We start from the raw sequence: 57,671 nt of genomic DNA, 5'->3' as shown, positions 1-57,671 counted from the left end.
CCGCGTGCGCCGTGGGGCGTGCCGTCCGGGCAATCCGATCCGCCGCCACTACCCCTGGCCGGGCTGACGAGCGCGCAACCGGTCGTCGGCCCGGCACCGGAGGTATCCCCGCCCGCGGGCACCGCACCGTTCGATCCTCGGCCCGAGCATGCTTCGGCACCACACGGACCCGAGACGCCGCACCGGGGCGCGCCCGCCGATCCGGGAGCGCGACGACCGGACTCGGGGCAGAACGGCGATTCCGCGCGACCCCGTGACCACTCGACCCCCGATTCGCCGTGACCGCCACGCCGATGAGCGACGGCCGATTTCGGTGCCCCTGGGCGGAGTCTTCTCAGCTGTATCGCGATTACCACGATCAGGAGTGGGGCCGTCCGCTGCACGGTGACGACGCCATGTTCGAGAGAATGTGCCTGGAGGCATTCCAGTCCGGGCTCGCGTGGATCACCATCCTGCGTAAGCGCCCCGCCTTCCGGACAGCATTTTCCGGATTCTCCATCGAACGGGTCGCCGAGTTCGGCGACGATGATGTGGCGCGATTGCTCGCCGATACCGGCATCGTGCGCAACCGGGCGAAAATCGAGGCAGCCATCGCCAATGCCGAGGTTGCCCGCGCCCTCGACACCGGCCTCGACGAGCTGATCTGGTCGTTCGCCCCGCCCGCGCGCCCGCGCCCGCGCGAACTGGCCGAAGTGCCCGCGACCAGCCCCGAATCCATCGCTCTTGCAAAAGAATTGAAGAAACGCGGATTTCGTTTCATCGGACCGACGACCGCGTATGCGTTGATGCAGGCCACCGGAATGGTCGACGACCATCTGAGCGATTGCTGGATCCGCTGAAGCCGTCGGATCACCGACCTCCCGGTCACATTTCGAACTCAGGTATCCGTCGAGATCGGCAATAGGGAAGAATAGATCGGTGTAGCTCGCCAAATGCCGGCGAGCTCGCTGGTTGGTGACAACTGGAGTTCCAAGAAAGTGCGCAGAAAACCGCGCAGATCTGGAGGGAGCAGAGGATGGCGGCCATGAAGCCCCGCACCGGGGATGGTCCCCTCGAGGCAACCAAAGAAGGGCGTGGAATCGTTATGCGGGTTCCACTCGAGGGTGGCGGGCGTCTGGTCGTCGAACTCACGCCGGATGAGGCAGCGGCGCTCGGCGACGAACTGAAGAGTGTCACGAGCTAGCCGGCCGCAGCGAAGCGAGTGCCGGGCCGAGGGCGGCCCTTCCGATGATCCCGACGAATCGGGATCGGACGAGGCCGCCCATGCACCCGGCACTCGCTGATGTGGCCGCCCTGTTGGCGTGCCCGGAATGCGGTCTCGAACTCGAGGCCGCCGACCGGGCGTTGCGCTGCGGGAGCGGGCACAGTTTCGACATCGCCAAACAGGGCTACGTCAGCCTGTTGACCGGCTCGTCGACCAAGATGACAGGCGATACGCCCGCCATGCTGGACGCTCGTGCGGCGTTCCAGGGTGCGGGACATTTCGCGCCGATCGCGCAGGCTGTGGTCGGCGCGATCGGCGCGACTCTCGACGACGCCGGACCGGCGGCCCCGATAGTGGAGGTGGGCGCCGGAACCGGCTACTACCTCACCGCGATCCTCGACGCGGTGCCGGGATCCCTCGGCATCGCGGTGGACGTCGCCAAACCGGCGGCCCGCCGCTGCGCCCGCGCGCATCCTCGCGCGGCGTCGGTGCTCGCGGACGCCTGGCGAGGTCTGCCCCTGCGCGCCGATACCGTGTCCGGGGTCCTCGCGGCCTTCGCCCCGCGCAATCCGGCCGAGGTGGCGCGGGTACTCGAACCCGGCGGCCGATTCGTCGTCGTCACACCCACATCCCGACACCTGGGCGAACTCGTCGGCCGACTGGGCATGGTGACGGTGGATCCGGACAAACAGCAACGCCTCACCGAATCACTCGCCGGACTTTTCTCCCCGATCGATCGGGTGCGCGTGGAATATCCGATGACACTGTCGCGCACCGATATCGCGCATGTCGTCGGCATGGGCCCGTCGGCATTCCACGCCGCCGACGAGTCGAGGAACGCCGCGCTCGACACGCTCGACGAGAACACGGAAGTGACCGCCTCGGTGGTGGTCGCCGCCTACCGTCCGATATGAGGGCGGATCAGAATTTGCGTACCTGGTCGTACACGTCGACGGTGCGCGCGGCGATGGCGGCCCAGTCGAATTCCGCGATGGCCCTTGCCCGCCCGGCCGCGCCGAATTGCGCGGCGAGCGCCGGATTCCCCGCGACCTCGTTGACCGCGTCCGCGAGGGCGCGCTCGTAGTCGGCCGCGGTGGCCGGGTCGTAGTGGACCAGCCGCCCGTTGCGTCCGTCGCCGACGACCTCCGGAATCCCGCCGACGTCGGAGGCGACCACCGCCGTGGCGCAGGCCATGGCTTCCAGATTGACGATGCCGAGCGGTTCGTACACCGAGGGACACACGAAAACGGTGGCGGCGGCGAGTATCTGCCGGATCTGCTCGATGGGCAACATCTCCCTGACCCAGAAGACATTGCCGCGGCGCTGCCGCAATTCGTCGACGGCCGCGGCGGTCTCGACTTCGAGTTCCCTCGTGTCGGGGGCTCCCGCGCAGAGCACGAGTTGGATATCCGGATCGAAATCGCGGGCGGCGGCCAGCAGATGCCCGACACCCTTCTGCCGGGTGATCCGTCCGACGAACGCCGCGATGGGCAGGTCGGTACGCACCCCCAGTTCGGCCAGTACCGGCCTGGCGTCCGCGTCGGCGGGGCCGGGATGCCACAGGGTCGCGTCGATCCCGTTGTGCACCACGTGGACCCGCCCCGGGTCCAGCGCCGGGTACGCGTCGAGTACGTCGTGGCGCATACCCTCGCTCACCGCGATGACCGCGTCGGCGTGTTCGACCGCGTTGCGCTCCGACCACGACGAGAGCCGGTAGCCGCCGCCGAGCTGCTCGGCCTTCCAGGGACGTCGCGGTTCGAGCGAATGCGCGGTGAGCACGTGCGGGATCCCGTACAGCGTCGCGGCCAGATGCCCCGCGAGCCCGGTGTACCAGGTGTGGGAATGCACCACGTCGACGTGTCCGGCGGCGTCGGCCATGCGCAGCTGCGCCGACATCATCTGCATGGCGGCGTTGGCCGCGTACAGCATCGGATCGGGTTGGTGCACCACGGCATCGGTGCGGGGCACGCCCATGCAGTGCACGGTGACATCGCAGAGCACGCCGAGTCGATCGACGAGCTGCGTGACGTGCACGCCCGCGCCGCCGTACACCTCGGGTGGATACTCCCGGGTCAGCATGGCGACCCGCAATCGGTCGCCCGGGGTGACATCGCTGTCCCGCGGCCCGTCTCCGGCCGCCGTCAATGCTTCGCGTGACTGCTCGGCTTCACCGGATCCCGCCGCCGAGCGCCCGCCGTCCGTGCCGAAACTCACGGTCTCAAAGTAGACGCTCGGCTCTGCGGGGGCCACTCACACCCGCACTTCACGGTAGTTTGGCAAATGTGAGGAGCCAGCCGCACGTACTCGGGATCGTGCTCGCCGGTGGCGAGGGCAAGCGCCTGTTTCCACTGACCGCGGATCGCGCCAAGCCTGCGGTCCCCTTCGGGGGTGCGTATCGCCTGATCGACTTCGTCTTGAGCAACTTGGTGAACGCGGGATTTCTACGGCTGTGCGTACTGACCCAGTACAAGTCGCATTCGTTGGACAGACATATCTCTCAGACCTGGCGACTGTCCGGTTTCGCGGGTGAGTACATCACCCCGGTTCCGGCCCAGCAACGGCTCGGCCCGCGCTGGTACACGGGCAGCGCGGACGCGATCATGCAGTCGCTGAACCTGATCTACGACGAGGATCCGTCCTACATCGTGGTCTTCGGCGCCGATCACGTGTACCGGATGGATCCGGAGCAGATGCTGTCGCACCACATCGAATCCGGTGCGGGCGTGACGGTGGCGGGCATCAGGGTGCCGCGTAGCGAGGCGAGCGCCTTCGGCTGCATCGATTCCGACGAGTCGGGTCGGATCACCCAGTTCCTGGAGAAACCGGCCCATCCGCCGGGCACCCCGGACGACCCGAACGTGACCTTCGCCTCCATGGGCAACTACGTGTTCACCACCAAGGTGCTCGTCGATTCCATTCGCGCCGACGCCGAGAACTCCGACTCCGATCACGATATGGGCGGCGACATCATCCCGTCGCTGGTTGCGGCGGGCCAGGCGGGCGTCTACGACTTCGCCGACAACGACGTGCCAGGCGCCACCGACCGTGACCGCGGGTACTGGCGCGACGTCGGCACCATCGACGCGTTCTACGACGCCCACATGGATCTGGTGTCGGTGCATCCGGTGTTCAACCTGTACAACCGGCACTGGCCGATCCGCGGTGCGGCGGAGAATCTGCCACCCGCCAAATTCGCGCAGGGCGGGCTCGCGCAGGAATCCATCATCGGCGCGGGCAGCATCCTCTCGGCGGCGACCGTGCGCAATTCGGTGCTGAGTTCGAATGTGGTGATAGACGACGGCGCGACCGTCGAGGGCAGTGTGCTGATGCCGGGCGTGCGCATCGGACGCGGCGCGGTGGTGCGTCGCGCCATTCTCGACAAGAACGTGGTGGTCGCCGAGGGCGAGATCATCGGTGTCGACCTCGAACGCGACCGGGAACGATTCGCGGTGAGCAACGGCGGCGTCGTCACCGTCGGCAAGGGAATCTGGGTCTGACCCGACCGGGGTCGGGCGCGCCGTTCACGGTGTGCGCGGCACCGGGCAGAACGGCTCGCAAGGGCCGGGTGTGCGCGGGGCCGTCGGCCGGTCGCGATTCCCGAAATCCGCGTTGCTCACCACGATCAGCACGAGAACCGCCGCGACCAGCACGAGCACCAACACGACGGTCGTGCCGCCCCAATCGACGCCGTCGTCGTTGTTCTGGAACATCACGGCCTCTCTCGGGCTGGCGGGCGACTCTCCAGCCTGGCGGGCGACTCTCCAGCCTGGCAGGACGGGTGACGTCGACGGATTCGCCCGGTCAGGGAGCCTGCGGCGCGAGCGTACAGAAGGGCTCACAGCTTCCCGACGCGGGCGGAGCCTTCGGCGGACCGGTGTCGAAGTCGGCGTTGCTCACCAACAGAAGCACAATCACCGCCGCCGCGACAATCAGGAAGAAGACGCCGAAGATCGACGTCAGCCAACTCGGCGTCGAACGCTCGGTGGCTATATGGCCGAGATGGGCTGTTGTCTCGGTGAATTCGGAACTACGTTGCCAGATCATGCGATACCTCTAACTCGATTGGTTCCCGCTTACCCAGCGCAATCGAGTTCACGCGCCCCGCGTGGCTATTCCACACGCGAGCGGCCATACGGCGGCCATACGCACCAGTTCATCGATTTCCGAATCCATGTCCTCGGCCATCGACGCTGCCCTGCCGACGGCGGCCACGGTGGGCAGACCCGAACTTCGCGCGCGCAGCGCGAACACCAGCGCGACGGCGGTCTCCAGCGTCCGCTGTTCGGGCTCCGGCATCCCCCGTGCCGCGATGGCCGCGCGGACCTCCGGCGGGAGGGCGCGGGTGTGACGGGACAGGATCAGCATGCAATCGCGGATCTCGACCACGGTGCGGTACACGGGGTAGCGGCTGTCGGCGCGATCGATTCCCGGTGCGCGATGCACGATTTCCGGGCAGGCGGCGGTGAGTTCGGACCACAGCGGCAGCAATTGTTTCCCACGCCGCGACCAGCCGTCGAGCCGCACTCGTTCCAGACCCGACCGGATCAGCGGAGCGGCGTAGAACACGGTGCCCGCCAGCACCGTCGGGAAGATCAGGTCGTTGTCGACGATCCCCTGCAACCGGGTGAGGGGCGTGCGGTGACCTGTTCCGAGCAGCACCGCCGCCACCGTGCGACTGACCGCCTGGACGACACTGACGATCCCGACCCCGATGACCATCACGTGCAGCGCCGTCTCGATTCGATCCCCGCCCATCGACAGCCCGGCCCTGCCGAGCGCGATGAATTCGACTCCGACCAGCAGAGCCAACGGCACCGCGCCCCCGAAGTAGACGAAGGCCATCGATTCCGCGCTGTCGCCGCGCACCAGGGCGGCGGGATCCTCGGCCAGGCCGAGCACCACGGCGGACAGCACCCAGAGTCCGGTGGTAGCGGCGAGCGCGATCCCGGGGACCGGACGATCACGTCCGTCACGGGCGAACAGCACACCGGCCGCGGAACTGGCGGCGAACGCGACAACACTGAGCTGGTACATCAGCAGTACCGAGAGATGTCCACCCGTCGCGACCGTGATCAGCCGCTGGCAGTTCGGTTCGCGCAGGGTGCAGTTCACCAGTCCGAGGCCGATGATGGCGGCCAACTGCCGATCCGCGCCGGTCTGGTCGAAGTACAGCGCGCGCAGGACGACCACGGGCCATGCCACGAGCAGGGCGGCGGACGACAGCGCCGCGGGCCAACCGGTGTGCACGGTCGATCGAAACCTCCGGTCAGCCGCGCGAGGCGCAGAGCAGACCGTCACCGACGGGGATCAGCACACTGGTGAGTTCGGGGTCCTCGGCGATGGCGCGGGTGGCGGCCCTGACCGCGACGGTGGCGGGATCTCGCTGGGAGGAATCGGGGACACGACCGCCGAGCAACGCGTTGTGGAAGATGATCGCCCCGCCCTCCCTGAGTAATCGCACGGCTTGACCGACGTACTGCGGGTGTTCCAGGGGCGCGGCGTCGATGAAGACCAGGTCGTAGGCGCCGTCGGCCAGCCGCGGCAGCACATCGAGGGCCCGGCCGTTGATCAGCCTGGTGCGCGCGGGGGGAATCTCGGCGGCACGGAAGGCCTCCTTGGCCGCGCGCTGGTGTTCGGGCTCGGAATCGATCGTGGTGAGCGTGCCGTCCTCGCGCATGCCGTCGAGCAACCACAGGCCGCTGATACCGGCGCCGGTGCCGACCTCGACGACCGCGCGCGCGCCGAGCAACTGCGCGTACATGCTGAGCAGCGCCCCGACCGACGGCGGCACCGGCGCCGCGCCCAGCTCGGTGGCCCGTTCGCGCGCGCTCACCAGGATGTCGTCCTCCACGACGGATTCTTCCACGTAGGAGAGATTTCGCTCCAAGTTCGATGCCACCGTATGAGGCTAGCTTCCCGGCCTCCCCGCGTCTTTCCGCCGCTCGTGAGTGTGTGAGCATAGTTTTCCGCCGTCGCCGCCGATCCGCGCCCGCCGTCGCGCCCGGCCGCCCGGCCACCTGGTCATCTGCGGCTTTCCCGGTCCGCGCGGGCGGATTCGCACGGTCACACTTCCGGAAAGACAAATTTCTCAGGTGTCCCTCAGGATCTCCATAACCGGGGCATATCAGGACAGGAAAGAGTGGGAACACGCAAGACCATCAGACCGTTTACACGGGACCAGGGAACAACGACATACAGGTAGTCGGTTGTATCCCTAGGTGGGGGTCCGGGATTCCGGATCAACACGACCGTCGCGAACGTTTACGGTCCCGAGTAGGAGGTAGCCCCATCCACATGGTCAAAGGTTCCTTTGCGACATTGCCGGGGCACTCGGGGGACTACTCGGGGAAAAGCCCGGAGGCGAACCCGCTGCCGAATACGGCCGGCTCCACCGCGGAGGCTCGTCCCGCAGCGGTGAGCGAATACGCGACACTTCCCGATCACATCCCGCCGTTCGACAGCGAACGGCCCGACGAGAACGCCCTGCCCGAACCCGGCGAACTGACCGGAACCGCGGCCTTCGACGCCACCGGCGACCGCGCCGCGATGCCGTCATGGGACGAACTGGTCCGCGAACACGCCGACCGGGTGTACCGACTGGCCTACCGCCTCTCCGGTGACGCGCAGGACGCCGAGGACCTCACCCAGGAAACCTTCATCCGGGTCTTCCGCTCGCTGTCGAACTATCAGCCGGGCACCTTCGAGGGCTGGCTGCACCGCATCACCACCAACCTGTTCCTCGACATGGTGCGCAGACGCAACCGGATCAGGATGGAGGCGCTACCCGAGGATTACGAGCGGGTGCCCGCCGAAGGACCGACCCCCGAGGACGCCTACCACGACGCCAGACTCGACCCCGACCTGCAATCCGCGCTGGACTCGCTGGCGCCGGAGTTCCGCGCGGCGGTCGTGCTCTGCGATATCGAGGGCCTGTCCTACGAGGAGATCGGCGCGACGCTCGGAGTCAAACTCGGCACCGTGCGCAGCCGCATCCATCGAGGGCGTCAGGCATTGCGCGACCACCTTGCGCATAATGGATCTCAGCAGCGGTTCACCGCTGACGCGAATCTCGGGTGATCGGTCGCAAACCGGCATCACCCGCGCAGGTGATCGATGTCGGTTGGAAGGGTGAGCACCGAATGAGTGGTGAGTCCAGCGCGTCCGGTCCTTCACCGCGTTTCCGTCCCACCGAACATCTGGCCAGCGAGGCGATCGCGGCCTATGTGGACGGGGAACTGCGGATGAACGCGTACCTGCGCGCCGCTCAACATCTGTCCCTGTGTCCCGAATGCGCGGCCGAGGTGGACGCGCAGCAGCAGGCGCGGATCGCGCTGCGCCAGTCCGGTCAGGTATCGATTCCCACCGGACTGCACGACAGCCTGACCCGTATTCCGCTCGCCGAGCTGCCCGGCACCAACGGCGCGGCTCATCAGCGGGCCGGGAACGCCCGAAACGAGGCTGTTTTCGGTTTCCTGGCGGATTCGTTCACCACGACCCGGTGGGCCAACTGGTGGCGCAAGTAGAGTTTGGCGAGTGACCACCGAATCACCGAACACCGGACCCGTGTCTGACGCGCCCGCCGCGGGCGACACCCCCGATTCGGCGGCCGACAGGGGGAACCTGAGGCCGTCGGACGCACCCGTGCTCGGTCCCCGGCCGGTCTATCGGCCCCACGTCGACTCCCACACCACGCACGCGTTCCGCCGCCCGAGCGGCCAGACGGGGTCCTTCTCCGCGAACCGGCCCGCGAGCACCGGCGGCGCGGGTATCGCGCCGCTCGGTCCCGAATTGCAGAACCGTCCACCGGACGCCGTGCTCGCCGAGGCGTTCGGCAGGCCCGAGGGTTCGAACGAACTGTTGCAACGCCAGCCCGATTCGGGGGACACGCCCGACGGCGCACCGGGTCGTGTCGATCCGTGGCGCGATCCGAACTCCTCCGCCGCGCTCGGCGCTCCCGCCGTCGCGACGCCGCGGGTCGAGCCGCTGCCGCAGTCGCGCCGACTCACCGCGCGCGAAGTGCTGTTCGGCTCGCGGGTGGCCCCCAAGGCATTGGCCGTGCTCGCGGTCGTCGCGCTCGCCATCGGCCTGATCGGCGGACTGGTCGGGCGGCTCACGGCCGAGGCGTCGACCAACCTCACCTCACGCACGGTGAGCCTGCGCCAGAGCGATGCCACCGAACGTCCGCACGGGCTGATCTCCCAGGTCGCCAATGCCGTTCTGCCGTCGGTGGTTTCGATTCGGGTGACGGTCGGCGAGAACGGCGCGACCGGTTCCGGCGTCGTCATCGACGGCGAGGGTTACGTGGTCACCAACAATCACGTGATCTCGATGGCCGCGCAGGACAAGAGCAACAGGGCCGCGATCCAGGTCACCTTCTCCGACAGCACCCGGGTGCCCGCCACTATCGTCGGACGCGATCCGAAGACCGATCTGGCCGTACTCAAGGTCGATGTGAAGAACCTCACGGTGGCGAAACTCGGGCGCTCCCAGGACGTGCAGGTCGGCGACGACGTGCTCGCCATCGGCTCCCCCCTCGGGCTGAGCAAGACCGTCACCTCCGGCATCGTCAGCGCGCTGCACCGTCCGGTGAAACTCCAGGGCGAGGGCAGCGATACCAACGCGGTGATCGATGCCGTGCAGACCGACGCCTCCATCAACCCGGGTAACTCCGGCGGCGCGCTGGTCGACATGGAGGGCCGGGTCATCGGCATCAACTCCGCGATCCGCAGTGAGACCGGCGGTTCGGTCGGCCTCGGCTTCGCCATCCCGGTGGACGTGATGACCGATGTCGCGCAGAACCTGATCAAGAGCGGTCAGATGCATCACCCGATGATCGGTGTGAGCGCCCGCACCAAGACCGTCGCCAACGACGTGATGAGCGGCGCGGCGGTGGCCGACGTGGCGCCGGACGGACCCGCGGCGAAGGCCGGGATCGTCGAGGGAGATGTCATCGTCAAGGTCGGCGATCGCGAGGTGACAGGTCCGGAGGAGCTGACCGTCGCGGTGCAGGCCCACAAGATCGGCGACCGGGTGAACGTGCAGTTGATTCGAGACGGCAGGCAGGTCGACGTGCCTGTCACGCTGGAATCCGACTGAGTCGCGACCCCCGCGCCAGGTAGCCTGGACTCGTGTTCAGCAATATCGGCTGGAGCGAGATGCTCATTTTGCTCGTCGCCGCCCTCGTGATCCTCGGTCCTGAACGGCTGCCCGGGGCGGTTCGCTGGACCACGCGCAGCCTGCGTCAGGTACGCGACTACGCGAGTGGGGCCACGGCCCAACTCAAAGAGGAACTCGGTCCGGAATTCGACGACCTGCGCAAGCCGCTGGCCGATCTGAACGAGTTGCGCGGGATGAGTCCGCGCGCGGTGGTGACCAAACATTTGCTGAACGGGGATGATTCGGTCTTCCGCGATCTGGAGAAGGCGGTGCCGAGCAAGGACGACCTCCTCGGCACCGCGAGCGGCATGCCGGATCATCCGATGCCGAAACTCGAGAAGCCGTTGGCGCGCAACGAGCGTCCGCCGATCGACAACGATGCCACCTGACCTGTAGAAATACACTTTTCGCACGAAACGGACTGAGCCGTCTGGAAGTTCGACTGTCAAGCGTTCTAGACACAGGAGCGTGTCCACCTGTCTAGACTTCGCACATGTCGGCCGATGACGTGGCGCGAGTCTTTGCGATCGAGGACAAGGTCGAGAGACTCAAAGCAGCCACAGACGGGGTGGCGGCGGCGCAGCAGACCATCAACGAGCTAACGCGTATCCGCAGGGCGGTCATCCGCGAACTGCACGCCGAGGGCTGGACCTTCGCCAGAATCGGTGCCGCCGCCGGACTTTCCCGCGCGCGCATCCATCAGGTGAGCACCCAGGGCCCCGCACCCGAGGGGTTGTTCTTCGGTCACGGCTCGCTCACCGTGCTCGTCCCCGAGATCCGCGCCGGGCGCATCCTCGGCGCACCCGATCCCAACGCGGGCACCCGGCTGGCCGAATTGCTGCGCGAACTCGGTTTCACCGCGACGGTCGAAACCTTCCTGCCCGGTCGCCCGATCGACCTGAACCGCGACGGCCTCATCGCCATCGGCGGCCCCGAACTCTCCCCGAGTCTGCGCCAGCTCATCGCCGCCGACCCCCGACTGCGCCGGGCCGTGACCCGCGCGGGTGACGCCCGCCGCGGTATCGAGGACAGGGCGGCCAGGCGCGTGTACCGGCCGGGCGGCCCGGAGCCGCACGATATCGCCTATCTGGCCCGCCTGCCCCGCCCCGACGGTCGCGGCACCTGCCTGCTCATCGACGGACTGCACCCACCCGGCTCACTCGGCGCGATCCGGCTGCTCGCCACCCGCCTGGCCACCCTGCACGAGCGCGCGGCCAACAATCTGTTCTCGGTCCTCATCGCGGTCCGCTACGACCGCTCGACCGGTGAGCCCGTCGATGCCGACCTGCTCACCCCGGTCTACCGCCACGAACCCCCCGATTCCCGATCGGCGGCCCTGCGCACCCGTCGCTGAACTTCGGCGCGTATTCGACGCCCACCGGGCGGTTCAGCCCAATCGGTCGCGCGTGTACCCACCGCATCCAGGGCGCCTGCGCTCCGTCGTGCGCGACCTCGGCCGCCTCGACCACCCTCGGCCGTCCGCTGATCGCATATCGCACGGCCCGAATCGGTTTCGCGCGCGGCGAGGCTCCCACGAATCGACAGCGGGCAGGTTGCCGCCTCACAGATTTGGCCCCAACGGGTACCGCCCTACGCTCACCGATCTGCCATGTGGCACAGCTCACGCGGTCCCGCCCGCCCACAGAGCCTCTTCTGCATATAGATTGCTGACAAATAACCATTGATGTGAGCGGGTGCACGTTTCGTGGGTGCGACGTCCGCAGCCGAGCCGAGCCGGGTCGTGTGACGGGCTGTTCGTACGACATTTCGAGCGCCCACCACGGGAGGCAGTTGTGAACCTCGTCGTCGCCATCGGCACGGTCCTCGTCGTCGCGGGCATGCTCGGCATCCTCGCCGTCGCCCTCCGCGGAACCGGCTCCGCGCGTGATCACCTGACAGTGGCGCAGATTCAAGCCAGACTCGCCGGGGAGTACCCCGCCGAGCCCGCCACGTTCGGCGGACCGTCCGTACTCCGCACACCCGCCAGGTCGAATCGGGCCGCCGATTTCGACTCCCCCACCCTGGTCGATATCGCGCGCCCGACCAGCGACCCCCGCCGGACCGAGCCGGTGACCGCCGACCGACGTCCCACCGGCTACCGTCCCCACCCGAACGTCCGATCCGGCACCGACAGGTAGTCGCCACAGGCCGACCGGTTCGGTGACTACCCTCGAATTATCGGCACGCGTCGCGCCCTCGCGGAGGGCCGCGCGAGGCGTCGAGGAGAGGAGCGGAGGCCGTGCGCACCGTACTCGAACAGCTCATCGGGCTGCTGCCCTCGGGACCCGTCGCCCTGGCGCGGGTCATCGAGACGACCGGCGCGGGACCGAGGCAGCCGGGGGCCGCGATGCTGGTGACCGAATCGGGCACCGTCGTCGGATCGCTGTCGGGCGGCTGCGTCGAGGCGGCGGTGCTCGACTCGGCGCGGACGGTGCTGGCGAGCGGACAGGCAGCCGCCGACCGTTTCGGGTACGCCGAATCCGACGGCATCGAGATCGGGTTGACCTGCGGCGGCGAGATGGAGATCTTCGTCGAGCGGGTCGACGCGAGCAGACTCGCGGTGCTGACCGAACTGCGCCGCGCACTCGCCGCGAGCGAACCCGTCGCGCTGGCGACCACGCTGGAGTCCGCTGCCGAATGGAAGTTGTTGCGGCCCGGGGATTCCGAGCCGTGGCGCGGCGTCGATCGGGATGCCGCGGCGTTGCTGGCCGCGGGGCGCAGCGGCATCGTCGGCGCGGCGGAATGCGGGCCCGAATCCGCCACACGTCCGCGGACTTTCGTCCAGGTCTTCGCCACCGCACCGCGGATGATCCTGGCGGGAGCCAATGATTTCGTACGGGCGCTGAGCCACACCGGCCGCAGGCTCGGCTACCGGGTCACCGTGGTCGACGCCCGCGAGACGTTCGCGACCCCCGCCCGTTTCCCCGCCGCGCACGACGTGGTCGTCGACTGGCCGCACCGCTACCTCGACGCCGAATACCGCGCGGGTCGCGTCGATCACCGCACGGTGGTGTGCGTGCTGACCCACGACGCGAAATTCGACGTGCCGATGCTCGCCGCCGCCCTGGCCATCGACCGGCTGGCCTTCGTCGGCGCGCTCGGTTCCCGGCGCACCGACGCCGAACGTCGCGAGCGACTGCGCGAGGCCGGTGTCGGCGAAACCCGACTCGCGCGCCTGCACAGCCCGCTCGGCCTGGATCTGGACGCCCACACCCCCGACGAGACCGCGATATCCATCGCCGCGCATATCCTCGCGGTCCGCGGTGGCGCGTCGGGCCTTCCGCTGGACCGGCGCGACGGACCCATCCACCGCTGAGCGGTCCCGCCGTTCGGACGGCGGTACCGAACCCGCCCGCGAATACCTGTCGGTACAGTCGGGGGCATGTTCAGCTCCACCGCCGTGCCGTCACCGACTCTGTGCGGCAGGCCGGTGGCGACGGATCGCGCTCTGGTCATGGCCATCGTCAACCGGACGCCCGATTCGTTCTACGACAAGGGCGCGACCTTCGGCGATTCGGCCGCCATGGACGCGGTCGCGCGCGCCGTCGACGAGGGCACGGACGTGGTCGACATCGGCGGGGTGAAGGCCGGTCCAGGCAATCTGGTCGACGCGGCCGAGGAGGCCCGCAGGGTGGTGCCGTTCGTCGCCGCCATCAGGGGCAAATATCCCGATCTGCTGATCAGCATCGACACCTGGCGCGCGGAGGTGGCGCGGGCCGCCGTGGACGCGGGCGCCGACCTGATCAACGACACCTGGGCGGGCGCCGATCCGGATCTGGTGCGCGTCGCGGCCGAACTCGGCGTCGGCATCGTCTGTAGTCACACCGGAGGGGCGGTGCCGCGGACGCGGCCGCACCGGGTCCGCTACACCGACGTGGTGGCGGAGGTGACCGAAACGGTGGTGCGCGCGGCCGAGAACGCGCTCGCCGCGGGTGTGCGCAGGGATTCGATCCTGATCGATCCGACCCACGATTTCGGTAAGAACACCCATCACGGGCTCGCACTGTTGCGAGGAGTCGACGTTCTTGTAAAAACCGGATGGCCAGTCCTGATGGCACTGAGCAACAAGGATTTCATCGGGGAGACTTTAGGTGTCGACCTATCCGAACGGTTGGAGGGCACATTGGCAGCGACAGCATGGTCTGCCGCGGCGGGCGCTCGAATCTTCCGGGTCCACGAAGTCGCCGCGACCCGGCGAGTGGTCGACATGATCGCCGCGATCCAGGGCATCCGGCCCCCCGCACGAACCCTGCGAGGTCTGGTATGAAATTCCAACACCGCGAGCCCGCCTGGGCGACTACGAACACCTTCGACAACCCCGAATGGCCGGTCGACGACCTCGTCGCCGCCAAGAACGGGCGCACGGTCTCGGTCGTGCTGCCCGCGCTGAACGAGGAAGGCACCGTCGCCGACGTGGTGGCCAGTATCCGGCCCCTGCTCGGCACCCTGGTCGATGAACTGGTGGTACTCGACTCGGGATCCACCGACGCCACCGCCGAACGCGCGGCGGCCGCAGGCGCCGAGGTCATCACCCGGGAACAGGCGGTTCCCGAACTGGATCCGGTCTCGGGCAAGGGCGAGGTGCTGTGGCGCTCGCTCGCCGTGACCAGCGGCGACCTGATCGCCTTCGTCGACTCCGATCTCATCGACCCGGACCCGGCCTTCGTGCCGAAACTGCTCGGCCCACTGTTGACGGTCGAGGGCATGCACCTGGTGAAGGCCTACTACCGGCGGCCGCTGCGCCAGGGCGATTCCGTCGACGCGCACGGCGGCGGCCGGGTCACCGAACTCGTGGCACGACCGCTGCTGGCCGCACTGCGCCCGGAGCTGTCACAGGTGCTGCAACCGCTCGGCGGCGAATACGCGGGCACCAGGGAACTGCTGACCTCGGTCCCGTTCGCGCCCGGCTACGGCGTGGAGATCGGGCTGCTGCTCGACACCTACGATCGGCTCGGCATCGATGCCATCGGCCAGGTCAATCTCGGCGTGCGCACCCACCGCAACCGTCCGCTCGCCGATCTGGGCGTGATGAGCCGCCAGATCCTCGGCACCGTCCTCGGTCGCAGCGGAGTCCAGGACTCCGGCGCGGCGCTCACCCAGTTCCCGCTGATCGGCGACGAATTCACCGCCCACAGCACCGAGGTGTCGCTGGCGGACCGTCCGCCGATGAACACTTTGCGCCCTTCCCGCGTCGCTGCCTGAGACCACCTCCGCTGTCCCTCGGGCGCACGCACCACGGCTCACCCCATGGGCAAACCCCTCGCGGCTCAACCCTCGGACTCATGTGCCACGCCGTGGGCAGGCCCGTCGCGGCTCAACCCTTGGGCCACGCGTCGCGGCTCACCCTTTGGGGGCGCGCCTCGCGGCGACGTCGTCGGCGTACTCGTCGTAGGCGGGCACGTATCCGTCGGCGCGGCCCGAGAGGACGTACAGCGTGCTCGCGTCGTCGCTCGCGTATCCCTGTTTGCGTAGTTCGACCTTGCGGCTCTTGAAGGTCGAGGTCTGCTCGAGTTCATCCACCACGCGGACGAACAGCGGGACCGCGTAGGACGGCAGGCGGTCGTAGGCGAGCCCGGCGAGCGCCTTCCCGTCGAATTCGGCGTCGGGGCGCAGGGTCACGGCGGCCATTCCGGCTTTGCCGTCGGTTCCGGGAATGTCGACGCCGAACACCACGGCCTGCTCGATCGCCTCGCTCTCGCTGAGCGCGCCCTCTACCTGCGTGGTCGCGACGTTCTCGCCCTTCCACCGGAAGGTGTCGCCGAGCCGGTCGACGAAGGCGATATGCCACCAGCCCTGGTCGCGAACCAGGTCGCCGGTGTCGAACCAGATGTCACCGTCGGCGAAACCGTCGCGCACGAGTTTCGCCTCGGACGCCTGTGCGTCGGTGTATCCGTCGAAGGGCTGCTTGTCCGTCACCTTGGCGAGCAACAGTCCCACGCCGCCCGAACCGACCCTCCGCAATCTGCCGTCGGCTCCGCGCGCGGCCTTACCGGTCTCGTCGTCGTATTCGACGATCGCGTACGGCAGCGGACCGACCCCCGCCGTGCGGTCGATGCCGAACGCGTTGACGAAGGCCACCGGCGCTTCGCTCGCGCCGTAGAACTCGACCACCCGGCCGATGCCGAAACGGGTGGTGAACTCGTCCCACAGTTCCGGACGCAACCCGTTGCCGACCGCGAGCCGGACCCGGTGCTGTCGATCGGTGGGTGCGGGCGGCTGCCGGAGCAGATAGCGGCAGAGTTCGCCGATGTAGATGAACGCGGTGGCCCGTTCCCGGATGATCTCGTCCCAGAATCCGCCCGCCGAGAATTTGCGGCCGAGCGCGTAGGTCGCACCGCCCGCGAGCACCGACGACAGCGCGACGGTGAGCGCGTTGTTGTGATAGAGCGGCAGGCAGCAGTACATGGTGTCGCTGCCGCGCAGTCGAATTCCGAGTCCGCCGAGCCCGGCCATGCTCTTGGTCCAGCGCTGGTGGGTCATCACGCTGGCCTTGGGCAGGCCGGTGGTGCCGGAGGTGAAGATCAGGAAAGCCCGCTCGCGCGCGGTGATCTGCGCGCAGACGGCCGGATCATCGGGATCGGCGAATTCGGCGGCGTCCAGGAGATCGTCGCTGTACAGCACATTCGGCAGCGGCTCCGGCAGCGAGTCGAGCGCCTCCCGGCATTCCTCGCCGACCACGTCGAGCACACTGTCGAGCAGGTCGAAACTGTGTGCCAGCACCCGATCGCGCTGATTGTGATTGACCAGGCCGACGGTCGCGCCGAGTTTCACCACGGCCAGTGCGAGCAGCAGGGTTTCGGGCCGGTTGGTCATCAGCACGCCGACCACGTCACCGCGCCGGACACCGCGATCGGTGAGGACGTTGGCGAACCGGTTCACCTGTGCGTTCGCCTGCTGATAGGTGTAGGTGCTGCCCTCGAAACGCAGGAAGAGCCGTTGCGGGTGCCGGTGGGCGTTGCGTTGGAAATACAGGCCGATCGAGGCCCGGTCACCGGGCCGGACCAGCATCCCGACGGCGTTGCGCACCATGCCCGGTGCGTCGAGCGCCATCGCGGGGAGGGCTTTGACGAGATCGAGAAGACTTACCGTGGTGCGGGTTTCGGTACTCACCGGTCCTGATGCTCCTCAGTATTCACTGTGGCGTCGGCGAAGCCGCGCAGCGCGGCGAAGGCCGAGGCCAGATCGGTCACGACGGTGATCCGCTCCATCGCGTACCTGGTCACGAACCCGCGCTCGTACAGTTCGTCGAGCCAGCGCAGCAGTCCCGCGTAGAAACCGTCCGCGTCGAGCAGGACCACCGGCTTGTCGTGCTGGCCGAGGTAGCCGCCGGTCCACGCCTCGAAGAATTCCTCCAGCGTGCCGATGCCGCCGGGCAGGGTGAGGAAGGCGTCGGCGCGATCCTCCATGACCTGTTTGCGCTGGCGCATGGTGTCGGTGACGATGAGTTCGTCCGCGCCCACATCGGCGACCTCTTGGTGCACAAGGTGTTTCGGAATCACCCCGACGGTCTGCGCGCCACCGGCGCGCGCGGCCGTCGCGACCGCGCCCATCATCGAGACGTGACCGCCACCGGACACCAATTGCCAACCGTTCCTGGCGATTTCGGTGCCGACCCGGGCCGCGAGGGACAGGTGCGCGGGATCGGCGGTGCTGGCCGAGCAGTACACGCACACGGAGTACCCCGCAGCGGTCACCACTGGTCCTCCGTGCCGAGCGCGTCGACATTCCCGCCCGCCGCCGCGGTGTCGACGATGATGGAGACGACGTCCTCGACGCTGTCGGTCAGATGCAGCAGATCGAGATCTCCCGGCGAGATCTTGCCCGAGCCGCCGAGCGAATCCCGCAGCCAGTCAACCAGTCCCGACCAGTACGCGGTGCCGAACAGGATGATCGGGAACCGGGTGATCTTGCGGGTCTGCACCAGGGTGAGCGCCTCGAACAATTCGTCGAGGGTGCCGAATCCGCCCGGCAGGCAGACGAAGGCCTGCGAATACTTCACGAACATGGTCTTGCGCGCGAAGAAATACCGGAAATTGATCCCGAGGTCGACCCATTCGTTGAGGCTCTGCTCGAACGGCAGCTCGATGCCGAGCCCGATCGAATAGCCGCCCACCTCGGAGGCGCCACGATTGACCGCCTCCATCGCCCCGGGACCGCCCCCGGTGATGACCGCGAATCCGGCCCTGGCCAGCGCGGCGCCGATGGCGCGGCCCGCTTCGTATTCGGGGTGTTCGACCGGGGTGCGCGCCGAACCGAAGACCGCGACCGCGCGCGGCACCTCGGCCAGCGCGCCGAAACCCTCGACGAATTCGGCCTGGATGCGCAGCACCCGCCACGGATCGGTGTGCACCCAATCGGTCGGTTCGTGCCGATCGAGCAGATTCTGATCCGCGGTGCCGAGACCGTCCTTGCGGTCGCGACGGAACATGATCGGCCCCCGATACTTGGGGGTCGACTTCCGTGAGCTGGCAACCTCGGGTTCGACGGCGTCGGTAGACATGACGTCCACGCTACCGGGATCGGCGTTTCGCGCACCGAACCACCGGGACAACACCGCGCGTATTCACGGCAACACGGTATCGCCGGGTTCAGGCCCCGCCGACGAGGTAATTCCGGAGAATGGCGGCGACGGCGGTGATCTGCGCGGTCGGCACGTGTTCGTCGCGTTTGTGGGCCAGATTGGGATCGCCGGGACCGAAATTGACGGCGGGAATGCCGCGCGCCGCGAAACGGGAGACATCGGTCCAGCCGTATTTCGCGCGCACCCCGCCACCGCCGTGGGCCTCGACCGAGGCGATGAGATCCGCCGCCGCGGGCGCGGTCAGGCCGGGCAGCGCGCCCGGCGCGGAATCGGTGACCTCGAAGCGCAGGTCCAGTCCCGCGAAGACCTCGCGGATGTGGGCGACGGCCTCGTCCACCGAACGATCCGGCGCGAAGCGGAAATTCACGTCGAGTTCGGCGATATCGGGCACCACATTGCCCGCGACACCGCCCTGGACCCGCACCGCCGACAACCCCTCGCGATACACGCATCCGTCGATGTCGACCTGCCTGGCCTGATACTCCGACAGCCGTTGCAGAACCGGCGCCAGACGGTGAACGGCGTTGTCGCCCAACCAGGATCGCGCCGAATGCGCGCGGGTGCCCTCGGTGGTGAGCCGCGCCCGCATGGTGCCCTGGCATCCCGCCTCGACCCAGCCGCCGGACGGTTCGCCGAGGATCGCGAGATCGCCGTCGAGCCACTGCGGCAGATCGCGCTCGATATGACCGAGCCCGTTGTGTTCGGCGGCGATCTCTTCGCCGTCGTAGAAGATCAGCGTCAGGTCGCAGACCGGATCGGCGATGGTCGCCGCAAGATGCAGGAAGACCGCGTCGCCGGATTTCATGTCGACGGTGCCGCAGCCGAACATCACCGGCGCGCCCTCGGCGTCGGTGTCGAATCTGCTCGGCACGTTGTCGGCGATCGGCACGGTGTCCAGGTGCCCCGCCAGGATCACCCGTGTCGGCTTGCCGTGATTCGTCCGGGCCAGGACGACGTTGCCGTGCCGGAGCACCTCGAATCCGGTGGTCTGCTCGCGCAGCGCGCGTTCGACGATATCGGCGATCACGGCCTCGTCGAGCGAGACGCTGGGAATGTCCACCAGAGCGGCGGTCAGTGCGATGGGATCCTCGCGCAGGTCGATGGTCACGCACTCAGCGTACGGAGACGGGCGGCGCCTTTCTCCGGTGACCCGCGACCGGGTTGTGACGAACAAGCCGCAGGTAGGTTCACCACGGCCCGCCTCGGGTCGGTAACCTCTGTCGACGTGAGCATCAAGGGAGCAGCAGCAGTCGGTATCGCCAATGTGACCGCGGACGGAACCGTCCTCGACACCTGGTACCCGAGCCCGGAGCTGGGCGAATTCGGCGAGACGGGCACCAAACGCCTCGATGACGCCCCCGCGGAGTACGCCGCGCTGCTCGGCTTCGACGACGCGCGCGGCGTCGACGTGATCGCGGTGCGCACCGTGATCGCCGACCTGTCCGCCCCGCCGGTCGACGCGCACGACGTCTACCTGCGCCTGCACCTGCTCTCCCACCGGCTGGTGACCCCTCACACGATCAGCCTGGACGGCCAGTTCGGCCTGCTGAGCAATGTGGTCTGGACCAACCACGGCCCCGCCGCGGTGGAGGGTTTCGAGGTCACCCGCGCCAAACTGCGCGCCCGCGGTCCGGTGACCGTCTACAGCGTCGACAAATTCCCGCGCATGGTCGACTACGTGATCCCGACCGGCGTGCGCATCGGCGACGCCGACCGGGTCCGGCTCGGCGCGCATCTCGCCTCCGGCACCACCGTCATGCACGAGGGTTTCGTCAACTTCAACGCGGGCACCCTCGGCAATTCGATGATCGAAGGTCGTATCTCGGCGGGCGTCCTGGTCGGCGACGGTTCCGATATCGGCGGTGGCGCGTCGACCATGGGCACGCTGTCCGGTGGCGGCACCCAGATCATCTCGATCGGCGAGCGTTCGCTGATCGGCGCGAACGCCGGCGTCGGCATCCCGCTCGGTGACGACTGCGTGGTCGAGGCCGGACTCTACGTCACCGCGGGCACCAAGGTCGTCACGCCCGACGGCACCGTGGTCAAGGCCGCCGAACTGGCCGGGCAGAACAATCTGCTGTTCCGTCGCAATTCCCAGAGCGGAGCGGTGGAAGTGGTGTCCCGCGCGGGCACGGGTATCGAGCTCAACGCGGCGCTGCACGCGAACGACTGAATTCCCGCAGGGTGAGCCTCACGAGGCGGGCTCACCCTCCAGCCCGAACGCGATGACCCGGTCCGGGCGGATGCGGATCATCTCACGGGACACGCCGTCGATGTAGGGCTGCACATCCGTCAATGCCTCTGCGGTGCCCCGTATTTCGAGGCAGCGCACCCGCCACGGCCGGACCGAGGCGACGTCGTCGACCACGAAGGCGACGCGGTCGTTACCGGTCAGATTGCGGAACTTCCACGAAGCGCCCATGTTCCAGCCCGCGATATCGATGGTGCCGAGGTCGGCGTTGTACCGGAAGCCGACGGGGTTGTTCTGGGGCGAGCCGTCGGGGCGGACGGTCGCCAGCCGACCCAACTGCTGTGTGTGCAGGTAATCGATCTGTTCGGACGTCAGCTGTGCGTTCATATCCGTCACCGTAGAACCTGTACCTCACTCGAGGTCAATCCCCCGAAGCCAGCACCTTCTTCTGCACCTTGCCCATGGCATTGCGCGGCAACGCGGTCAGCACGCGGACCTCTCGTGGCCGTTTGTGCACCGAAAGCTGCTGCGCCACATGGTCGATGAGTTCGGACTCGACATCGTCCGCCACACCGTCGCGCAGCACGACGAAGGCGACGACGCGCTGGCCGAGATCGTCGTCGGGCAGACCGACCACGGCCGCTTCGGCGACGGCGGGATGGCCGAGCAGCACGGTCTCGACCTCGCCCGCCCCGATCCGATAGCCGCCGGATTTGATGAGATCCACCGATTCGCGCCCGACGATGCGATGGAAACCCTCGGCGTCGATGACGGCCACGTCACCGGTGCGGAACCAGCCGTCCTCGGTCCAACTCTCTGCGGTCACCTCGGGACGGTTCAGGTATCCGTCGAACAGCATCGGTCCCGAGACCTGTAGCCCGCCGATACTCTCGCCGTCGTGCGGCACCGGCGCGCCGGTTTCGTCGCGCAGCCGGGTCCGCACGCCCGCCACGGGGGTGCCGACCCAGCCGGGCCTGCGCTCGCCGTCGGCGCGCGTGGACAGCGTGATCATGGTTTCGCTCATGCCGTACCGCTCGACCGGACTCTGCCCGGTGAGTTCGCGCAACTTCTCGAAAACCGGAACGGGCAGGGGCGCGCTGCCCGACACCAGCAGCCTGGCTTTCGCTAAGTGCCGTGCGGCCTCCGGATCTTCGACGACCCGTGACCACACCGTCGGCACTCCGAAATACAGCGTTCCCTTCGCCTGCGCGTAGGCCTGCGGGGTCGGCTTGCCGGTGTGGATCAGCGGTGAGCCGACGCGAAGCGGGCCGAGTAGGCCGAGGATCAGGCCGTGCACGTGGAACAGCGGAAGACCTTGTACCAGTACATCGCTCGCGGTCCACGACCACGCGTCGGCGAGGGCGTCGAGCCCGGCGGCGATGGCGCCGCGCGTGAGTATCACGCCCTTGGGCAGGCCGGTGGTGCCCGAGGTGTAGAGGATGAACGCGGCCGAGGACGGATCGGGTTCGGAATAGGTGTGCCAGGAACGCGCGTGCACGCGTACCGGCACCACCGGCAGTCCGGTGCCGTCGGGCGCCTCGCCGAGCCATGCCTGCGCCCCCGAATCGGCGAGGATATGGGCGAGTTCGGTCTCGCCGGAATCCGGCGGCACGGGCACCACCGTGACGCCCGCGATCAGGCAGCCGACGACCGCGAGCACCGTCGTGACGGTGGGCGCGGCCAGAACAGCCACCCGGTCGGCGCGAGCGACTCGCTCGGCCACCGAGGTCGCCGCGCCGAGCAGATCACCGCGCGAGAGCGTGGTCCCGTCGATGGTGACGGCGTCGGGTATATCCGCACCCGCGGCGACGGCGAGCGGATTCAGGGAACGAAGCAGCAACGGCGAGCCGAACGACATTCGCTCACGCTACTGCGCGCGGACCCGGCGACCGACGCTGCCCCACGGACGGTCCGCCCTCCGATCACAGCTCGGACGACGTCGGCGGCAGACGGTTGACACCCCGCAGAGGCGGTGAGACGGTTTATGAATACTCTTCTCAACGACGAGATCGAGGTCGCCATGACCAGACCATTTCGCGCCGCCGCGTCGACGCCGAGCACGCGCGCCGGGACCGACGACTTCGACATCACCCGTCATATCGACGGATCGGCCGCGTTCTTCGGCGCGGCGGCCAACGTCATCATGCAGTTGAGCACCCCCGCCGTCGGCTACGGCGTGCTGGAGAGTCCGGTCGACAGCGGCAAGATCATGCTGCACCCGATCAAACGGACCCGAACCACCCTCACCTATCTCGCGGTCGCCATGCTCGGCACCGAGGACGAACGCGCCGCCTACCGCGCGGCGATCGATACCTCGCACCGGGGCGTGCGCTCCGGCCCGGACAGCCCCGTGAAATACAACGCCTTCGACCCCGTCCTGCAACTGTGGGTGGCCGCCTGCCTCTACTGGGGCGCGCGCGACCTCTACGAGCGCATGCACGGTCCCATGGACGAGGCCGCCGCCGACGGCTTCTACCAGCACGCCGAACGTCTCGGCAGCACGCTCCAGATGCCCTCCGGGCTGTGGCCCGCCGACCGCGCCGCCTTCGACCGCTACTGGACCGAGAACCTGGCCCGCACCAGCATCGCCGCACCGGTGCGCGCCATGTTGGACGACATCGTCGACCTGAAGATGTTCCCCCGCCCGGTCAACCTCGCCTTCGGCCGATTCCACCGCTGGATGACCGCGGGCATGCTCCCCGCCCACCTCCGCGACCAGATGGGCATGCCCTGGTCCGACCGCGACGACCGCAACCTGGCCCGCCTGCTCACCACCGCGGGCGCGATCGAGGACCGAATCCCCCACGCGCTCAGGACTTTTCCGATCACCGCATTCCTCTGGGACCTGCGCCTGCGCCGCCGCCTCGGCCTGCGCCTGGTCTGACGACGCGACGCGTCTTCAGGACACCCTGAAGGAGACGACGACGTGGTCGCGGGCGAAGCGGCGGATGGCCTGGTCGTCGCCGAGCGGGATCACCGTTTGGGGGGTGAGCGCCAGTGATACCGCGGTGCGGGCGATCATCTCGGCGAGGGGGGCCGGGTCGTAGTCGGGGAGTTTTCCTTCCGCCTGGAGGCGGGCGACGAATTCGGCGAGGTAGTCGCGGCCGAGTTCGATGATCGGCGCGCCGCGCGTGGTGAGGAACGGCAGGACCAGTTCGGGTTCGGTGGCGAGCAGGCGGTGGACCAGTTCGTTACCGCGCAGGCCGTTGATGAACGCGGCGAACAGTTCGACGATCTGGTCCTCGGCGTCGGCGTCGCGGTCCACCTGACGTTTCAGTACGGCGTCGACCTCATCGATGAAATCGCGGGTCTGACGGAGCGCGACCGCCTGGATGAGATCGGATTTGCTCGCGAAGCGCCGGTACAGCGTGGCCAGCGACAGCCCGCAGCGCCGTGCCACCTCGACCATGCTCGTGCGCTTGATCCCGAAATCGAGGAAGGCCATCAGGGCGGCGTCCAGCACGCGTGCCTGATTGCGATCCTCCGGGCCCGTGTTGCGCACCAGGGGCAGCAACCTGGTCAGCCTCGCCATGCTCTCCACCTATCCACAGTCGATTCCGGCGAAACGATGACGATCCAAGCATCGCATAGCATCACCCTCCGGCGACGGTCACCGCCGATTGACAGGGTTCCGAGACGATGAGAAGGTGAGGGCACAATCTTCTCACTTTTCGTCATCGTGGACGAAGACAGAAAGACGGGGATCCCATGACCGCACCCCTGCGCGAGACAACGCCCGAACCGGCCCGAAGCTGCCGCTACGGGACGGCAGACGACTTCGACATGGAGGAGTTCTGGACCGGGGCGGCCGCCTTCCTCGGCGGCACCGCGAACGTCATCATGCAGCTCAGCCTGCGTCCGGTCGCCTACGGCGTGATGGAGAGTCCCGTCGAATCCGGTCGCATCACCGTGCATCCGTACAAGCGGCTGCGCACCACGCTGACCTACCTCGCGGTCGCGCTGATGGGCACCGACGAGGACAAGCGGATCTACAAGAAAGCCGTCAACGGCTCGCACCGGCCCGTCCACTCCGGTCCCGACAGCCCGGTCGAGTACAACGCCTTCGACCCGAAACTACAGCTGTGGGTGGCTGCCTGCCTGTACTGGGGCATCGTCGACCTGGAGGAACGACTACACGGTCCGATGGATCCCGACACCACCGAGGTCTTCTACCGGTACGCCTCCCGACTCGGCACCACGTTGCAGGTGCGCCCCGAGATGTGGCCCGCCGATCGCGCCGCGTTCGACGAGTACTGGACTTCCGAACTGGCCACCAAGACGATCGATCCGAGGACCCGCGCCTTCTTCGACGACCTCATCGATCTGAAGATGGTCACCAGGCCGCTGCGGATCTTCGCACCGATTCAGCGCTTCTTCGTTGTCGGGCTGCTGCCACCGCATCTGCGCTCGGAGATGCGGTTGACCTGGACCGACCGCGACGAACGGATCATGAACGCGCTGTTGCGCGCGATCGGCGCCGTCCATCGGCGATTCCCCAAGCCCGCCAGACTCTTTCCGCTCAACGCCTACCTGTGGGACATGCGTCGCAGGCACCGGCTGGGCAAGCCGCTGGTCTGATCAGGACCGTGAGACCAGCGCCCGCAGGAAGAACCCCAGATTCGCCGGGCGCTCGGCCAGCCGCCGGGTCAGGTAGCCGTACCACTCGTTGCCGTAGGGCATGTAGACCCGCATCGCGTATCCGGCCTCGGTCAGCCGGGACTGCTCACCCTCGCGAATGCCGTAGAGCATCTGGTGCTCGAAACGATAGGCGGCCCGGTTCGTTTCGGCCGCCATCGTCTCCGCCGCCAAGACGAGCATCGGATCGTGGGTCGCCACCATCGGATAGCCGTCCCCGTACATGAGGACTTCGAGACAGCGCAGATACGATTCGGTCACCTCGACGGCCTGCTGGAAGGCCACACCCTGCGGTTCCCGATAGGCGCCCTTGCACAACCGGATTCGTGAATCCGGACCGGCGAATTCGGCGCAGTCGGATTCGGTGCGATGCAGGTAGGCCTGGAGAACCGTGCCGAGCCAGGGGAATTCGGGCCGCAGTTCGAGTACCGAGGCCAGGGTGGCGTCGGTGGCGGTGTGATCCTCCGCGTCGACGGTCACCCATACCCCGGCCTCGGCCGCCTTCGTGCACAGGACGCGCAGATTGTCGGTGGCGATGGCGGGGCCGTCGGCGGGTAACGCCTGCCCGAGGGCCGATAATTTGACCGACACCTCCACCGGCGCGACCTCGACACCGAGCGACCGCACCCGCCCGAGCGCCGCGAGATCGTTGATGAGCGAGAGGTATTCCGCCACGGTCGCGTCCGCCTGCGCCCGGTCGGTCGTGTACTCACCGAGGAAATCGACGCTGACCAGCCGGTCGGTGCCGAGCACGGCCGCCACGACCGGAAGCAGTTCGGTCCTGCTCTCGCCCGCCACGAAGCGGCGGACGATATCGGTGGTGACGGTCGTGCCGGTGAGCACGCGTTTCATGCGCGGCGACCCGGCGGCCGCGAGAATGACGGGACGCAGCGGATTCATCGCCGCCTACCCCGCACCGGATTCTGCGTTGCCTGGCCCACCGTGCCTCCTGTGCCGTCGGGAATGCCGCTCACACGTCCATATGCGGATAGCGATGCTCGACCGGGGGGACGAACGTCTCCTTGATGGTCCGTGGCGCCACCCACCGCAGCAGATTCAGCGGCGAACCCGCCTTGTCGTCGGTTCCCGAAGCGCGCGCGCCACCGAAAGGCTGCTGACCGACCACCGCGCCGGTGGGTTTGTCGTTGATGTAGAAATTGCCCGCCGCGAATCGCAAAGCGGCACTCGCCTGTTCGATCGCGTGCCGGTCCTGGGCGAAGATCGCGCCGGTCAGCCCGTAGGGTGCGGCGGATTCGGCCTCGGCCAGAATCGCGGCGTAGGAACCGGGTTCGGCATCGTCGTAGACGTGCACCGACAGGATCGGGCCGAAATACTCGGTCCGGAAGGACTCGTCGCGGGGATCGTCGGACAGCAGTACCGTCGGGCGCACGAACCAGCCTTCGGAATCGTCGTACTCGCCGCCGACCGGGATGGTGATCCCGGCGTCGCGGGCCCGCTCGATGGCGGCCACGTTCTTGTCGTAGGAACGTCGATCGATCAGCGCGCCACCGAATTTCGTCAGGTCGGCGATATCGCCGTATTCGAGCCCGCCCGCGACGTTCAGGAAATCGTCGCCCATGACCCGCCACACCGAGCGCGGGATATAGGCGCGCGACGCGGCGGAACATTTCTGGCCCTGGTATTCGTAGGCGCCGCGGACCATCGCGGTGCGCAACGCGTCCGGATCGGCCGAGGGATGCGCGACGATGAAATCCTTGCCGCCGGTCTCACCGACCAGCCTCGGATAGCCGTGGTAGCGGCCGATATTCGCGCCGACCTGCTGCCACAGGTATTGGAATGTCCCGGTGGAACCGGTGAAATGGATTCCGGCCAGGCGGGGATCGCTCAGCGCGACTTCCGACAGTGCCGCGCCGTCGCCGGTCACCATGTTGATCACGCCGGGCGGCAGGCCCGCGGCTTCGAGCAATCTCATGGTGTAGAACGCGGACAGCGTCTGGGTCGGTGACGGTTTCCAGACCACCGTATTACCCATCAGGGCGGGCGCGGTCGGCAGATTTCCCGCGATGGCGGTGAAGTTGAAGGGGGTGATCGCGTAGACGAAACCCTCCAGCGGCCGATACTCCAGGCGATTCCACACCCCGGGCGAGGACTGGGGTTGCTGTTCCATGATCTGGCGCGCGAACGCCACATTGAAACGCCAGAAGTCGATCAGTTCACAGGGTGCGTCGATCTCGGCCTGGATCGCCGATTTCGATTGACCGAGCATGGTCGCGGCGGCGATGGTCTCACGCCACGGGCCCGCGAGCAGGTCCGCGGCGCGCAGCAGGATCGCGGCGCGTTCGTCGAAGGGTAGCGCGCGCCAGCCCGGCGCGGCCGCGATGGCCGCGTCGATGGCTCCGCGCGCTTCGGAGTGGGTGATATCGGTGTAGGTCCCGAGGACGTGAGCGTGCCGGTGCGGGGCGACGATGGAGTGCCGATCGCCGATACCCGGGCGATGTTTGCCGCCGACGACCAGCGGGACATCGACGGATTCGGCGGAGATCTCGGCCAGTCGCGCGACCAGTAGTTCACGCTCCCGGCTGCCGGGTGCGTAGGAATGCACCGGCTCGTTGCCGGGGACAGGGACAACCGTGACAGCGTCCATACCCCAGGCTATCGCCCTTTGCGGCCGGTTGCGCGCCACGCGCGCCGATCGCGTGTCCGCCGATGCTGCCTGACAACCGCTCGATCGGGCGGGCGGTCGGCGATCGGGTGGCCGCATCGAACCTAGGGTCGTCGGCCGATCGCGGATCGCGACGCGCACGGTCCGACCGTCTTCGACGCTCCGGAGTGTCAGATGAGCGTCGGGCACGCCCGGCGCGCTGTTCTCAGCGCTCGCCGAGCCGTGAGACCGCGGCGTCGATGCGCTCGTCGGTCGCGGTCAGGGCGATGCGGACGTATTCGGCACAGCCCGGGCCGTAGAACTCGCCGGGCGCGGCGAGGATGCCGCGTTCGGCCAGCCAGTCCAGGGTCGTGTGGCAGTTCTCGCCCCTGGTCGACCACAGGTAGAGGCCCGCTTCGGAATGATCGATGCGGAAACCGGCCGCTTCCAGGGCCTTTCGCAGAATCTCCCGGCGCGCCCGGTACCGTTCGCGCTGCTGCGCCTCGTGCGCGTCGTCGCTCAGCGCCGCGGTCATGGCGGCCTGGATCGGGAAGGGCACCATCATGCCGGAATGTTTGCGGACTTCGAGCAGTTCCGCGACGAGTTCGGGGTCGCCCGCCACGAATCCGGCGCGGTAACTGGCCAGATTCGAGGTCTTCGACAGGGAATGCACCGCGAGCAGGTTCGTATGATCGCCGTCGCAGACATCGGGGTCGAGGATCGAGACCGCCCGGCCCTCCCAGGTCAGTCCGAGGTAGCACTCGTCGGAGGCCACGATCGCACCGCGCTCGCGGGCGAAGGCGACGACCTTGCGCAGGTGATCGACGCCGAGCACCTTGCCGGTGGGATTCGACGGCGAATTCACGTAGATCAGGGCCGGGTTGCGCGGGCCGAGCTGGGTCAGACCGTCCGCGCGCACGATCTCAGCGCCCGCGAGCAGTGCCCCGACCTCGTAGGTCGGGTAGGCGGCCTCGGGGATGACGACCAGGTCGCCGGTGCCGAGGCCGAGCAGTTTCGGCAGTCCGGCGATCAGTTCCTTGGTGCCGATCACCGGCAGGACGGCGGCGGGATCGATATCGGTGACCCCGTAGCGCCGCTTCAACGCGTCGACGGCGGCGGCGCGCAATTCGGGCGTCCCGTGCGTGGTCGGGTAGCCGGGGACCTCGGCGACCGAATTCAACGCGGTCCTGATCAGCGGTGCCACCGGATCGACCGGGGTGCCGACCGACAGGTCGACGATTCCGCCGGGATGCGCCGCCGCTTTCGCCTTGACCGCCGCGATGGTGTCCCAAGGGAAGTCGGGCAGCAGCGAGCTGACCCGAATACGAGCCGACACGTGCGAACTCACTCGCCCATCGGGGGGAGTTCTTTGATGAACGCCGGATCGAAATCGGTCTTGCCGACCTTGGTCGCGCCACCCGGCGAACCCAACTCGTCGAAGAAATCGACGTTGGCGTTCACGTAACCGATCCACTGGTCGGGGGTGTCGTCCTCGTAGAAGATGGCCTCGACCGGACACACCGGCTCACACGCACCACAGTCCACGCACTCGTCGGGATGGATGTACAGCATGCGACCACCCTCGTAGATGCAATCCACGGGGCATTCCTCGATGCATGCCTTGTCCTTCACGTCAACGCACGGTTCAGCGATGATGTACGGCACTGCCGTTCTCCTAGTCTGGTCCTCACCTGCGGGATGGTCCGCCTGCGAAACCCTATCCCTACACCCCACGTTACTACCGGTCAGCCTGCCCTAACTTCCCAGCTCCGACCCCGGCCGCGTCCACTGTGACGCCCCAGCCAGATCCTAGTGCCGCAACCCCGTTCACGCCCGCATCGAGTGACCGATCCCTCCAACCCCACCGTTCACACCCGCGGCGCGATCTCCAGATCCGCCCACAGCAATTCCAGCGGAAAGGGATCCGAGGCGGCGACAGCTACCGGGCCCATATCGCGATGACCGGTGCCGATATGGATGTAGGGGCCGGTCCGATCCGACAGCGTGTAGCGCTCGATGGTCAGCGCCCCGATCTTGTCGAAACTCACCAGCCAGTAGTGCGGGATGCCCGCGTCCGCGTAATCGCTCATCTTGTGCACCCGGTCCCTGCGTTCGGACCAGGTGGACAGCACCTCGACGACGATCACGCAGTGCCCGGCCCCCAACTGCTCGAATTCGGGGAGACCCGCGCTGCTCACGCGGGACGACGAAACCGTCGACGATCTCGAACTCGCGGCGGACGTCCTCCTCGATGTCGAGGAACGTCACCCAGTCGATCGGCGTCGGTTGCGGGCCCTGCCAGATGACGGTCACGTCGCGATCGTAACCGTCGTCCCGAGTGCTTCCGTGGCTATCCGACGACCAGGGGGATCGAGGTGGCGGAGCGGTCGATGCGGCCGTAGACGGTGGTGCGTTCGCGGACCGGCCTGCCGATGCCCTCGGCGATCTCGCGCAGTTCGGCGACGGTTTTCGCCGAGCCGTGCTGGGAGCCCGCCATGCGGGAGATGGTCTCCTCCATCAGGGTGCCGCCGAGGTCGTTGGCCCCGCCGTTGAGCATCATGCGGGTGCCCTGGGTGCCGAGTTTGACCCAGCTGGTCTGGATATTGTGGATACGGCCGTGCAGCATGATGCGCGACAGGGCGTGGGCGGCGCGGTTGTCGCGGATGGTCGGGCCCGGGCGTGCGGCGCCCGCCAGGTAGAGCGGGGCGCTCTGGTGGACGAAGGGCAGCAGCACGAATTCGGTGAAACCGCCGGTCTCGTCCTGGATTCCGCGCAGCACGCGCAGGTGGCCGACCCAGTGCGACGGATTGTCGACGTGGCCGTACATCATGGTCGAACTCGACCGCAGCCCCACCTGATGGGCCGTGGTGATGACCTCGATCCAGGCCGACGCCGGCAGTTTGCCCTTGGTGAGCACCCAGCGCACCTCGTCGTCCAGGATCTCGGCCGCGGTACCGGGGATGGTGTCCAGCCCCGCCTCTTTCAGCGCGACCAGCCAGTCCTTGACGCTCTGACCGCCACGTGACGCGCCGTTCACGATCTCCATCGGACTGAACGCGTGCACGTGCATCGACGGCACCCGCCGCTTCACCGCGCGCACCAGATCCGCGTATCCGGTGACCGGCAGATCCGGGTCGATACCGCCCTGCATGCAGACCTCGCTCGCACCGTCGACATAGGCCTCCCAGGCCCGGTCGGCGACTTCCTCCGTGCTGAGCGTGAAGGCGTCGGCGTCGCCCTTGCGCTGGGCGAACGCGCAGAAACGACATCCGGTGTAGCAGATATTGGTGAAGTTGATATTCCGGTTCACCACGTAGGTGACCTCGTCGCCGGATACCTCCCGGCGCAACTGATCGGCGAGGGCGACAACGGCTTCCAGATCCGGGCCGTCGGCGGTGGCGAGCGCCAGGTATTCGGCGTCGCTCAGGCCCGCCGGATCGGCTTCGGCGGCGCGCAACGCCGCGAGTACGTCGGCGTCCAGCCGCTGCGGCGCGGTGATCGCCAGATCACGGGCCTGTTCGCGAATGGTGTCCCAGTCGCCGAAGGCTCCCAGGACCTCCTGGCCGAGTCCGGAATCGCTGCGGCTCTCGGTATTTCGTCCGGTGATGTCGATCGAGGTGTTGAGATCGACCCGCCCCGCCGAATCCCAGTTCTCGTCGGGCTCCTGCCACGGCAGGCCGACCGGCAACGCGTCCGGGTTCGCCAGACCGGTCGCCGGGTCGGTCAGCGCCGCGACGTGCGCGCCGATCCGGGGGTCGATCCACGGATTGCCCGCGCGCACGTACTTCGGATGCGCGGAGGTGCGCTCGACCAGCTGGTATCCCGCGGCTTCGGTGATCTCGCGCAGGGTGTCCAGATTGGGCCACGGCCGTTCGGGGTTGACGTGGTCGGGCGTGACCGGGGAGACCCCGCCCCAGTCATCGATCCCCGCGTCGATGAGATCGAGGCAGTCCTGCTGGGAGACCAGATTCGGCGGCGCCTGCACCGGCACATCCGGGCCGAGCAGCAGCCTGGTGACGGCGATGGCGGCGCGGAATTCCTCCAGACCGGCGTCGGGGGTATCCCGCATCGCGGTGTCGTCCTTGGCCCGGAAGTTCTGGATGATCACTTCCTGGATGTGCCCGAATGCCTTGTGCTGCTTACGAATCGCCATGATGGATTCGGCGCGCTCGACCATCGTCTCGCCGATGCCGATCAGGATTCCGGTGGTGTAGGGCACCGAGAGACGTCCGGCGTCGGTGATCGAGCGCAACCGCACCGCCGGATCCTTGTCGGGACTGCCGTAGTGGCATTCGCCCTTCTCGGTGAACAACCGGGACGAGGTGGTCTCCAGCATCATGCCCATGGACTGCGCGACCGGCTTGAGCCGGGAGATCTCGTCCCAGCTCATCACACCCGGATTCAGGTGCGGAAGCAGTCCGGTCTCCTCCAGTACCAGGATGGAGACGGCGCGCAGATAGTCGAGGGTGGAATCGTAACCGCGCTCGTCGAGCCACTGCGCGGCCTCGGGCCAGCGGTCCTCCGGCCGGTCACCGAGGGTGAACAGCGCTTCCTTGCAGCCGAGCGCCGCGCCTTCGCGCGCGATCTCGAGCACCTCGTCGGGTTCGAGGAACATGCCTTTGCCCTCGGCCCGCAATTTGCCCGGGACCGTGACGAAGGTGCAGTAGTGGCATTTGTCCCGGCACAGTTTGGTTAGCGGGATGAAGACGTTGCGGGAATAACTGATGGTTCTCGGGCGACCCGCCGACTCCAGACCCGCGTCGCGCACTCTGGCCGCGCTGGCGGACAGATCGACCAGGTCATCGCCGCGGGCGTGCAGCAGCACGGTGGCTTCGTCCACGTTCAATGTCACGCCGTCACGCGCTCGCCGCAGCGCCCGGCGCATGGCCGATGACGTGGGCGGCACGGGGGGGACACTCGGTGTCGCTAGCTCGGTCACGCCCTCGATCATGCGCTACACATCCTTCGCTGTCTCCCTCCAGTGCACCCGAGTGAGCGTGCGGCAATGCCGCGACCGCGCACACGACGACGGCGGCGCCGCGTACGGCGCAGTCGTGAGCAACACAACCTCGAGACGGCGCGCGGTTATTCCATGGGCGCTTCGGCGCGTCGACGGAGGGCGGGAATTTCGTGCCAACATGGCTGTATGTCGCCACCGAGCACCGTACTGGCCGATCCGGCACTGCGACCGAGCCCGAAGGCCAAACTCCTGTGGGCCCTCCAGGGGGCGGTGTTCTGGCTGATCGCGGTGGCGGCGGTGCTGATCTGGGCATTCTTCGACTCGGGCCATCGTGGCTGGCAGGGCGCGGCACTGGCGGTGGCGGTCGTCCTCGGGATCGTCAACGTGACGTTGGTGCCGTGGTGGCGCTACGCGGTGCACCGCTGGGAGGTGACCGACGAGGCGGTCTACACCAGGGTCGGCTGGCTGACCCAGGAGAGCCGGGTCGCGCCGATCTCGCGCGTGCAGACCGTCGACACCGAACGCGGACCGCTCGAGCGGCTGCTCGGTCTGGCCACGGTGACCGTGACCACCGCGTCCTCGGCCGGAGCGGTACGTATCGAGGCGCTCGATCTGCCGGTCGCGGAGGAGACGGTGACCTGGCTGACGCAGATCGCGGCGCTGCACCGCGGGGACGCGACGTGAGTGGACCGACCCACGACCCGGCCGCCCGCGCCTCCCCCGCCGACGCACCCGCCGTCCCCGATCAGGACAGTTGGTTGCGGCTGGACAGACGAATGCTGTTGGTCCATCCGGTCAACGAGGTGGCGAAATTCATTCCGGTGCTGGTCGGCACCCTGATCCTCGGCACGAGCAGCGGCAATCACGGCTGGAGTCTCATCCCGCTCGCCCTGATCATCGGTTTCGCCCTCACCCGCTGGTTCACCACCACCTATCGGATCGGCCCGACCCACGTCGAATTGCGCACCGGGCTGATCCAGCGCCGCAAACTGTCGGTGCCGCGCTCTCGAATCCGTTCCGTCGACATCGAATCCGATCTCCTGCATCGACTGCTCGGACTGTCGGTGGTGGTGATCGGCACCGGACAGCAGGCCGAGTCGGGCGAGAAGTTCCGACTCGATTCCCTCGACCGCGCGTTGGTGCCCGCCTTGCGCGCGACCCTGGTCGATCATCTGACCGCGAGCGCGAAACCCGCTGCCGAACAGACCGATTCGGAATCTCCCGACCGCATCGCGCCGGATGTCGAGCCGGTCACCGAACGAGAGATCGGGCATTGGCAGCCGAGGTGGGTCCGTTACGCGCCGCTGTCGCTGACCGGATTCGCGGTGATCGCCCCGATCGTCGGCGCGGCATTCCAGTACGGACTCGGCGATATCGTGTTCCGATCGGACGCGGCGCACTCGTTGGAGGAGGGCTCGTCCGCACTGGTCGTGCTCGCCGTCTTCGGCGGGGTGGGCGCCATCGTCGCACTGGTCAGCCTGGCCGCCTGCACCCGTTATCTCGCAACCTATTTCGGGCTCAGGGTGCTCGACAACGGCCGCACCCTGCACCTGCGCCACGGACTGTTCACCAAACGACAGATCACGCTGGATCTCGCCCGGTTCCGTGGCGCGACCGTCAACGAGCCACTGCTGCTGCGTTTGTCGGGCGCCGCCGAACTCGAGGCGATCATGGTCGGGGAGAACGCGCGTCAGAAGATCCTGCCGCAGGCGCCCCGCGCCGCCGTGGAACGCACCCTGGCCGAACTTCTCCTCTCCCGCGCCGCGATACCCGATACCCTGGACGCGATAACGACTGGCGCACAGGGTGATACGTCCGATCTGTCGACCCGCGCCTCCCCCGGTTCGCCGCGGACGAGCGCCCAGGGCAGCGTTCCTCTCGCGTCCCACGGCAACGTCGCGCGCCGCCGCCGCTATACCCGGGCACTCACCCCGACTCTCATCGCCGCCGCGATCCTGTTGCTGCTCACCGTCATCGGACTCGACCTATCACCGTGGCTGTGGCTGATTCCCGCCGTGACCGCTCCGTTCGCGATGGCTCTCGCCGAGGACCGCTACCGGGGGCTCGGCCACGCCGTCCTCCCCGCGACACCGTCGACTCCTGCCTGGCTGATCACCCGCGCCGGATCACTCGACCGGGACCGCGACTGCCTCGAAGGCCCCGGCATCATCGGCTGGACCGTCCGCCGCTCCTTCTGGCAGCGCCGATCGGGAGTCGCGACCGTCGTCGCGGCCACCGCGGCGGGAAAGAAGCGGTACCTGGTGGTCGACCTCCCACTGGACGAGGCGTGGGCCCTCATCGAGGCGATCACCCCCGGGCGTCTCGGCACCCGCCCGCCGCCGTCGGAGCCTTCTCGGCGTACGAACTGAATCCGGCGACCACTCACCAGTCCGGGCGGCCGATCGAGAGTTGATGCTGGAAGACATTGCCGGGATCCCATGTCGCCTTGACCCCGCGCAGCCGTTCGTAATTACCGCCGTAGTACAGGCCGTGCCACGGCACCCCGGAGGTGTTCCACTGCCGGTCGGCCATATCAGGATCGGGATAGTTGATGTAGCTGCCGCCGTTGGATTCGTTCGGCACCGGCGCGCCACCGGTCGCCGCGTAGACGTCGCGGAACATCTCACGGGCCCAGGCGATCTGACGATCGTCGTCGCCGGGAATACGCCACGCGGCATGGATGAGCAGCTTCATGAACGAATTCCGCGCCGAGACCGCGGTGGCGTCGGCGGCCACCGCATTGGTCGCACCGCCGAAAGGCATGAATTCCAGCTGGGATTCACCGAGGAAGCGGATATCGCTCATATAGCGGTAGAGAGTCCGCAACTGTTCGGCCGAGAACGACTTGCGCAGATACGCGGACTTCGCCTTGACCCGGAACCCGGGCATCCCCTTGGCGTAGTAGACGTTCGCGAGAGTGTCGGCGTAGGACGAGGTGGTCGGCGGCGGACCGACCAGCCCGGGGGTCACACCCGCCGATACCGCGGCGACGAACTCGTCGAACATCTTCGCGGCATCGGGCAGGTCGCCGTCGAGCAGGACGAGCACATCCGAACCCGCGATACCGGGTTTGATGTGCAGAGGCGCGTACAGACCGGTGAACGGGTCGCCCGGCGCACTGTGCTGTTCGAAGAACGCCAGGTAGTTGCCGACGAGGCGAACGAACGACTCCTCGGTCGCGAACGGCAGCGTCAGCCGCGTGTGCAACATGGTCCCCGGCGGTTTCGGCAGCGCGCGGGCCGGATCCACACCGTCCGACCCCGAGGAACGCAGCAGGTAACGCGTGGCCACACCGAAATTGCCGCCACCGCCGCCGGTATGCGCCCACCACAGATCCGCGTTCGGACCGTCCTCGGTCGCGACGACGACCGACGCCGCGCCACTCGAATCGACCGTGACGAGCTCGACCCCGTACAGGTGATCGGCCACCAGCCCGAGCCGCCGCGACAGCGGGCCGTAGCCGCCACCGCTCATATGCCCGCCCGCACCGACCCCTTTGCAGATCCCGGCGGGAAGCGTCACACCCCAGCCGCCGAGCAACCGCTCGTAGACCGCCCCCAGGTCGGCGCCCGCGTCCACCGAGAACGCGCGATGGGTCTCGTCCCACGACACCGTGTTCAACCGCTGGAGGTCGACGATCGCGCGCGTCCGGTCGTTGTCCACGAAATCCTCGAACCCGTGCCCACCCGACCGCACCGCGAGCGCGGAACCCTCTTTCACCGACCGCTCGACCGCGACCCGCACCTCCTCGGCATTGCCCGGCACGAATATCTGCTGCGGCCGCGCGGTGAAACGCCGGTTGTAGCCACGAGTGGTCAACGCCGCGTAATCCGCGTCGCCCGCCCGCACCATGCGCGGTTCCACCGCGTGCGCGACCGGCAGGCCCAGCGTGCTCACCGCGGCGCCGACCACTGGCGCGGCGAGGAAGCGGCGACGAGACAGCGGCATCTGTTCCCCCTGTTCGAAGTGTCTGTGTGGCGAACCAGACACTAGCTGTTCGTCGGTTACCGCGCGAAACATCCCCGCGAGGCTGCCATCCCGGCCAGGGGCCGGCGCTCCGGGCACGGGTAGACGGTCGCGCTATCCGGCGCATTGCGGTGTGGCTGATCGGTTGCCGGGTTCCGGCGACGTTGAATGGACGACGTGGTCGAGACCTCGAACGCGCGGACCAAGGAGCTGCCGATCGCCGATCGGCGGGTCCGTCGACATCAGCGGGGGGACAAGTATCGGCTGACGGCGGTCGGTGGTCTGGCGGCGCTGTCGCTGGACGCGCTGTCCAGCGTGGCCTACGGGCCAGAGGCGATCGTGCTGGTGCTCATCGCGGCGGGGACGGCCGCTGTCTCGCTGACCTTTCCGATCGCCTGCGCGATCACCGCGCTGCTGTTGGTTCTCGTGCTGTCGTATCGGCAGGTGATCGCGGTCCATCCCGACGGTGGCGGCGCGTACGCGGTGTCGAAGCGACAGCTCGGGCGGGGTGCGGCGCTGCTGGCGGCGGCGAGTCTGGTGGTCGACTACGTGCTCACCGTCGCGGTCAGTCTCAGCGCGGGCGCGGCCAGTCTCGCGAGCGCGTTCCCCGAACTCGCCGACAATCTGCTGCTGCTCACGCTGCTCGCCCTGGCGGTGCTGACGGTGGTCAATCTGATCGGGGTGGCCGAATCCGCGAAAGTGCTGATGGGTCCGGCGATCCTGTTCGTCGGGCTGATCGTCGCGGTGATCGTGGTCGGGCTGACCCGTTCGCATCCGGTCGCGGTGATCGGAACAGCGCACCGTCCCTTCGACCCCATCACGGCCATCGGAATCATCCTGGTGCTCAAGGCTTTCGCCGCGGGTTGCTCGGCACTGACCGGTGTCGAGGCCATCGCCAACGCCGTGCCGTCGTTCCGTACCCCTCGGGTGCGCCGCGCCCAGCACACCGAGGTCGCGCTGGGACTGCTGCTCGGCACCCTGCTGCTCGGGTTGTCGTGGCTGATCCGTAAGCACGGGGTCGTGCCGCGTGAGGACGTCACCGTGCTCGCGCAGTTGTCGGCGGCCGCGTTCGGCACCGGCTGGCTTTTCTATCTGACCAATCTCGCGGTCACGGCGGTGCTCGTGCTGGCCGCGAACACCAGTTTCGGCGGGCTGCCGATCCTGCTGTCACTGCTCGCCAAAGATCGGCGGATCCCCTCGCTGTTCGCGCTGCGCTCCGAACGCCCCGTGTTCCGCTACGGGGTCGGCGCGCTCGCGGCCGTCGCCGCACTCGTACTGATCGCGGTCGACGCCGAAACCCATCGATTGCTTCCGGTGTACGCGGTCGGGGTCTTCATCGGGTTCACGCTGTGTCAGACCGGTTTGGTGCGGCACTGGTGGCGGGACCGGGGATCGGGCTGGGTGTCGCGCGCCGCGCTCAACGGCTTCGGCGCGGTCCTCACCGCCGTCGCCGCGGTGGTGCTGCTCGCGGAGAAGTTCACCGAGGGCGCGTGGCTGCTGCTGATCATCATCCCGGCCCTGATCATCCTGTTCGCCAGGACCGAGGGGTACTACCGGGGGATCGCCGATCAACTACATCTCGGCGTCCTGCCCGCGCGGCCGAGGCAGGCGCCGGTCGCGCGGGAGATGGTGATCGTCCCGGTGGTCACGATGAGTGAGGTGACCGCGCGCGCTCTCCAGGCCGCGCTGCGGATGCGCGGCGAGATCGTCGCCGTCGCGGCGGCGATCGACCAGGAGTCGATCACCCGGCTCAGCGCGCAGTGGAAGCAGTGGGATCCCGGCATCCCACTGACCGTGCTGCCCTGTCCGCACCGCAGCCTCGTCGCGACCCTGGTGGGATACGTCCGCAAACAGACCGCCGCCGGTCACGAGGTCACCGTGCTGCTCGCCCAGGTCGAGCCGCGTCGCTGGTGGCACCGGCCGCTCCACAATCCCCGGGGACCGGTCCTGGCGGCCGCGCTGCGCGCCCGTACCGACGCGGTGGTCGCCACCCTGGCGGTGCGGGTCGACTGACCGGGCGGTTCAACTCGGGCGCGATGCCTGCGGACCGGTTCGGAGGTAGGTGTAGGCCAGCGGCGGGCCGAGTCCGCACAGGAGCAGGAGCAGCGTCGGCCAGTCGCTGATCAGCATGATGTCGCCACCGGGACCGCTGACCGAACACGCGAAGAAACCGACCGCCCAGGCGAGCACCGGGAGCAGCGCGATCCCCGGCCGGTCGGTGAGGGTGCGCATCGCCGCGACCAACGCGACGTTCAGCACAGCGGCCAACAGCGCCGTGATCGGGAAGGCGACCGCCCCTTCGGTCAGGACGCTCGCGAGACCCGCGGGCGCGGCGACGACCTCCGGTTCCGGAGCGGGCAGGCTGCCGCTACCGAGGTAGACCGGCAGGTAGAGCACCTCGAACACCAGGGTGAACAGGCCGCTGAGGACCAGCACCGTCATCAGCGCGACGGCCGGAATTCCCGCCGGGCGATTTCCAGCGGCGCCGGACGCTCCGGGCCGCTTGTCGACGGTGGCCGTCACGACACCGGCGGATAGCCGAGGAGCGACAGCAGGTGGCTCTGCATGTCGACGAACGTGTACAGCACCGACATGTACAGCTCGTGCTGCGCCGGCCAGTTCGGCTTCATGCTGTCCACGAACGCCACGATGGCGTCCTGGAGATGCCAGTTGTACATATGACGAGTCTATTCCGCTGGACATTCGCGGGTCGTGGCCCTCTTCCCACAGGCTCCGGCCCCTACCGCCATCGCAGCACTCCGGCTCCTGTCACAGCTCGGATCCACGGCTCCCGGATACCCGGATCTCAGTCGAGTCCCGCGAACAGGTCGTGTTCGCGGCCGTCCGATCCGGTCGGGCCGCGTTCGCCACGAACCAGGATGTAGTGCTCCTCGGGCAGGACCGGCTGCACGACATTGTTCGACAGGGCGAACTCTCGGCCGGAAGGGGCGACCGTCACCTGGGTCGCGTGGGCGCGCAGCGCGGCGCGTTTGGCGGCGAGCACGTCGGATACCTCGATGGTCGTCGTCACCGAATGGCCGGGCACACTGGCCAATTCGTCCACGGCGGGCAGCCGCCAGCCTTTCGGGAGCGCGCCGGGAAGTCCTTCGACCGTGCGGCGGGCGAGCACCTCGGTGTGCAGGCGGAGCATCTCGCCGTCGGTGACCGTCCAGTAGAACTTCGGTGTGTCCCAACCGCGTTCGGCCGCCGCGTGTACCGCGTCGGTCGTGATCCGGTGTGCGCGAACATGATCCGGATGACCGTAACCGCCGCGCGGGTCGTAGCCGATCACCACGTCGGGGCGCAGTTCCAGCACGATCTCGGTGAGCGCGTCGACGGCCTCGGCACCGGAATGGATGAAGGCCCTCGGGTTCTCGGCCGACGGGGTTCCGGCCATTCCGGAGTCACGCCACCGCCCGGCTCCGCCGAGGAAACGCGGGGGCGCGCAGTCCAACGCGGCCAGGGCCCTGGTCAATTCGAGGATCCGGTAGCCGCCGAGTTGGTCGGCCCGATCGGCCACCAGTCGCGCCCACTGATCCCCGATGACCTCGCCCTCCTCGCCGAGAGTGCAGGTCACCACGGTGACGGGTACCCCCAGACGACGGTAGTGGGCGATGGTGCCGCCGGTGGTGATGGATTCGTCGTCGGGATGGGCGTGGACCAGCAGCAGGCCGCCGGTCACGGAATCCGTCTCCACATCGCGGCGTCGCCGAAGATGCCGACCTGGATCGCACCGCTGAGCGACGCGCCGTCGACCCACGGGCCCGAGGCCGCGACGACGTTGTCCTGCACGATCGGCAGCACCGTCGCCAGATTCCACAGGCTGGGCTCGGCGTCGGCGAGCGTCCTGCCGACGTCGATACCGCGCAGCGCGCCGTCGATCCCCGGTTGCAGCGCGGGATCGCACACCCCGGACAGATTGCTCGGCGCGCGGCGCGCAGCTTCGACCGCGGCGCGCGCCTCGCTGTCGGTCACGGCCGGATCGGCGACGGGCGGACAGCCGTAGCGCGAGGCCAGCACGGTCGCGGGATCGCTGCCAGCGACCTCCCAGCCCACCAGCGCGTCGACACCGCTCTCGACGACTTCCTTACCGTAGAGCGCGTCGGCGGCGAGGCTACGGACACTGGCATCGATTCCGGCGCTGCGCAATTGGTCGGCGGCGGTATTGGCGACCGCGAGCGCGGTCGCGTCGTTGGTCACCGCGCCGATCCGGATGACCAGTTGTTTGCCGTTCTTCGCGACGGTCCTCGGCTTCGGCGCGGGCGAGGTCGGCGACGACGCTGTCGGCTGCTCGGGCGCGCGGGCATAACCCGCCTCGGCGAGCAGGGCGAACGCCTCTTCGGAGGTGGCGCGCGGGGGCGCGGTCGGGAGGTAACCGGGATCGGACGGTGTCAGGATCTGCGCCCTGACCGGCTCCACCCAGCCGCCGGTCTGCGCGCCGACGGTGGCGAGCAGCGCGGGATCGAGCAGCGCCACCACACCGCGCCGGACCCGGGGATCACCGAGATCCCCACTGCGCCCGTTCAAGACGAATTGCAGTTCGCGCGACTGCGGCATGATCGCGGTACGCACCGAGGGAATCGCCGCCAGTTGCGCCTGGGTGGCGACGCCGCCGTGCACGAGCGCCATCTGCGCGTCACCGGTGCGCAGTGATTCCGCGAGTTGCGCGGGAGTTCCGCCGCGGCGCAACAGGATCTGATCCGGCGCGGCGGGTGTTCCCCAGTACCGGTCGTTGCGTTCGAGCAGGATCTCGTCGCGTCCGCGATCCACCGATTTGATCGCGAAATTGCCGCCGGAGACCTGGCTCGGCTCCTCCAGTCCGTTGACGAATCCGCCGGGCGAATCCTTCAGCAGATGCGAGGGCAGCAGGTCGACGAACAGTTCGCGCCACGCCGGATACGGCTGATTCATGGTCACCGTGACGGTTTTGCCGCCGCCGGAGGAATTCACGTCATCGATCAGCCGGTAGCCCGCCGGATCGACCGCACCGGGCTGGGTGATCATCTGCTGCCACAGGTACCGGAAATCCTCGGCGGCGATCGGCGCCCCGTCGGACCAGTTGGCCTGATTGCGCAGCGTGTAGGTGATGGTGAACGGCTCCTGCGCGGTCACCTCGGCCGAGGTGACGAGCGCGGTGTCCGGCACCCACTCGGTGGCGCCGGGCACCGCGGGATTGGGCACCGGACGGAACGGGCTCGGCAGCACCATCGAGGCCACCGCGGCGTTGGCGGGCGACTGGTCGGCGCGCAGATGCGGATTGAATCCGATGCCGATGTCGTCGATCGCCACCACCACGGTGTGCTTGCCCGGTTTGGCCGGTGTCGTCTTCGGGCTGTCGGTGCTCTCGATCGGCGGCGGCGGATTCGCGGTGCAACCGGCCAGCACCGTGACCGAGACCGCCATCATCGACACCACTGCCAGCATGGTGCGCGTCGTCGCGCGTCGTCTTGCCCCCGAGCTCACGGAGCGCACTCTACCCAGCCTCGCCGTCGGCCGACCACCGGCCGACGTAACCCCGCCCGAAGCGCCGAGACCCGGCCGGACACGATCCGGCGGACCGGTCGCCATCGGCTCGCGGTCCGCCGGATCCGGCGTTCGTGTCGGCGCGGGCACGATCGTGCCCCGGTTGATCGCCGAACGTCGGCACTACAGTGCGGCCCGGTCCCGAGCCTTCCGCCTGGACAGTTCCCGGCCACGCTCGGTCGCACCGAGAATCACCTTGCGCACCCGGACGATCTCCGGGGTGACCTCGACACATTCGTCGCCCGCGCAGAATTCCATCGCGCTCTCGAGATCGAGTTGCAACGGCTTGGCGAGGGTTTCGAACACGTCGGCGGTGGAGCTGCGCATATTGGTCAGCTTCTTCTCGCGGGTGACGTTGATGTCGAGATCCTCCGCACGCGGGTTGATCCCGACAACCTGACCCTCGTAGGTGTCGGCGCCCGGCTCGACGAAGAACTGGCCGCGATCGGAGAGCTGGATCATGGCGAACGGCGTCACGCTGCCCGCGCGGTCGGAGACCAGCGAACCGGTGTGCCTGGCCCGGATCTCACCGGCCCACGGGGCGTACCCGTGGAAGACGGCGTTGGCGATGCCGGTGCCCCTGGTCTCGGTGAGGAAGTCGGTACGGAAACCGATCAGTCCGCGCGAGGGGACGATGAACTCCATGCGCACCCATCCGGCGGCGTGGTTGTTCATCTGGACCATCTTGCCCTTGCGGGCGGCCAGCAGCTGGGTGATCGGGCCGAGGTACTCGTCGGGGCTGTCGATGGTCAGCTCTTCGAAGGGCTCGTGGATCTTGCCGTCGACCTGCTTGGTGACCACCTGCGGCTTGCCGACGGTCAGCTCGAAGCCCTCGCGGCGCATCTGCTCGACCAGGATGGCCAGCGCCAGCTCACCGCGGCCCTGCACCTCCCAGGCGTCGGGGCGACCGATATCGAGCACCCGCAGCGAGACGTTGCCGACCAGTTCCGCGTCCAGACGCGATTTCACCATCCGGGCCGTCAGCTTGTGTCCCTGCACCCGGCCGACGAGCGGCGAGGTGTTGGTGCCGATGGTGACCGAGATCGCGGGCTCGTCGACCATGATGCGAGGCAGCGCGACCGGGTTCTCGACGTCGGCCAGGGTGTCGCCGATCATGATGTCGGAGATGCCCGCGATGGCGACGATGTCACCGGCGACGGCGAGTTCGCCCGGCTGACGCTCCACACCGATGGTCTGGAGCAGTTCGGTGATCTTGACCTGCTTGACGCCGTCGGCGTGCATCCACGCCACGTTCTGCCCCTTGCGCAGTTCACCGCTGTAGATGCGGACCAGCGCGAGGCGGCCGAGGAATGCCGAGGCGTCGAGGTTGGTGACGTGCGCCTGCAACGGAGCCGCCGGATCGCCCTTGGGCGCCGGGATGTACTCCATCAGCACGTCGAACAGCGCGTCGAGGTTCTCGGCGCTGGGGGCGTTGCCGTTCTCCGGCTGTTCCCGCGACGCCTTGCCCTCGCGCCCGGAGGCGTAGAGCACCGGCAGATCGAGGGCCAGTTCGGCGGCCTCGGCGGCGGCGTCGTCCAGATCGGAGGCCAGATCGAGGAGCAGATCGTGGCTCTCCTCGACGACCTCCGCGATCCGGGCGTCGGGCCGGTCGGTCTTGTTGACGACCAGGATCACCGGCAACGACGCGGCAAGTGCCTTGCGCAGCACGAATCGGGTCTGCGGAAGTGGCCCCTCGGACGCGTCGACCAGCAGCACCACGCCGTCGACCATCGAGAGGCCGCGTTCGACCTCGCCACCGAAGTCGGCGTGCCCCGGAGTGTCGATGACGTTGATCACAGTCACCGATCCGTCCGGGTTGTGCCGGTGCACGGCGGTGTTCTTGGCGAGAATGGTGATGCCCTTCTCGCGCTCCAGATCACCGGAATCCATCACCCTGTCGACCAGTTCGGCACGTTCGGCGAACGCGCCCGACTGACGAAGCATGGCGTCGACCAACGTCGTCTTACCGTGGTCGACGTGGGCCACGATGGCGACGTTGCGAAAATCGCGTGACGACACGCCTCAATCCTCCTGCTGTTGGGTATAGGTTCGGGCCGACCCCTGCAAACAGGTGGAGAATCGAAACTCACCGGGCATTGCGGCCAGGTTTACACCTTACCGCCCGGGGCACCACCCCTGATCCCCCGGCACTCTAGTAAGGGTATGCTAACCATCGTGGGCAAGGTCAAAGCAAACAAGGTTTCCTCGTTGAAACCCAAGAAGAAGTGCTGTCGCAAGAAGACGCGCTGCGTGAAATGCCCTGTGGTCATTATGCGTATGAAGAAGGCCGAGGCCGCGGGCTGCTGTGGCAAGGATCTCAAGAAGGCACTCAAACAAGCGCGCGCGGCCTGACCGGCGAACTCGCGGCACACCTGTCGTCGCGCGCCGACACGCCCGCATCGGCGAACGCGAGATTCACGACTATCCGGACACCGATCGCGCATCCACGCGTGGGATCGCGATGAAACCGCGCGAGGCGGGGTAGAACCGGATCATGAGCACCGAACTGCTGACCGAATCCGAGATCGCCGAAGCCGTCGCCACGCTCCCCGACTGGACCCGCACCGGATCGACGCTGACCCGCACCCTGGAGGCGGGCTCGTTCCTGTCCGGTATCGAACTGGTGGGCGCCGTCGCCGAGGTCGCCGAGGCGGCCGACCATCATCCCGATATCGATATCCGCTGGCGCAAGATCACCTTCGCGCTGTCCACCCACTCCGCGGGCGGACTCACGAGACTGGACGTATCGCTGGCTCACGAGATCGATCGACTGGCTCCGCGATTCTCCTGAGCAGCCGACCCGAGCGGATCACCCACCCGTAGAAGACCAGCACCCCGAGCACATCGACCGCGCCGAGCCAGGACAGCACGCCGGGACGGGAGATCTCCCAGATCGTTGGCTGGAAGAACGACAGCACCCACGGCACGCCGACCAGCATCGTCACCAGCCAGTAGCCGGCGAGTACGCGGGCGCCCGGCGCGTGCCGCAGCGGTCCGTAGACCAGCCACAGGACCGTCGGCAGCAGCCACACCCAGTGGTGCGACCACGAGATCGGCGACACCATCAGCCCGAACAACTGGACGATCACCAGGGTGCCGAGCCGGTCGTCGGAATCGAGTGCGCGCCAGGCGAAGTACGCGAGTACGGCCACCACGAGCGCGGAGGCGATCCACCACGGCCCCGATTCGACGTCGTGGCCGAGTATGCGACTCAGCGTCCCGCGAATCGACTGGTTCCACACCGAGCCGACCGGCCCGATCCGGTCGGCGTCGCCGAGCAGCGTGCCGAAGTACCGCGTCGCCTCGTGATTGTTGATCAGATAGCTGACCCCGACCGTCGCACCGAACACCGCCGCCGACCACACCACCGTGGCCCAGCGCCGACGCGCCACGAAATACAGACCGGTGATCGCCGGTGTCAGCTTGATACCGGCGATGATCCCGACCAACCCGCCCGACAACCACCACCGTGAACTCCGCACCGCGACCATGGCGCCGAGTACGAGAAAGACGTTGACCTGGCCGTAGTCGATCGTGGTCCGCACCGGTTCGAGCCAGAGGCCGACGGCGGTCCAGCCGATGGCGGCCACCCGCCACCCCGGCGCACGCAGCCGTTCCCGGCCGAGAACGAGTTCGAGGCTGATCCACACCACCCCGTACAGCGCCGCGACCGTCGCGAGCAGCCAGCCGATGGCGACCGCGGTGAACGGCAGATAGTGCAGCGGGAAGAAGACCAGCGCCGCGAAGGGCGGATAGGTGAAGGGCAGCGGGAAGTCCGGCGTCTTCTCCGCGTAGGTGTAGTCGTAGAGCCGATCGGTCAGCAGATCGGCCGAACCGCCGACGTAGACGTGCAGATCGACGAGATTCATCCCGTTGTCCGACAGCAGCATCCACAGCAGCCGAGCCAGCACCGACAGAGCGAGCGCGAGCACGGCCAGCCGTAGGGGTGCGGCGGCCGGACGGCTGTCCGTCCGAGCGCTCTCTCGGTTCACATCGCATGCTTTCGACGTCGGTGCGAGCCGTCTTCTTCGACCCGTCGGAAAAATGTTCGGTGTGTTCGGCGACAAGTGCCGAAGGCTGCGACTACATTAACCGGAGCCCCGATCCACCCGATCGGACGTACGAATCCGAGACGTCGTCGGATTTCGGTTCGGTCTCGCTCACGGCGTCCCGTGCACCGCCTCTCGGTGGTTGAATACTCGCAGGTAACATTTGCATCACCTTTCCGACCAGTAACACCGGCGAGGGGCTACGTTCCGATAACACTGTTCGTCCACGCACCTGTCGGACATCGCAGCTGTACAACTCGGTGGCGTTGTCCCTAGAGTGACCCCGAAACGATGGCTTTTTGCATCGCTCCAGATGTACCCGAAGGTAAGGACGGCTAGACCAGTGCTTCGCACCCGAGGAACGCGGATTGCATTGTCCGCTCTCGCCCTGGCGGCGAGTGCTTCGCTTGCCGCGCCGACCGCTTTGGCGGCGCCCGCGCCCGCGCCCGCCGCGGTCCCGAACAACATCCCCATGGTTCCCGAGGGTGTTCCGGTAGACGCGCTGGCCGCGCTTACCCCCGCGATCGTCGGCTCGATCGCAGGGCCCGCCGATATCGCGGACGGCCCGCAGTCAGCCATTCTCGCCCAGGCGCGTGCGCTGCTGGCGACCCTGAACCTGCCGCCGCAGATCAAGTCGACCCTGGAACGGATCATCACGTTCCTGGACGGCAGCGGCGGCGGCGGTCCCGAGGTCCCCCAGGACGGGCCGGTCATCGCCCAGTTCCTGTACCCGACCATCGGCAAGGGGTGCATCAGCGCCTCCGCCGATTCGGTGGGCACCGCACTCGCCGTCCCCGGCCCGGCGCAGCTGCCGCCGCCCGGACCCGCGGCCGGACAGACCGGATTCGTCTTCACCGCGCTCGGCACCAAGGCGCCGACCGTCGCGCAGAATCCGCCGATGACGGTGCAGTGGCTCAACCTCGACACCCGTCAGAGCGGTGTTCAGGCGCTGACCGACGAGGCCAAGATCAACCCGGACGGCCCCGCCACCCTGTCGGCGATCGCCAACACCGGTTCGGGTCGTATCGTCGCGGTCGTCGGCGGCTCGCTGACCACCAAGGCCGAGGACGCGGAGCCGCGCACCTGCTCGTTCCTCCCGACGCTGGGATTCTTCACCGTCTGATCCCTCTTCGAACCGAACCGCCTGCCACCGTCATCCGGTGGCAGGCGGTTCTTCGTTGCCACGCCGACGACACGCACGCCGATCCGGGCGAAGGCGTGTACCGGCCCGGGCGCTGTGGTAGACCGAAGTCATGGCGACTGTCGATGGAACCGTTCGTCCCGACCGTTCGATGCGAAGCAGGCGATCTCGCCGATCGATACTGTCCATCCGCTCGGAGGGTTCCATCCTGTCCATCGGTTCCGCGTATTCGATCCTGTCGATCGGCAGTGTCGGGTCGATTCTGTCGATCGGATCGGTCGGATCCTTCGGTTCGGCGATATCCTCCGGCTCGTTCGGCAGCCTGGGGTCGGCCTTCTCCGGTCTGTCCCGGTGGTCGTTGTTCTCGTGGCAGGGCGATCACGACGCGCCGGATTCACGCCCGAATCTGCGAGTCGTTCCCGACGACGAACCCGATCTGCGGATTACTCCGGTCTCGCACTGCCAGACGTGAGCACGGAACGCGCCGCCGCTACCACTGACCATATTCGGGCCGAAGCACCGCGTTGAGGTCGACGCCGATACCGTCCACCGCGCGTTTGTCGATCTCGAATTGATGCAGATGCGCGGCCGCGTGGACGAAACCCTTCGGCGTTCCCCAGTTGTGCTGCCAATACCAGGAACCGAGACCGGCGATACGGGCCAGGTCGATGGTCGGCGAATTCGCGTAGATACCGACGTTCTCCTTGCCGAGTACCGATTCCCAGCCGAGTAGATAGGGCGCGATCATCGTGGCGAAGTCGACCGCGGACGGATTGTCGTCGATCGAGGCGTAGATGGGCCGATCGTCCGGGCCGCCTGCCGCGCGATGCAGTTCCAGACCACGGGCGGCATGACGTTTGCCCGCTTCGAGTCCGCCGCGCCAGTCCGCGGTCGCGCCCTTGCCGTACTGGTAATTGGAGACGATGGTCAGACCGGCCTCGTGCAGCGCGTCGACTTCGGCGGCGCGCAGCGGTTTGCCCGTCATCCATTCCGCGCCGGGGCGGCGATCGGAGACGTAGCGGATGACGCCGACGTGGCCCGCGGCGCGGATCGCCTCGGCGTCGGGCACACCGCCCGCGTAATCGATGAGGGTGCCGAGTTCACCCGCGGCGGTGGCGGTGGGTGCGGTGATGCCGACCACGGCCGCGGCGGCGGTCAGGGCGAAAAGTTCACGGCGGGACAGGTCCAACGAACGCATCGCAGACTCCTTCGCGCTCCCCCCGAACGACGACATCGGACGGTCTCAGAAGCAGCAGGAAGCAGCGTGCCCGGCGCACCTTCCCCAAGGTAGATCGCGCGCCGGGAGCCTCGAACGTGTACTAATTTCACCACATTCACATTGGAACCGCCAGACCCATCGGAAACACTCATCACACTCGCCACAGGCGTCACGATCAGGCGATGGTGTCGATCCGCGCGGCCACATCGATGGTTCGCTGGGAGCTGTCGTCCAACTCGGTCCGCACGACCCGCGCGACCTGGGCGACGATCTGTTTCTTGATGCCCGCGAGTGCACCGAGGGTGGCCGCGCGCATGCCCTGCGCCTTGAACTCCATCCGGATATCGTCCGGATCGGGCGGCGTCACATCGATCACCAGGCGTAGCGGGTCCGCGGCACGCGCGGTCAGGACCAGCGGGACCTCGACATCGACGCGGTAGTGGTTGGCCTTGAGCACGTCGACGGTGATGTCCAGACTCACCGGCAACATCAGATCGAATCGGACCGGCTCGTGCTCGGGATCCTCGACCGGGCGCGCGGTCAGCTTGGGGACCCTGATCGCGCCGCGGACGGTGACCGTGGCCTTCCGGCCCGGACCCGTACGGAACGGACCGACATCGATCGCGCGCCCCGCCATCCGCTCGACCACATCGAAGACCCGGTCGCGGGTGACGACGTGGTGGAAGAAGTTCGTACCGAACCTGCCGTAATCGATCCAGTCGAATTCGGCCCGCTCACGATGTTCGGAGCGGGTGCCCCCGACCAGCGCCTCGATATCGAACACCCGGCCGCGCCGGGCCTGCGGTTCGTCGAGCATGGCGTTCACCCGGTTGGCGACCTCGCGCTGCACCATGCCCGCGATGGGATCGAGTAACCATTCCCCCACCGAGTCCAGGGCCTGCGCGCGCAGCACGAAACTGACGTCGCGGGCGCTGATCGGCGGGATATCGATGACGACGAGCACCGGATCGGCGGTGCGCGCGTGCAGTGTCAGATCGATTTCGACCACGGCCGTCAAACGCAGTCTGCGTCCGCCGAGCAGCACTTTCACCGCGAGCGAGAGCGGGACGGTGAGTTCGAAGACGACGTGCGGGTCGTGCCGGAACAGCACCGGCTCGCCGACTTTGCCCTCGGCCACGAATCCGGCGAGACCGGCGGGGCCGATCGAGAAGGGGCCGATCGTCATACCTCGGCCCGCGATTCCCGATACCGCCGCGACGATCCGCTCCTCGGTCACCGCGTGGGTGACGAAGCGCTCGCCGAATTCGGCGTAATCGATCCAGATCGGATCACCGCTCGTTTCGTCGGACTGCTGCGTCATCGGCTGCATGTGTTCCGGAACCCTTACCTGTGGACGGGACATCGGACACGCTACGCGAGCCGGAATTCCCATCGACGCGGTCGGGTTTGCGCCCGTCCGGTGCGAATACCGACGAGAGACCAGCTCACGAGGTGGAGCCCCGCCATGTTGATGAGGGGGAAACACAGCGGGGCTCCGGGTGACAGCGCTGCCGGGCGCTGACTACTCCATGGTAAGTCCTCGAGGCGGACTCACCGAACCCGCCCGCGCCGACCATTTCGGCTGAGCGGCAATGACTCTCACAGTCGTCCGAATCCGACCACCCCCGCCACCCCGGCGAGGGCGAACCGATGGATCCTCACCTCGCCGAACTCGTTGCCGCCGATGGTGGTGACGAGCCCGTTCTCGACCTCGAGAACGATATTGGTGTGCTGGGTGAACGGACTGCCGTCGCCGTATAACAGCACGTCACCGGTGCGCGGCCGATAATCGGCGGCGATCGGGGTGAAGCGGCCCGCGTTCTGGTAGTACTCCTGGAGGGTGTAGACACCGGGGATCCGCCACGATCCCGAATGCGGATTCTCCAGCGTCACGCCCGCCTCCCGCATGACCCAACTCACAAAATCGGCGCACCACGGTTCGTCCACGCCCTCGGAATATTTGGTGCCGTCACCGGGATCGGCGAATTCGCGCTCGACGACCGCGACCAGCCGTGCCTGCGCCGGATCGAGGGCGGCGCGATCGATGGCCGGGAATTCGGCCGGGCTCTCCCCCACGACGGCCGCCCTCGGGTTGTGCGACTGCCACCAGCGCACCCCGAGCGCCGCACCGGCCGCGAGCGCGACCGCCAAAATCCCCACGGTGATCCACAGACCCGCGCGCGTCCTCGTCGATTGTCCTTGCGACATACTCCCCCGCCGTCACGGCCGACCCTCGGCCTCATGAATTGGACGAACGAGCGGGCCGTACGGTTCCCCATCCCCGGTCGCGAACCGACCGGGGTTCAGCCGCGCGGGTCGCGACCCAGGTAGCGCAGCAGTTCCTCGACCGGGCCGTCACCGGGTTCGCCGTCGAGCACCGCCGAATACGCGCCCCACTGCCGCAGCGGCTCGACGATCTCCATGTCCGGGCTACCGCCGGGGCCGGGGTTGACGGTGCGCGCGGCGGTGAGCAGGTGGGTGGCGAGTTCATCGGTCAGCGGGGAGGGGCCGCCGGTCGCGACGGCGATATCCCAGGCGTGAACGGCGGCGTCGAGGGCGCACAGCACGGCGGCGACGGCGGTCGGCAGCTCGCCGTGCGGCAGCGGAGTGGGAACGGTCGGGGTTTCGTCGGTGACGGTGGACCAGGCCAGAGCGGTCGGCTCGATGGCGGCGCGGACGAGTGCAAGCGGTGCGTCGGCGAGTTCACCGGACGGGTCGAACGGGTCGTAGGCCGGGCCGACGCCGAAACCGAGGGACGCCGCGTAGGCGAGCTGATCGCCCGCCGCGTGCTGAACCACCTGGGTGACGGTCCACTCGGAGCAGGGAGTCGGCGATTGCCACTGATCGTCGCCGACGCCTGCGACCGCGTCTTCGAGCGCGCGATAGGACTCGGCGAGGACGGTGCGCCAGACGGTGTTCAGGGAGGCGGTGTTCTGGGAGGCGGCGGTGGTGTTCATGTCGGCCCTTTCGGTCGGGTTGTTCTCGGTGCTGACATGAGCGTATGACCCTATTAGGCTTGTTTCTTTCCTAATAGGAACGGGGATGAATGTGGCGCGGACCACATCGCGAGTGCTGCGTCTGCTTGGACTGTTGCAGGACCGCGCGCACACCGGGCGCGAACTCGCCGAACGGCTCGGCGTCACCGATCGCACCCTGCGCAACGACATCCGGCGACTGCGCGAACTCGGCTACCCGGTGCACGCCACGCGCGGCGCCGTCGGCGGATACCGCCTCGGCCGCGGCACGACGATGCCGCCGCTGCTACTCGACGACGACGAGGCCGTCGCGGTCGCGGTCGCCATCGGACTCGCGGAGGACGGTTCGACCGGACTGACCGATATCACCGATCACGCGGGCCGCGCGCTGGCCAAACTGGAGCAGATCCTGCCGAAACGACTCCAGCGCAAGGTCACCGCACTCGGCACCGCGACCGATATCGGCCCCGCGACGACGGGTTCGCGCGAACCCGACGCACCGGTGCCCGCCACGCTGCTCACCACCCTCGCGAGCGCCGTCAGGGACGGCGCGACGGTGCTGGTCGACATCGAGGACACCGAGACCGGTTCCGACGCCGCCGAGATCGAGCCGTATCGGTTGATCAACTGGCAGCGCCGCTGGTACCTGGTCGCCTATTCGCTGCGAACCCACAGCTGGCGCGCGATTCCCGTCGCCAGGATCTCGCGGGCGACGCCGGGGGAACGCCGCTTCGCCGCACGCGCGCTGCCGGGGGAAGATCCGGTGGCGTTCGTGATGCGCGATATCGCCAGCACCGGATGGAAGGTGCACGCGCGGGTGACGGTCCTGGCCCCGGCGGAGACGGTGATCGCGCGGATCAATCCGGCCGTCGGGGTGGTGGAACCGGTGGACGACCGCAGTTGCGCACTGCTCACCGGCGCGGACGCGCTGGAAACCATCGCCATCTACCTGAGCATGCTGATGATGGACTTCCGCGTGGACGGACCGCCCGAACTCGTCGAGCACCTGCGTACCCTGGCGCGGCGCTACACCGAAGCGGTGGCCGACGTCCCCGGGTGACGCCGTCGGATCAGATCGCGACCTTCTCGATCTTGCGGCCCATCGGAATGCAGGCCGTCAGCACGACGGCCAGGATCGCGGCGGACATGGCGATGAAGAAGGTGGTGTGGAATCCCTCGCGCGAGGGCAGGGAGTGGCCCGCGTACACGAAGGTCATATGGGCGAGCACCACACTCATCACCGCGGCGGAGGTGGAGGTGCCGATCGAGCGCATGAGCGAGTTCAGGCCGTTGGCCGCCGCGGTCTCGGTGATCGGCACCGCGCCCATGATCAGCGCGGGCATCGCCGCGTAGGCGAGTCCGACACCGCCGGAGACGATCACCGACGCGAGCATGATCTGCCAGACGCCGTTCATCATGACCACCGCGGACAGGTATCCGGCCGCGATCACCCCGGCGCCGAGCATCAGGGTCACCTTGGGCCCGCGCGCCGCGGTCAACCGCGCCGATACCGGTGAGAGCAGCATCATCACCAGACCGGCGGGTGCGAGGACAAGACCGGCGTTGACCATCGTCAGCCCGAATCCGTAGCCGGTGCCCTCGGGGGCCATCAGCAGCTGCGGGAAGCTCAGCGACATGGCGTAGAGCGAGAAGCCGACCCCGATGGACGCGAGGTTGGTGAAAAGCACCCGGGGCCGGGCCGATACCCGCAGGTCGACCAGTGGCGCGCGCTGACGAAGTTCGAAATAGCCCCAGCCGAGGAAGACCAGGAGCGAGATCGCGAACAGCCCCAGGATCGAGGGGCTGGCCCAACCCCAGTCCGCCCCCTTGGTGATCGCGATGAGCAGGCACAGCAGCGCGATCGACAGCCCGACGGCACCGCCGAAATCGAAACGCGACGGCGTGCGCACCGGCGATTCCGGCACCAGGACGAAGACCAGGATCGCGCACACGACACCGAGTCCGGCCGCGGTCCAGAACAGCACGTGCCAGTCCGCGTTCTGCCCGATGAACGCCGCGGCGGGCAGGCCGACCGCGCCGCCGACGCCGAGCGTCGCACTCATGATCGCCATCGCCGACCCCACCCGCTCGGCGGGCAGTTCGTCGCGCATGATGCTGATCCCGAGCGGAATCGCGCCGATCGCCGCGCCCTGCAAGGCCCGGCCGATGATCTCCGGCACCAGCGACGAGAAGGCCCCGCAGATCACCGAACCCGCGATCATCATGAGCAGGTTCGCCAGCAGCACCCGGCGTTTGCCGAACATATCGCCGAGCCTGCCGCTGATCGGGGTGAACACCGCACCCGCGAGCAGCGCCGCGGTGATGACCCAGGAGGCATCGGCGGCGGAGGCGTTCAGCAGCGACGGCAGCAACGGGATGATCGGGATGACCAGCGTCTGCATGAGCGAGACGACGATGCCGACCGTGCCGAGCGTCGCGATCAGTACCGCGGGTGACGGCCGCCGCTGATCGTCGGCGCTGGGGACGGTCGCGGACGCGTCGGCGGTGATGGACATGTATGTGTACGGTACACACAATATGTATGGTGCACAATTTGCTTTGCCGACATCGGACCGACATAGTGGTGCAATGTCAGACCAGGCCCGCGTCGACAGCACGGCGCTGCGGCGGCTCGTCTTCGAACTGACGCTGCTCTCCCGGCACTACCCCGCTTCCATGTTGCGCCGTCCCGGATTCCAGCTCGACCGTTCCGCCTACGTCATCCTGACCCGGCTCGAACTCGACGCCCCGCTGAGCCTTCGCGAGTTGTCAGACGCGCTCCAGCTGGACATCTCGACCATCAACCGACAGATCGCCGCCATGCTCAAACAGGATCTGGTGGAACGCGAATCGGATCCGGACGGCGGTATCGCACGCAAGATCCGCGCCAGCGACAAGGGATTGCGAGCGCTGAACGACGATCGCTCCCGCAGCTACGAGGGCATCGGCAATGTCGTCGCCGACTGGGCGGAGCCCGACGTGGCCCAATTGAGTTCGCTGATCACACGTTTCAACCAGTCCATCGAGGCGCTCGAGCACAACCGGTGGCCGCGGCCACTCGAGGAGAACTAACCGAACCGTCTTCGATCACGGCCGGGCGAAATGCGCGGTCGTAGGTTTGAAGAGCGAATTTCGAGGCACTACCGGGACAAGAGGCTCGTAGAAGGAGAACCCCGTGTCTTCCGGAATCCTGGTAGTTGTCATCGTCGTCGTGGTCGTGCTGGTCGGTGCGGCCGTGCTGGTGCCCCCGTATCTACGCAGGAAGCGTCTGCGCGACAAATTCGGCCCGGAATACGAGCGCGCGGTGGAAGAGACCGAAGATCGCCGCGCCGCCGAACGCGAACTGGCGCAACGGGAACGCAGGCACGACGAACTCGAACTGCGTGACCTGACGCCCGAACGCAAGGAAGAGTTCACCGCCGAATGGGCGAGCGTGCAGGAACGGTTCGTCGACGAGCCCGCCGACGCCGTCGGCGCGGCCGACAAGCTGGTCACGAATGTGATGGCCGAACGCGGGTACCCGACCGAAGGTTTCGACCAGCAGGTCGCCGACCTTTCCGTGGAACACGCGGCGACTCTGGACCACTACCGCGCCGCCCACGCCATCGCGATCGAACATGCCGACGGCAAGGCGAGCACCGAGGACCTTCGCACCGCCCTCGTGCACTACCGCGCCCTGTTCCTCGATCTGACGAACGGCAGCCACACCACGCACAAGAAGGACACAGTGTCATGAGCACCGAATACGACCGCAACCGCACCGGTTCGCTCACCGAGGACCCGGCCGATATCGACAACACCGACAACACGCACGGGCATTCCGGTGCCGCCGACAGTTTCGATCCCGGCGAGCACGAGGTGATCGACGCCGAGGTCATCGACGCCGAGACCAGGGATACCGAGACCGGACGGACGCCGTCCTCGGTCGACGACGACGGGCAGGTCTTCGTCGCCGGGAGCGGATCGAGCGCGGACGACGGGGAAACCGGACGTCTGTCGGCCGATGACGAATACGGCACCGGCAGCGGCGTCGGGACGCACGAGGAGAACGCGGCGAAATCCGAGGCGGATCTCCCCGAGCCCGACCGCGCGGCAGCCGACGCGGATGCCGCGCACACCGCCGACACCGAACGTGACCTGATCGCCACCGACGAGCCCGAACCGGGCGTCGACACCGTCGAGGAGAGCGCCGAATCCGAGCCGGTCGTGCGACAGCAGAGCCCGGCTCCCGACGACGACGCCGTGGTCCCGCTGTTCGACGAGCAGTCCCTGGAGCAGTTGCGGGGACGGTGGCGCGACCTCCAGGGCACCTTCGTCGATGATCCCCGTGACGCCGTGTCCCGCGCCGACGACCTCGTCGCCGAGCTGATCCACGAACTCACCAGTACCTACGCCGAACGCAAGGAGATCATCGCGGACCGGTGGTCCGACGACCCGGACACCGAATCACTGCGGCACGCGCTGCGCAGCTACCGCGCGTTCTTCAATCAGCTCCTTTCGCCCACTTCCTGACCTGGACCGCACCACCGAACCGCCCGAGCGCGACGAGCACGGCCGCGCTCGGGCGGTTCGGCGTGCCGTCCCGGCACACCGCGCTCTCGCGTCGCCGCCCCGCGCCACATAGGCTTGCGCCGTGAATTCCGGGCGGACAGTGGTCGACGGGCGTTTCGAGTTGCTCGAGCCGCTCGGTAGCGGTGGCATGGGAACGGTGTGGCGGGCCTACGATCTGGCCTTGCACCGTGAGGTCGCGCTGAAGGAGGTCCGTCCGCTCGAACCGGAGGGGCAGGGCGGGGCACCCGGCGTGCAGCGCGAGCGGGTGCTGCGCGAGGCGCGGGCGCTGGCCCGGATCGGCCACCCGAATGTGGTGGCCGTGCACCATATCGTCGACTCCCCGCCCCCGGCGCACCCGTGGATCGTGATGGAACTGGTGCGGGGCCGCACCCTCTCCGATCTGTTCGCCCAGGGGCCGATTCCGCCGGACCGGGCCGCGCAGATCGGGCGCGGGATCCTGGCGGGTCTGCGCGCCGCCCACCAGGTGGGTGTGCTGCACCGCGATATCAAACCCGCGAATGTGCTGTTGCGCGAGGACGGTTCGCCCGTACTCACCGACTTCGGCATCGCCGCGCTGCACGACGCCACCGGATTGACCGGCACCGGCAATCTCGTCGGTTCACTGGAATTCATCGCCCCGGAACGTCTCGGCGGGCAGGAGGGCAACCCGGCGTCGGATCTGTGGTCGCTCGGCATCGTGCTGTTCCTGGCGGTCGAGGGGTACCACCCCATGCGGCGCGACACCACCGTCGCCACCCTCGCCGCCGTCCTCCAGGGCACGGTCCCCGTCCCCCATCGCGCGGGTCCGCTGACCCCGGTGCTCCAGGCGATCCTGGTGGCCGATCCGAATCACCGGCCGTCGGCCGAGCAGGTCGATCACCTGCTCACCCAGGTGCTCACCGCACCCCACTCCTTCGT

Annotated in this window: 58 protein-coding genes; 28 read left to right on the top strand and 30 right to left on the bottom strand. The window is 68.0% G+C overall.

Annotated elements, in window-relative coordinates:
- Positions 1–293: 293 nt before the first annotated feature.
- From JZ792_RS09475 to JZ792_RS09465, 3 genes are all read left to right on the top strand, one after another.
- The gene (locus tag JZ792_RS09475; RefSeq protein WP_216908972.1) at positions 294–839 is read left to right on the top strand and encodes a DNA-3-methyladenine glycosylase I; all 546 of its coding nucleotides are present in this window, start codon (positions 294–296) and stop codon (positions 837–839) included.
- 176 nt (positions 840–1,015) lie between these two features.
- Positions 1,016–1,183 carry a DUF3117 domain-containing protein gene (locus JZ792_RS09470; RefSeq protein WP_011211259.1) on the top strand — a complete coding sequence of 56 codons (168 nt, stop codon included), beginning with the start codon at positions 1,016–1,018 and terminating at the stop codon, positions 1,181–1,183.
- Positions 1,184–1,263: 80 nt separating this feature from the next.
- A complete protein-coding gene (locus JZ792_RS09465; protein ID WP_216908970.1) occupies positions 1,264–2,118 on the top strand; it encodes a putative RNA methyltransferase in 855 nt (284 codons plus the stop codon).
- 7 nt (positions 2,119–2,125) lie between these two features.
- Here JZ792_RS09465 and glgA read toward each other — a convergent pair whose 3' ends face one another.
- On the bottom strand, positions 2,126–3,295 hold the full coding sequence (gene glgA, locus JZ792_RS09460; RefSeq protein ID WP_254189580.1) for a glycogen synthase: 1,170 nt from the start codon (positions 3,293–3,295) through the stop codon (positions 2,126–2,128).
- A gap of 191 nt (positions 3,296–3,486) precedes the next feature.
- Here glgA and glgC point away from each other — a divergent pair, with 191 nt between their 5' ends.
- A complete protein-coding gene (gene glgC, locus JZ792_RS09455; RefSeq protein ID WP_216908968.1) occupies positions 3,487–4,701 on the top strand; it encodes a glucose-1-phosphate adenylyltransferase in 1,215 nt (404 codons plus the stop codon).
- Between the two features lie 24 nt (positions 4,702–4,725).
- Here glgC and JZ792_RS09450 read toward each other — a convergent pair whose 3' ends face one another.
- The 4 genes from JZ792_RS09450 to JZ792_RS09435 form a co-directional block, all read right to left on the bottom strand.
- A complete protein-coding gene (locus JZ792_RS09450; RefSeq protein ID WP_216908966.1) occupies positions 4,726–4,914 on the bottom strand; it encodes a hypothetical protein in 189 nt (62 codons plus the stop codon).
- 91 nt (positions 4,915–5,005) lie between these two features.
- Complete coding sequence (locus JZ792_RS09445; RefSeq protein WP_109528491.1) at positions 5,006–5,248, bottom strand: hypothetical protein; 243 nt, start codon at positions 5,246–5,248, stop codon at positions 5,006–5,008.
- Between the two features lie 48 nt (positions 5,249–5,296).
- Entirely contained in the window at positions 5,297–6,451 is a 1,155-nt protein-coding gene (locus JZ792_RS09440; RefSeq protein WP_216908964.1) for a DUF6545 domain-containing protein, read from the bottom strand.
- Between the two features lie 19 nt (positions 6,452–6,470).
- Positions 6,471–7,103, bottom strand: coding sequence for an O-methyltransferase (locus tag JZ792_RS09435; RefSeq protein WP_216908962.1), 633 nt, complete (start codon positions 7,101–7,103; stop codon positions 6,471–6,473).
- 545 nt (positions 7,104–7,648) lie between these two features.
- Here JZ792_RS09435 and sigE point away from each other — a divergent pair.
- From sigE to JZ792_RS09390, 9 genes are all read left to right on the top strand, one after another.
- Positions 7,649–8,281 carry an RNA polymerase sigma factor SigE gene (gene sigE / locus JZ792_RS09430; protein ID WP_216909114.1) on the top strand — a complete coding sequence of 211 codons (633 nt, stop codon included), beginning with the start codon at positions 7,649–7,651 and terminating at the stop codon, positions 8,279–8,281.
- A gap of 62 nt (positions 8,282–8,343) precedes the next feature.
- The gene (locus JZ792_RS09425) at positions 8,344–8,727 is read left to right on the top strand and encodes a hypothetical protein (RefSeq protein WP_216908960.1); all 384 of its coding nucleotides are present in this window, start codon (positions 8,344–8,346) and stop codon (positions 8,725–8,727) included.
- Between the two features lie 10 nt (positions 8,728–8,737).
- Positions 8,738–10,300, top strand: coding sequence for a S1C family serine protease (locus JZ792_RS09420; RefSeq protein WP_216908958.1), 1,563 nt, complete (start codon positions 8,738–8,740; stop codon positions 10,298–10,300).
- 32 nt (positions 10,301–10,332) lie between these two features.
- Positions 10,333–10,749 (top strand): Sec-independent protein translocase protein TatB, encoded by a 417-nt coding sequence (gene tatB / locus JZ792_RS09415; RefSeq protein ID WP_216908957.1) that lies wholly within the window; start codon positions 10,333–10,335, stop codon positions 10,747–10,749.
- A 104-nt stretch (positions 10,750–10,853) separates the two neighbouring features.
- Complete coding sequence (locus JZ792_RS09410) at positions 10,854–11,714, top strand: hypothetical protein (protein WP_216908956.1); 861 nt, start codon at positions 10,854–10,856, stop codon at positions 11,712–11,714.
- Positions 11,715–12,153: 439 nt separating this feature from the next.
- A complete protein-coding gene (locus JZ792_RS09405) occupies positions 12,154–12,498 on the top strand; it encodes a hypothetical protein (RefSeq protein WP_216908954.1) in 345 nt (114 codons plus the stop codon).
- 101 nt (positions 12,499–12,599) lie between these two features.
- A complete protein-coding gene (locus tag JZ792_RS09400; RefSeq protein WP_216908952.1) occupies positions 12,600–13,676 on the top strand; it encodes an XdhC family protein in 1,077 nt (358 codons plus the stop codon).
- A 66-nt stretch (positions 13,677–13,742) separates the two neighbouring features.
- Complete coding sequence (gene folP / locus JZ792_RS09395; protein WP_216908950.1) at positions 13,743–14,627, top strand: dihydropteroate synthase; 885 nt, start codon at positions 13,743–13,745, stop codon at positions 14,625–14,627.
- Positions 14,624–15,562, top strand: a complete 939-nt coding sequence (locus JZ792_RS09390; protein ID WP_216908948.1) for a glucosyl-3-phosphoglycerate synthase — start codon at positions 14,624–14,626, stop codon at positions 15,560–15,562. Before folP ends, JZ792_RS09390 begins: the two co-directional genes overlap by 4 nt.
- 138 nt (positions 15,563–15,700) lie before the next feature.
- Here the strand turns inward: JZ792_RS09390 and JZ792_RS09385 are convergent, their stop codons facing one another.
- The 4 genes from JZ792_RS09385 to dapE all read right to left on the bottom strand — a co-directional run bounded on the left by JZ792_RS09385 (position 15,701) and on the right by dapE (position 20,049).
- Entirely contained in the window at positions 15,701–17,470 is a 1,770-nt protein-coding gene (locus tag JZ792_RS09385; protein ID WP_216908946.1) for a long-chain-acyl-CoA synthetase, read from the bottom strand.
- On the bottom strand, positions 17,467–18,054 hold the full coding sequence (locus JZ792_RS09380; RefSeq protein WP_216908944.1) for an LOG family protein: 588 nt from the start codon (positions 18,052–18,054) through the stop codon (positions 17,467–17,469). The genes JZ792_RS09385 and JZ792_RS09380 overlap by 4 nt, the downstream gene beginning before the upstream one ends.
- The gene (locus JZ792_RS09375; RefSeq protein WP_216908942.1) at positions 18,051–18,860 is read right to left on the bottom strand and encodes an LOG family protein; all 810 of its coding nucleotides are present in this window, start codon (positions 18,858–18,860) and stop codon (positions 18,051–18,053) included. The genes JZ792_RS09380 and JZ792_RS09375 overlap by 4 nt, the downstream gene beginning before the upstream one ends.
- 88 nt (positions 18,861–18,948) lie before the next feature.
- Positions 18,949–20,049: a succinyl-diaminopimelate desuccinylase gene (gene dapE, locus JZ792_RS09370; RefSeq protein ID WP_216908940.1), complete on the bottom strand. Its 1,101-nt coding sequence runs from the start codon at positions 20,047–20,049 to the stop codon at positions 18,949–18,951.
- 117 nt (positions 20,050–20,166) lie between these two features.
- On the opposite strand from dapE, the gene dapD reads away from it, so the two are divergent.
- Entirely contained in the window at positions 20,167–21,114 is a 948-nt protein-coding gene (gene dapD / locus JZ792_RS09365) for a 2,3,4,5-tetrahydropyridine-2,6-dicarboxylate N-succinyltransferase (protein ID WP_216908938.1), read from the top strand.
- A gap of 18 nt (positions 21,115–21,132) precedes the next feature.
- Here the strand turns inward: dapD and JZ792_RS09360 are convergent, their stop codons facing one another.
- Positions 21,133–21,519, bottom strand: a complete 387-nt coding sequence (locus tag JZ792_RS09360) for a PPOX class F420-dependent oxidoreductase (RefSeq protein ID WP_216908936.1) — start codon at positions 21,517–21,519, stop codon at positions 21,133–21,135.
- A 34-nt stretch (positions 21,520–21,553) separates the two neighbouring features.
- Positions 21,554–22,990 carry an acyl-CoA synthetase gene (locus tag JZ792_RS09355; protein ID WP_216908934.1) on the bottom strand — a complete coding sequence of 479 codons (1,437 nt, stop codon included), beginning with the start codon at positions 22,988–22,990 and terminating at the stop codon, positions 21,554–21,556.
- A 162-nt stretch (positions 22,991–23,152) separates the two neighbouring features.
- Here JZ792_RS09355 and JZ792_RS09350 point away from each other — a divergent pair, with 162 nt between their 5' ends.
- Positions 23,153–24,016 carry an oxygenase MpaB family protein gene (locus JZ792_RS09350; RefSeq protein WP_216909113.1) on the top strand — a complete coding sequence of 288 codons (864 nt, stop codon included), beginning with the start codon at positions 23,153–23,155 and terminating at the stop codon, positions 24,014–24,016.
- 15 nt (positions 24,017–24,031) lie between these two features.
- On the opposite strand, the gene JZ792_RS09345 is transcribed toward JZ792_RS09350, so the two are convergent.
- Positions 24,032–24,664 carry a TetR/AcrR family transcriptional regulator gene (locus tag JZ792_RS09345; protein ID WP_216908932.1) on the bottom strand — a complete coding sequence of 211 codons (633 nt, stop codon included), beginning with the start codon at positions 24,662–24,664 and terminating at the stop codon, positions 24,032–24,034.
- Between the two features lie 176 nt (positions 24,665–24,840).
- Here JZ792_RS09345 and JZ792_RS09340 point away from each other — a divergent pair, with 176 nt between their 5' ends.
- Positions 24,841–25,710 (top strand): oxygenase MpaB family protein, encoded by an 870-nt coding sequence (locus JZ792_RS09340; protein WP_216908930.1) that lies wholly within the window; start codon positions 24,841–24,843, stop codon positions 25,708–25,710.
- Here the strand turns inward: JZ792_RS09340 and JZ792_RS09335 are convergent, their stop codons facing one another.
- The 6 genes from JZ792_RS09335 to JZ792_RS09310 form a co-directional block, all read right to left on the bottom strand.
- Positions 25,711–26,667: a proline dehydrogenase family protein gene (locus tag JZ792_RS09335; RefSeq protein ID WP_216908928.1), complete on the bottom strand. Its 957-nt coding sequence runs from the start codon at positions 26,665–26,667 to the stop codon at positions 25,711–25,713.
- Positions 26,668–26,737: 70 nt separating this feature from the next.
- On the bottom strand, positions 26,738–28,372 hold the full coding sequence (pruA, locus tag JZ792_RS09330; RefSeq protein WP_216908926.1) for an L-glutamate gamma-semialdehyde dehydrogenase: 1,635 nt from the start codon (positions 28,370–28,372) through the stop codon (positions 26,738–26,740).
- Between the two features lie 223 nt (positions 28,373–28,595).
- The gene (dapC, locus tag JZ792_RS09325) at positions 28,596–29,705 is read right to left on the bottom strand and encodes a succinyldiaminopimelate transaminase (RefSeq protein WP_216909110.1); all 1,110 of its coding nucleotides are present in this window, start codon (positions 29,703–29,705) and stop codon (positions 28,596–28,598) included.
- Positions 29,706–29,713: 8 nt separating this feature from the next.
- On the bottom strand, positions 29,714–30,034 hold the full coding sequence (fdxA, locus tag JZ792_RS09320; RefSeq protein ID WP_109528510.1) for a ferredoxin: 321 nt from the start codon (positions 30,032–30,034) through the stop codon (positions 29,714–29,716).
- 203 nt (positions 30,035–30,237) lie between these two features.
- Positions 30,238–30,567, bottom strand: coding sequence for a Uma2 family endonuclease (locus JZ792_RS09315; protein WP_216908924.1), 330 nt, complete (start codon positions 30,565–30,567; stop codon positions 30,238–30,240).
- A 152-nt stretch (positions 30,568–30,719) separates the two neighbouring features.
- The gene (locus tag JZ792_RS09310; RefSeq protein ID WP_216908922.1) at positions 30,720–33,320 is read right to left on the bottom strand and encodes a bifunctional FO biosynthesis protein CofGH; all 2,601 of its coding nucleotides are present in this window, start codon (positions 33,318–33,320) and stop codon (positions 30,720–30,722) included.
- Positions 33,321–33,515: 195 nt separating this feature from the next.
- Between JZ792_RS09310 and JZ792_RS09305 the strand changes: the two genes are divergently transcribed.
- Both JZ792_RS09305 and JZ792_RS09300 read left to right on the top strand, forming a co-directional pair.
- Entirely contained in the window at positions 33,516–34,013 is a 498-nt protein-coding gene (locus tag JZ792_RS09305; RefSeq protein ID WP_216908920.1) for a PH domain-containing protein, read from the top strand.
- Positions 34,014–34,105: 92 nt separating this feature from the next.
- Entirely contained in the window at positions 34,106–35,698 is a 1,593-nt protein-coding gene (locus JZ792_RS09300; protein WP_216909108.1) for a PH domain-containing protein, read from the top strand.
- A 13-nt stretch (positions 35,699–35,711) separates the two neighbouring features.
- On the opposite strand, the gene JZ792_RS09295 is transcribed toward JZ792_RS09300, so the two are convergent.
- Positions 35,712–37,277 (bottom strand): FAD-binding oxidoreductase, encoded by a 1,566-nt coding sequence (locus JZ792_RS09295; RefSeq protein WP_216908918.1) that lies wholly within the window; start codon positions 37,275–37,277, stop codon positions 35,712–35,714.
- 195 nt (positions 37,278–37,472) lie between these two features.
- On the opposite strand from JZ792_RS09295, the gene JZ792_RS09290 reads away from it, so the two are divergent.
- A complete protein-coding gene (locus JZ792_RS09290) occupies positions 37,473–39,308 on the top strand; it encodes an APC family permease (protein ID WP_308165222.1) in 1,836 nt (611 codons plus the stop codon).
- 9 nt (positions 39,309–39,317) lie between these two features.
- On the opposite strand, the gene JZ792_RS09285 is transcribed toward JZ792_RS09290, so the two are convergent.
- The 5 genes from JZ792_RS09285 to typA form a co-directional block, all read right to left on the bottom strand.
- A complete protein-coding gene (locus tag JZ792_RS09285) occupies positions 39,318–39,818 on the bottom strand; it encodes a hypothetical protein (RefSeq protein WP_216908914.1) in 501 nt (166 codons plus the stop codon).
- Complete coding sequence (locus JZ792_RS09280) at positions 39,815–39,973, bottom strand: hypothetical protein (protein ID WP_198654518.1); 159 nt, start codon at positions 39,971–39,973, stop codon at positions 39,815–39,817. Before JZ792_RS09280 ends, JZ792_RS09285 begins: the two co-directional genes overlap by 4 nt.
- Before the next feature lie 128 nt (positions 39,974–40,101).
- Complete coding sequence (gene mshB, locus JZ792_RS09275) at positions 40,102–40,977, bottom strand: N-acetyl-1-D-myo-inositol-2-amino-2-deoxy-alpha-D-glucopyranoside deacetylase (RefSeq protein WP_308165221.1); 876 nt, start codon at positions 40,975–40,977, stop codon at positions 40,102–40,104.
- Entirely contained in the window at positions 40,974–42,719 is a 1,746-nt protein-coding gene (locus JZ792_RS09270) for an ABC transporter family substrate-binding protein (protein WP_216909106.1), read from the bottom strand. Before JZ792_RS09270 ends, mshB begins: the two co-directional genes overlap by 4 nt.
- Positions 42,720–42,941: 222 nt before the next feature.
- Positions 42,942–44,837 carry a translational GTPase TypA gene (typA, locus tag JZ792_RS09265; protein ID WP_216908902.1) on the bottom strand — a complete coding sequence of 632 codons (1,896 nt, stop codon included), beginning with the start codon at positions 44,835–44,837 and terminating at the stop codon, positions 42,942–42,944.
- A gap of 156 nt (positions 44,838–44,993) precedes the next feature.
- Here typA and JZ792_RS09260 point away from each other — a divergent pair, with 156 nt between their 5' ends.
- Both JZ792_RS09260 and JZ792_RS09255 read left to right on the top strand, forming a co-directional pair.
- Positions 44,994–45,170 carry a hypothetical protein gene (locus tag JZ792_RS09260; protein ID WP_216908892.1) on the top strand — a complete coding sequence of 59 codons (177 nt, stop codon included), beginning with the start codon at positions 44,994–44,996 and terminating at the stop codon, positions 45,168–45,170.
- A 142-nt stretch (positions 45,171–45,312) separates the two neighbouring features.
- Positions 45,313–45,609 carry a 4a-hydroxytetrahydrobiopterin dehydratase gene (locus JZ792_RS09255; protein WP_216908890.1) on the top strand — a complete coding sequence of 99 codons (297 nt, stop codon included), beginning with the start codon at positions 45,313–45,315 and terminating at the stop codon, positions 45,607–45,609.
- Here the strand turns inward: JZ792_RS09255 and JZ792_RS09250 are convergent.
- Positions 45,548–46,810 (bottom strand): mannosyltransferase, encoded by a 1,263-nt coding sequence (locus JZ792_RS09250; protein ID WP_308165220.1) that lies wholly within the window; start codon positions 46,808–46,810, stop codon positions 45,548–45,550. The genes JZ792_RS09255 and JZ792_RS09250 overlap by 62 nt on opposite strands.
- 400 nt (positions 46,811–47,210) lie before the next feature.
- On the opposite strand from JZ792_RS09250, the gene JZ792_RS09245 reads away from it, so the two are divergent.
- Both JZ792_RS09245 and JZ792_RS09240 read left to right on the top strand, forming a co-directional pair.
- Positions 47,211–47,990, top strand: coding sequence for an Rv1157c family protein (locus JZ792_RS09245; RefSeq protein ID WP_216908888.1), 780 nt, complete (start codon positions 47,211–47,213; stop codon positions 47,988–47,990).
- A gap of 130 nt (positions 47,991–48,120) precedes the next feature.
- Positions 48,121–48,480 carry a hypothetical protein gene (locus JZ792_RS09240; RefSeq protein ID WP_216908886.1) on the top strand — a complete coding sequence of 120 codons (360 nt, stop codon included), beginning with the start codon at positions 48,121–48,123 and terminating at the stop codon, positions 48,478–48,480.
- Positions 48,481–48,498: 18 nt separating this feature from the next.
- Here the strand turns inward: JZ792_RS09240 and JZ792_RS09235 are convergent, their stop codons facing one another.
- From JZ792_RS09235 to JZ792_RS09220, 4 genes are all read right to left on the bottom strand, one after another.
- On the bottom strand, positions 48,499–49,206 hold the full coding sequence (locus JZ792_RS09235) for a DUF1906 domain-containing protein (RefSeq protein WP_216908884.1): 708 nt from the start codon (positions 49,204–49,206) through the stop codon (positions 48,499–48,501).
- 196 nt (positions 49,207–49,402) lie between these two features.
- On the bottom strand, positions 49,403–50,548 hold the full coding sequence (locus tag JZ792_RS09230) for a hypothetical protein (protein WP_254189558.1): 1,146 nt from the start codon (positions 50,546–50,548) through the stop codon (positions 49,403–49,405).
- Positions 50,549–50,826: 278 nt separating this feature from the next.
- Positions 50,827–51,435, bottom strand: coding sequence for a CHAP domain-containing protein (locus JZ792_RS09225; RefSeq protein WP_216908880.1), 609 nt, complete (start codon positions 51,433–51,435; stop codon positions 50,827–50,829).
- A 95-nt stretch (positions 51,436–51,530) separates the two neighbouring features.
- Entirely contained in the window at positions 51,531–52,184 is a 654-nt protein-coding gene (locus tag JZ792_RS09220; protein ID WP_216908878.1) for a TIGR03086 family metal-binding protein, read from the bottom strand.
- Positions 52,185–52,269: 85 nt separating this feature from the next.
- Between JZ792_RS09220 and JZ792_RS09215 the strand changes: the two genes are divergently transcribed.
- Positions 52,270–53,262 carry a helix-turn-helix transcriptional regulator gene (locus JZ792_RS09215; RefSeq protein ID WP_216908876.1) on the top strand — a complete coding sequence of 331 codons (993 nt, stop codon included), beginning with the start codon at positions 52,270–52,272 and terminating at the stop codon, positions 53,260–53,262.
- Between the two features lie 10 nt (positions 53,263–53,272).
- Here JZ792_RS09215 and JZ792_RS09210 read toward each other — a convergent pair whose 3' ends face one another.
- Positions 53,273–54,718, bottom strand: a complete 1,446-nt coding sequence (locus JZ792_RS09210) for an MFS transporter (RefSeq protein ID WP_216908866.1) — start codon at positions 54,716–54,718, stop codon at positions 53,273–53,275.
- Between the two features lie 73 nt (positions 54,719–54,791).
- Between JZ792_RS09210 and JZ792_RS09205 the strand changes: the two genes are divergently transcribed.
- From JZ792_RS09205 to JZ792_RS09190, 4 genes are all read left to right on the top strand, one after another.
- Positions 54,792–55,274: a MarR family winged helix-turn-helix transcriptional regulator gene (locus tag JZ792_RS09205; RefSeq protein ID WP_216908864.1), complete on the top strand. Its 483-nt coding sequence runs from the start codon at positions 54,792–54,794 to the stop codon at positions 55,272–55,274.
- A gap of 103 nt (positions 55,275–55,377) precedes the next feature.
- Positions 55,378–55,938, top strand: coding sequence for a hypothetical protein (locus JZ792_RS09200; protein ID WP_308165218.1), 561 nt, complete (start codon positions 55,378–55,380; stop codon positions 55,936–55,938).
- On the top strand, positions 55,935–56,714 hold the full coding sequence (locus JZ792_RS09195; protein ID WP_216908862.1) for a hypothetical protein: 780 nt from the start codon (positions 55,935–55,937) through the stop codon (positions 56,712–56,714). Before JZ792_RS09200 ends, JZ792_RS09195 begins: the two co-directional genes overlap by 4 nt.
- Before the next feature lie 121 nt (positions 56,715–56,835).
- A partial coding sequence (locus JZ792_RS09190) for a serine/threonine-protein kinase (RefSeq protein WP_216908860.1) occupies positions 56,836–57,671 on the top strand: 836 nt, incomplete at its 3' end.

Source organism: Nocardia noduli, from assembly GCF_019038455.1.
Lineage (GTDB): Bacteria > Actinomycetota > Actinomycetes > Mycobacteriales > Mycobacteriaceae > Nocardia > Nocardia noduli.
This window is presented reverse-complemented; position numbering and strand designations above follow the sequence as displayed.

Coding starts and splice junctions, on each gene's coding strand:
- JZ792_RS09475 (WP_216908972.1), top strand. CDS start 294: ATGAGCGACGGCCGATTTCGGTGCCCCTGGGCGGAGTCTTCTCAGCTG.
- JZ792_RS09470 (WP_011211259.1), top strand. CDS start 1,016: ATGGCGGCCATGAAGCCCCGCACCGGGGATGGTCCCCTCGAGGCAACC.
- JZ792_RS09465 (WP_216908970.1), top strand. CDS start 1,264: ATGCACCCGGCACTCGCTGATGTGGCCGCCCTGTTGGCGTGCCCGGAA.
- JZ792_RS09450 (WP_216908966.1), bottom strand. CDS start 4,914: ATGTTCCAGAACAACGACGACGGCGTCGATTGGGGCGGCACGACCGTC.
- JZ792_RS09445 (WP_109528491.1), bottom strand. CDS start 5,248: ATGATCTGGCAACGTAGTTCCGAATTCACCGAGACAACAGCCCATCTC.
- JZ792_RS09425 (WP_216908960.1), top strand. CDS start 8,344: ATGAGTGGTGAGTCCAGCGCGTCCGGTCCTTCACCGCGTTTCCGTCCC.
- JZ792_RS09410 (WP_216908956.1), top strand. CDS start 10,854: ATGTCGGCCGATGACGTGGCGCGAGTCTTTGCGATCGAGGACAAGGTC.
- folP (WP_216908950.1), top strand. CDS start 13,743: ATGTTCAGCTCCACCGCCGTGCCGTCACCGACTCTGTGCGGCAGGCCG.
- JZ792_RS09390 (WP_216908948.1), top strand. CDS start 14,624: ATGAAATTCCAACACCGCGAGCCCGCCTGGGCGACTACGAACACCTTC.
- JZ792_RS09375 (WP_216908942.1), bottom strand. CDS start 18,860: ATGTCTACCGACGCCGTCGAACCCGAGGTTGCCAGCTCACGGAAGTCG.
- JZ792_RS09360 (WP_216908936.1), bottom strand. CDS start 21,519: ATGAACGCACAGCTGACGTCCGAACAGATCGATTACCTGCACACACAG.
- JZ792_RS09355 (WP_216908934.1), bottom strand. CDS start 22,990: ATGTCGTTCGGCTCGCCGTTGCTGCTTCGTTCCCTGAATCCGCTCGCC.
- JZ792_RS09350 (WP_216909113.1), top strand. CDS start 23,153: ATGACCAGACCATTTCGCGCCGCCGCGTCGACGCCGAGCACGCGCGCC.
- JZ792_RS09345 (WP_216908932.1), bottom strand. CDS start 24,664: ATGGCGAGGCTGACCAGGTTGCTGCCCCTGGTGCGCAACACGGGCCCG.
- JZ792_RS09340 (WP_216908930.1), top strand. CDS start 24,841: ATGACCGCACCCCTGCGCGAGACAACGCCCGAACCGGCCCGAAGCTGC.
- JZ792_RS09335 (WP_216908928.1), bottom strand. CDS start 26,667: ATGAATCCGCTGCGTCCCGTCATTCTCGCGGCCGCCGGGTCGCCGCGC.
- pruA (WP_216908926.1), bottom strand. CDS start 28,372: ATGGACGCTGTCACGGTTGTCCCTGTCCCCGGCAACGAGCCGGTGCAT.
- JZ792_RS09310 (WP_216908922.1), bottom strand. CDS start 33,320: ATGATCGAGGGCGTGACCGAGCTAGCGACACCGAGTGTCCCCCCCGTG.
- JZ792_RS09305 (WP_216908920.1), top strand. CDS start 33,516: ATGTCGCCACCGAGCACCGTACTGGCCGATCCGGCACTGCGACCGAGC.
- JZ792_RS09300 (WP_216909108.1), top strand. CDS start 34,106: ATGCTGTTGGTCCATCCGGTCAACGAGGTGGCGAAATTCATTCCGGTG.
- JZ792_RS09295 (WP_216908918.1), bottom strand. CDS start 37,277: ATGCCGCTGTCTCGTCGCCGCTTCCTCGCCGCGCCAGTGGTCGGCGCC.
- JZ792_RS09280 (WP_198654518.1), bottom strand. CDS start 39,973: ATGTACAACTGGCATCTCCAGGACGCCATCGTGGCGTTCGTGGACAGC.
- JZ792_RS09270 (WP_216909106.1), bottom strand. CDS start 42,719: ATGCTGGCAGTGGTGTCGATGATGGCGGTCTCGGTCACGGTGCTGGCC.
- JZ792_RS09255 (WP_216908890.1), top strand. CDS start 45,313: ATGAGCACCGAACTGCTGACCGAATCCGAGATCGCCGAAGCCGTCGCC.
- JZ792_RS09240 (WP_216908886.1), top strand. CDS start 48,121: ATGGCGACTGTCGATGGAACCGTTCGTCCCGACCGTTCGATGCGAAGC.
- JZ792_RS09235 (WP_216908884.1), bottom strand. CDS start 49,206: ATGCGTTCGTTGGACCTGTCCCGCCGTGAACTTTTCGCCCTGACCGCC.
- JZ792_RS09230 (WP_254189558.1), bottom strand. CDS start 50,548: ATGACGCAGCAGTCCGACGAAACGAGCGGTGATCCGATCTGGATCGAT.
- JZ792_RS09225 (WP_216908880.1), bottom strand. CDS start 51,435: ATGTCGCAAGGACAATCGACGAGGACGCGCGCGGGTCTGTGGATCACC.
- JZ792_RS09220 (WP_216908878.1), bottom strand. CDS start 52,184: ATGAACACCACCGCCGCCTCCCAGAACACCGCCTCCCTGAACACCGTC.
- JZ792_RS09215 (WP_216908876.1), top strand. CDS start 52,270: ATGAATGTGGCGCGGACCACATCGCGAGTGCTGCGTCTGCTTGGACTG.
- JZ792_RS09210 (WP_216908866.1), bottom strand. CDS start 54,718: ATGTCCATCACCGCCGACGCGTCCGCGACCGTCCCCAGCGCCGACGAT.
- JZ792_RS09205 (WP_216908864.1), top strand. CDS start 54,792: ATGTCAGACCAGGCCCGCGTCGACAGCACGGCGCTGCGGCGGCTCGTC.
- JZ792_RS09195 (WP_216908862.1), top strand. CDS start 55,935: ATGAGCACCGAATACGACCGCAACCGCACCGGTTCGCTCACCGAGGAC.